The organism is Harryflintia acetispora, assembly GCA_004340125.1.
In the GTDB taxonomy this organism is placed as follows: Bacteria; Bacillota; Clostridia; order Oscillospirales; family Ruminococcaceae; genus Harryflintia; species Harryflintia acetispora.
The window spans coordinates 112781-169834 of the sequence record SLUK01000004.1 but is presented as its reverse complement, the minus strand read 5'-3'; the positions used below and the strand labels follow the sequence as shown (position 1 = coordinate 169834).

At 60.9% G+C, this 57054-nt stretch carries 52 protein-coding genes and 1 pseudogene (1 of these 53 running past the window's edge); 28 read left to right on the top strand and 25 right to left on the bottom strand.

The features are described from left to right. The 3 genes in view from EDD78_RS06455 to EDD78_RS06445 are tightly spaced (at most 60 nt apart) and all read right to left on the bottom strand, a layout consistent with a single transcriptional unit that may run on beyond the window. Window positions 1-185, bottom strand: partial view of a serine hydrolase domain-containing protein gene (locus tag EDD78_RS06455; RefSeq protein ID WP_132084375.1) — the 5' end (the start) only. Its footprint begins 958 nt before the window's first position; the window shows 185 of its 1143 coding nt (coding positions 1-185); its start codon is at window positions 183-185; the stop codon falls past the left edge of the window. Window positions 186-212: 27 nt separating this feature from the next. Next, entirely contained in the window at window positions 213-1127 is a 915-nt protein-coding gene (locus EDD78_RS06450) for a transglutaminase domain-containing protein (RefSeq protein WP_132084374.1), read from the bottom strand. A 60-nt stretch (window positions 1128-1187) separates the two neighbouring features. After that, a complete protein-coding gene (locus EDD78_RS06445; RefSeq protein WP_132084373.1) occupies window positions 1188-2651 on the bottom strand; it encodes a GntR family transcriptional regulator in 1464 nt (487 codons plus the stop codon). A gap of 180 nt (window positions 2652-2831) precedes the next feature. Between EDD78_RS06445 and EDD78_RS06440 the strand changes: the two genes are divergently transcribed. The 18 genes from EDD78_RS06440 to EDD78_RS06350 all read left to right on the top strand — a co-directional run bounded on the left by EDD78_RS06440 (window position 2832) and on the right by EDD78_RS06350 (window position 26401). Then, the gene (locus EDD78_RS06440; protein WP_207668656.1) at window positions 2832-5243 is read left to right on the top strand and encodes a PAS domain-containing hybrid sensor histidine kinase/response regulator; all 2412 of its coding nucleotides are present in this window, start codon (window positions 2832-2834) and stop codon (window positions 5241-5243) included. 167 nt (window positions 5244-5410) lie between these two features. Further along, window positions 5411-7099, top strand: a complete 1689-nt coding sequence (locus EDD78_RS06435; protein WP_132084372.1) for a sensor histidine kinase — start codon at window positions 5411-5413, stop codon at window positions 7097-7099. Then, on the top strand, window positions 7089-7868 hold the full coding sequence (locus tag EDD78_RS06430) for a response regulator transcription factor (protein ID WP_079698261.1): 780 nt from the start codon (window positions 7089-7091) through the stop codon (window positions 7866-7868). Before EDD78_RS06435 ends, EDD78_RS06430 begins: the two co-directional genes overlap by 11 nt. 102 nt (window positions 7869-7970) lie before the next feature. Then, a complete protein-coding gene (locus EDD78_RS06425) occupies window positions 7971-9077 on the top strand; it encodes an extracellular solute-binding protein (protein WP_165873129.1) in 1107 nt (368 codons plus the stop codon). 90 nt (window positions 9078-9167) lie between these two features. Continuing rightward, window positions 9168-10244, top strand: a complete 1077-nt coding sequence (locus EDD78_RS06420; protein WP_132084370.1) for an ABC transporter ATP-binding protein — start codon at window positions 9168-9170, stop codon at window positions 10242-10244. Continuing rightward, complete coding sequence (locus EDD78_RS06415) at window positions 10241-11899, top strand: ABC transporter permease (RefSeq protein ID WP_132084369.1); 1659 nt, start codon at window positions 10241-10243, stop codon at window positions 11897-11899. The genes EDD78_RS06420 and EDD78_RS06415 overlap by 4 nt, the downstream gene beginning before the upstream one ends. A 27-nt stretch (window positions 11900-11926) precedes the next feature. Beyond that, window positions 11927-12718: a histidinol-phosphatase HisJ family protein gene (locus tag EDD78_RS06410; protein WP_079698264.1), complete on the top strand. Its 792-nt coding sequence runs from the start codon at window positions 11927-11929 to the stop codon at window positions 12716-12718. A gap of 157 nt (window positions 12719-12875) precedes the next feature. Beyond that, window positions 12876-14360 carry an APC family permease gene (locus EDD78_RS06405; protein WP_132084368.1) on the top strand — a complete coding sequence of 495 codons (1485 nt, stop codon included), beginning with the start codon at window positions 12876-12878 and terminating at the stop codon, window positions 14358-14360. A gap of 69 nt (window positions 14361-14429) precedes the next feature. Beyond that, window positions 14430-15830, top strand: coding sequence for an MATE family efflux transporter (locus EDD78_RS06400; RefSeq protein WP_117507728.1), 1401 nt, complete (start codon window positions 14430-14432; stop codon window positions 15828-15830). Between the two features lie 131 nt (window positions 15831-15961). Next, window positions 15962-16660, top strand: coding sequence for a deoxyribose-phosphate aldolase (gene deoC, locus EDD78_RS06395; protein WP_132084367.1), 699 nt, complete (start codon window positions 15962-15964; stop codon window positions 16658-16660). 20 nt (window positions 16661-16680) lie between these two features. Then, window positions 16681-17103, top strand: a complete 423-nt coding sequence (locus EDD78_RS06390; RefSeq protein ID WP_187138715.1) for a pyridoxamine 5'-phosphate oxidase family protein — start codon at window positions 16681-16683, stop codon at window positions 17101-17103. Window positions 17104-17155: 52 nt separating this feature from the next. Continuing rightward, window positions 17156-19441, top strand: coding sequence for a putative bifunctional diguanylate cyclase/phosphodiesterase (locus EDD78_RS06385; protein WP_079698266.1), 2286 nt, complete (start codon window positions 17156-17158; stop codon window positions 19439-19441). 28 nt (window positions 19442-19469) lie between these two features. Further along, complete coding sequence (locus tag EDD78_RS06380) at window positions 19470-20348, top strand: MBL fold metallo-hydrolase (RefSeq protein WP_079698267.1); 879 nt, start codon at window positions 19470-19472, stop codon at window positions 20346-20348. 184 nt (window positions 20349-20532) lie between these two features. Beyond that, entirely contained in the window at window positions 20533-21570 is a 1038-nt protein-coding gene (locus EDD78_RS06375; RefSeq protein ID WP_079698268.1) for a M42 family metallopeptidase, read from the top strand. A gap of 228 nt (window positions 21571-21798) precedes the next feature. After that, on the top strand, window positions 21799-22236 hold the full coding sequence (locus EDD78_RS06370; protein ID WP_132084366.1) for a DUF2975 domain-containing protein: 438 nt from the start codon (window positions 21799-21801) through the stop codon (window positions 22234-22236). A gap of 12 nt (window positions 22237-22248) precedes the next feature. Next, window positions 22249-22467, top strand: coding sequence for a helix-turn-helix domain-containing protein (locus tag EDD78_RS06365; RefSeq protein ID WP_079698270.1), 219 nt, complete (start codon window positions 22249-22251; stop codon window positions 22465-22467). Between the two features lie 2 nt (window positions 22468-22469). After that, on the top strand, window positions 22470-24146 hold the full coding sequence (locus EDD78_RS06360) for a DUF4153 domain-containing protein (protein ID WP_132084365.1): 1677 nt from the start codon (window positions 22470-22472) through the stop codon (window positions 24144-24146). A 1028-nt stretch (window positions 24147-25174) separates the two neighbouring features. Beyond that, window positions 25175-26401, top strand: a complete 1227-nt coding sequence (locus tag EDD78_RS06350; protein WP_079698272.1) for an MFS transporter — start codon at window positions 25175-25177, stop codon at window positions 26399-26401. 65 nt (window positions 26402-26466) lie between these two features. On the opposite strand, the gene EDD78_RS06345 is transcribed toward EDD78_RS06350, so the two are convergent. The 8 genes from EDD78_RS06345 to EDD78_RS06310 form a co-directional block, all read right to left on the bottom strand. Next, the gene (locus EDD78_RS06345; RefSeq protein ID WP_132084363.1) at window positions 26467-27465 is read right to left on the bottom strand and encodes a LacI family DNA-binding transcriptional regulator; all 999 of its coding nucleotides are present in this window, start codon (window positions 27463-27465) and stop codon (window positions 26467-26469) included. A gap of 199 nt (window positions 27466-27664) precedes the next feature. After that, entirely contained in the window at window positions 27665-28501 is an 837-nt protein-coding gene (locus EDD78_RS06340) for a TIM barrel protein (protein WP_079698274.1), read from the bottom strand. A 51-nt stretch (window positions 28502-28552) separates the two neighbouring features. After that, a complete protein-coding gene (locus EDD78_RS06335) occupies window positions 28553-29386 on the bottom strand; it encodes a carbohydrate ABC transporter permease (protein WP_132084362.1) in 834 nt (277 codons plus the stop codon). A 13-nt stretch (window positions 29387-29399) separates the two neighbouring features. After that, window positions 29400-30278: a carbohydrate ABC transporter permease gene (locus EDD78_RS06330; protein ID WP_079698276.1), complete on the bottom strand. Its 879-nt coding sequence runs from the start codon at window positions 30276-30278 to the stop codon at window positions 29400-29402. 161 nt (window positions 30279-30439) lie between these two features. Further along, complete coding sequence (locus EDD78_RS06325; RefSeq protein ID WP_132084361.1) at window positions 30440-31810, bottom strand: ABC transporter substrate-binding protein; 1371 nt, start codon at window positions 31808-31810, stop codon at window positions 30440-30442. A 106-nt stretch (window positions 31811-31916) separates the two neighbouring features. Further along, window positions 31917-32750: a sugar phosphate isomerase/epimerase family protein gene (locus tag EDD78_RS06320; RefSeq protein WP_132084360.1), complete on the bottom strand. Its 834-nt coding sequence runs from the start codon at window positions 32748-32750 to the stop codon at window positions 31917-31919. Between the two features lie 18 nt (window positions 32751-32768). Beyond that, a complete protein-coding gene (locus EDD78_RS06315; RefSeq protein ID WP_132084359.1) occupies window positions 32769-33596 on the bottom strand; it encodes a sugar phosphate isomerase/epimerase family protein in 828 nt (275 codons plus the stop codon). A gap of 24 nt (window positions 33597-33620) precedes the next feature. Further along, a complete protein-coding gene (locus EDD78_RS06310; protein WP_132084358.1) occupies window positions 33621-34457 on the bottom strand; it encodes a sugar phosphate isomerase/epimerase family protein in 837 nt (278 codons plus the stop codon). A gap of 361 nt (window positions 34458-34818) precedes the next feature. Between EDD78_RS06310 and EDD78_RS06305 the strand changes: the two genes are divergently transcribed. After that, complete coding sequence (locus EDD78_RS06305) at window positions 34819-35571, top strand: fumarylacetoacetate hydrolase family protein (protein WP_079698281.1); 753 nt, start codon at window positions 34819-34821, stop codon at window positions 35569-35571. A 34-nt stretch (window positions 35572-35605) separates the two neighbouring features. Further along, window positions 35606-36226 (top strand): hypothetical protein, encoded by a 621-nt coding sequence (locus EDD78_RS06300; protein WP_079698282.1) that lies wholly within the window; start codon window positions 35606-35608, stop codon window positions 36224-36226. A gap of 107 nt (window positions 36227-36333) precedes the next feature. Here EDD78_RS06300 and EDD78_RS06295 read toward each other — a convergent pair whose 3' ends face one another. The 4 genes from EDD78_RS06295 to EDD78_RS06280 all read right to left on the bottom strand — a co-directional run bounded on the left by EDD78_RS06295 (window position 36334) and on the right by EDD78_RS06280 (window position 40304). Next, window positions 36334-37548, bottom strand: coding sequence for a YibE/F family protein (locus EDD78_RS06295; protein ID WP_132084357.1), 1215 nt, complete (start codon window positions 37546-37548; stop codon window positions 36334-36336). A gap of 24 nt (window positions 37549-37572) precedes the next feature. After that, window positions 37573-39165 carry an ABC-F family ATP-binding cassette domain-containing protein gene (locus tag EDD78_RS06290; RefSeq protein WP_132084356.1) on the bottom strand — a complete coding sequence of 531 codons (1593 nt, stop codon included), beginning with the start codon at window positions 39163-39165 and terminating at the stop codon, window positions 37573-37575. 111 nt (window positions 39166-39276) lie between these two features. After that, complete coding sequence (locus tag EDD78_RS06285) at window positions 39277-39603, bottom strand: branched-chain amino acid transporter permease (RefSeq protein ID WP_079698461.1); 327 nt, start codon at window positions 39601-39603, stop codon at window positions 39277-39279. Then, on the bottom strand, window positions 39600-40304 hold the full coding sequence (locus tag EDD78_RS06280; protein WP_132084355.1) for an AzlC family ABC transporter permease: 705 nt from the start codon (window positions 40302-40304) through the stop codon (window positions 39600-39602). Before EDD78_RS06280 ends, EDD78_RS06285 begins: the two co-directional genes overlap by 4 nt. A 128-nt stretch (window positions 40305-40432) precedes the next feature. On the opposite strand from EDD78_RS06280, the gene EDD78_RS06275 reads away from it, so the two are divergent. Continuing rightward, entirely contained in the window at window positions 40433-41071 is a 639-nt protein-coding gene (locus EDD78_RS06275; RefSeq protein WP_132084354.1) for an HAD family hydrolase, read from the top strand. 43 nt (window positions 41072-41114) lie between these two features. Here EDD78_RS06275 and EDD78_RS06270 read toward each other — a convergent pair whose 3' ends face one another. Next, window positions 41115-42311, bottom strand: coding sequence for a GGDEF domain-containing protein (locus tag EDD78_RS06270; protein WP_165873128.1), 1197 nt, complete (start codon window positions 42309-42311; stop codon window positions 41115-41117). 406 nt (window positions 42312-42717) lie between these two features. Between EDD78_RS06270 and EDD78_RS06265 the strand changes: the two genes are divergently transcribed. Beyond that, window positions 42718-44037, top strand: a complete 1320-nt coding sequence (locus EDD78_RS06265; RefSeq protein WP_132084352.1) for a hypothetical protein — start codon at window positions 42718-42720, stop codon at window positions 44035-44037. Window positions 44038-44114: 77 nt separating this feature from the next. Here the strand turns inward: EDD78_RS06265 and EDD78_RS06260 are convergent, their stop codons facing one another. After that, entirely contained in the window at window positions 44115-44498 is a 384-nt protein-coding gene (locus tag EDD78_RS06260; RefSeq protein WP_079698289.1) for a desulfoferrodoxin family protein, read from the bottom strand. Window positions 44499-44669: 171 nt separating this feature from the next. On the opposite strand from EDD78_RS06260, the gene EDD78_RS06255 reads away from it, so the two are divergent. From EDD78_RS06255 to EDD78_RS06240, 4 genes and pseudogenes are all read left to right on the top strand, one after another. Continuing rightward, on the top strand, window positions 44670-45080 hold the full coding sequence (locus EDD78_RS06255) for a metal-dependent transcriptional regulator (RefSeq protein ID WP_132084351.1): 411 nt from the start codon (window positions 44670-44672) through the stop codon (window positions 45078-45080). Window positions 45081-45349: 269 nt separating this feature from the next. Next, window positions 45350-45994 (top strand): cyclase family protein, encoded by a 645-nt coding sequence (locus EDD78_RS06250; RefSeq protein WP_132084350.1) that lies wholly within the window; start codon window positions 45350-45352, stop codon window positions 45992-45994. Window positions 45995-46252: 258 nt separating this feature from the next. After that, a pseudogene (locus EDD78_RS06245) lies at window positions 46253-46634 on the top strand (TnpV protein). Window positions 46635-46799: 165 nt separating this feature from the next. Then, a complete protein-coding gene (locus EDD78_RS06240; protein ID WP_132084349.1) occupies window positions 46800-47246 on the top strand; it encodes a GNAT family N-acetyltransferase in 447 nt (148 codons plus the stop codon). Window positions 47247-47499: 253 nt separating this feature from the next. Here EDD78_RS06240 and def read toward each other — a convergent pair whose 3' ends face one another. Both def and EDD78_RS06230 read right to left on the bottom strand, forming a co-directional pair. Continuing rightward, a complete protein-coding gene (gene def / locus EDD78_RS06235) occupies window positions 47500-47955 on the bottom strand; it encodes a peptide deformylase (RefSeq protein ID WP_132084348.1) in 456 nt (151 codons plus the stop codon). Continuing rightward, complete coding sequence (locus EDD78_RS06230) at window positions 47937-48191, bottom strand: helix-turn-helix transcriptional regulator (RefSeq protein WP_132084347.1); 255 nt, start codon at window positions 48189-48191, stop codon at window positions 47937-47939. The genes def and EDD78_RS06230 overlap by 19 nt, the downstream gene beginning before the upstream one ends. A gap of 150 nt (window positions 48192-48341) precedes the next feature. Between EDD78_RS06230 and EDD78_RS06225 the strand changes: the two genes are divergently transcribed. Then, window positions 48342-49208, top strand: a complete 867-nt coding sequence (locus EDD78_RS06225; RefSeq protein ID WP_132084346.1) for a collagen-like protein — start codon at window positions 48342-48344, stop codon at window positions 49206-49208. Between the two features lie 20 nt (window positions 49209-49228). Here the strand turns inward: EDD78_RS06225 and EDD78_RS06220 are convergent, their stop codons facing one another. After that, window positions 49229-49741, bottom strand: a complete 513-nt coding sequence (locus EDD78_RS06220; protein ID WP_132084345.1) for a ferritin — start codon at window positions 49739-49741, stop codon at window positions 49229-49231. Window positions 49742-49943: 202 nt separating this feature from the next. Here EDD78_RS06220 and licT point away from each other — a divergent pair, with 202 nt between their 5' ends. Beyond that, entirely contained in the window at window positions 49944-50786 is an 843-nt protein-coding gene (licT, locus tag EDD78_RS06215) for a BglG family transcription antiterminator LicT (RefSeq protein ID WP_079698296.1), read from the top strand. 61 nt (window positions 50787-50847) lie between these two features. On the opposite strand, the gene EDD78_RS06210 is transcribed toward licT, so the two are convergent. From EDD78_RS06210 to EDD78_RS06190, 5 genes are all read right to left on the bottom strand, one after another. Further along, window positions 50848-52323 (bottom strand): PTS transporter subunit EIIC, encoded by a 1476-nt coding sequence (locus EDD78_RS06210; protein ID WP_079698297.1) that lies wholly within the window; start codon window positions 52321-52323, stop codon window positions 50848-50850. 138 nt (window positions 52324-52461) lie between these two features. Then, window positions 52462-52719: an HPr family phosphocarrier protein gene (locus EDD78_RS06205; RefSeq protein ID WP_079698298.1), complete on the bottom strand. Its 258-nt coding sequence runs from the start codon at window positions 52717-52719 to the stop codon at window positions 52462-52464. 23 nt (window positions 52720-52742) lie between these two features. After that, window positions 52743-53237 carry a PTS sugar transporter subunit IIA gene (locus EDD78_RS06200; protein WP_132084344.1) on the bottom strand — a complete coding sequence of 165 codons (495 nt, stop codon included), beginning with the start codon at window positions 53235-53237 and terminating at the stop codon, window positions 52743-52745. A 405-nt stretch (window positions 53238-53642) separates the two neighbouring features. Beyond that, window positions 53643-54407, bottom strand: a complete 765-nt coding sequence (locus tag EDD78_RS06195; protein WP_079698300.1) for a copper homeostasis protein CutC — start codon at window positions 54405-54407, stop codon at window positions 53643-53645. A gap of 22 nt (window positions 54408-54429) precedes the next feature. Beyond that, window positions 54430-56769 carry a sensor domain-containing diguanylate cyclase gene (locus EDD78_RS06190; RefSeq protein ID WP_132084343.1) on the bottom strand — a complete coding sequence of 780 codons (2340 nt, stop codon included), beginning with the start codon at window positions 56767-56769 and terminating at the stop codon, window positions 54430-54432. Window positions 56770-57054: the final 285 nt, after the last annotated feature.

Genomic DNA, 57054 nt, shown 5'->3' with positions numbered 1-57054 from the left:
AGCTGCCAGCTGTTGTCCGCCTCCGGTTCGGGCTCCAGATCCGATTCAGGTTCCGGCTGTCCTGAAGCGATAGAAACCTCTGAAGCCGCACTCACGGCTTCGCGCGGGGCCTGCGCCGGACCTTGGACGGCGCAGGCGGCCAGGATCAGGCAGGCGGCAAAAAGCAAGGAAATGATTCTTTTCATAATGGTCTCCTTTTTGTCTGCTGCGGTCTACCCCTCGTCCTCCGGGCCGAAGCCCGCGAGGCCGAAGAGGGGCGGCGCGCTGGGTTCCATCGGCGGCAGCGCGCCATGCTCGCTTTCGTAAGCGGCGAGCTCCTCCCGCACGCGCTGTTTCAGCGCAGGCAGGTTCGGCGCGGGCGCTTCGGCGAGGACATGCTCCGGGGGAGTGGGGCAGTCCTGCGGGCAGGACGGCGCGAGAAAGTTTTCCTCAATTTCAGCGTTCTGCTCCGGTGTCAGCAGCCCGGAGCCGATAAGGCTTTGCCCCCAGACGTGGGAGCGCGCCATGCTGGCGTCGCTTTTCATAAAGTAGCGGTAGCGGATGGCGCCGTTGCGGGAGACGTTGTCCTCCAGCTGGCTGTCCAGGTGGTACCAGACCCCGTCGACCTTGACCATCGTCCAGGCGTGGTCCACCAGGTTCCCCTGCAGCGAGTAGGTCAGTCCCGGGACGTATTCCGCTTCCAGTCCCAGCCCCTGCAGCAGCAGGGCCAGCGCGGCGGCGTAGTCCTCGCACATCCCCACGCCGAAGCGCAGGGGGCTCAGCGCCCTCTGCTCCACAAAGGTTGGCGCTTCCTCGCCGTCGGCGCGGACACGCCACAACTCCAGGCCGATGGGCTCGTCGAAGACGGTGTTTTCGATCATGTAATCGAACGCCGCCTTCGCTTTTTCAAATTCCGTCATGTCCGGCGTCGTAAGTTCCGAGGCGGTGTCCTCCACGAGCCGGTCGAGATAGGAGCGGGCAGACGGTGCGGAAAGGTCCTGCGAGGAAGTGGGCGGGTCCGCTGCGTCATAGTCCGGCTGCTCCTGCGCGGGCGGCTCCTGGGGCTCGGAGGGCGTGGGTGCGGGGGATTTCGCCGAGCAGCCGAACAGGAGAAGCAGGGCTGCCGCGGCCAGGATCCATCTTTTCATAAAAGCCTCCCTTCTTGAGACACCCACATTTTAATGCAACGCTTATGATATGTCCAATACTTAGATTACATTGCTGGAAATGCTGTCTGGGCATGGGCGTGTTCGGGCGCTCTCCGGGCCGTCGGGTGGGAAGAGGCGCTCCATCGCCGGGGCGGCCAGCAGAACCAACTGCCGAAGGCCGTCGTGCAGCTGCCGGCGGTCCCTCTCCTGCACGCCCCGGATGATCCCTTCGGCCTCGGCGCGCATGAGGGTGCACTCGGGCAGCGCGCCGGCATGCGCCTCCAGCAGGGGCAGGCCGAGCAGCAGCACCTCGCACAGCTTCCCCCAGATCTCTTTTAAGGGCTGGTTCCCGCAGCCCTCCAGCAGGTACTCTATACAGATGAAAAAGGGCTGGAGCGCGCCCCCGCGCGCCTGCTGCCGCTTGAGCTTTGCGACACAGGGGCCCACGTCCGGCAGCGCCTGTGGATATAAAAGCAAAAAGACCTGATCGAAGCTCAGGCGAACAATCTGTACCGCCTCCAGGAACATGGAGGCGATTTTTTTCACCGACTTGTGGCGCAGGTCGATCTCCTGCTCCCCCGGCGGCGTGACCCTGGTCCCCGCGCCCTGGCTGGCAAAGACCAGCCCCAGGCGCTCCAGCATGGCCACCGTGCGCCGGATGGTGCTGAACGAGACGCCGTATTTCTCCGCCATCGCCCCATAGGAGGGCAGGCGGTCGCCCGGGGAGAGCTGCTGCCCGACAAGGATACGCCAGATCAGCTGGGAGCTCAGCGAATAACACAGCTGCGGACGCTCCCGGTAGACCCTCCACTCGAACGGGACCTGCTCCGGCGGCGCTGGCCGCTCCTTGGCGGCCTGCTCGATATAGGAGAAGACCGTCCCGTCCAGCAGCCACTGGATCTGGAGGTATATGCTGAAGAGCTCGCCGCGATCCCCTCCTTCGCAGGCCTCCACGGTCTGCCGCGCCAGCTGCCGGTAGCGCCGGTTCTCCCGCTCCATGTGGACGATCCTTGGGAGGGTGTGGACGAACTGGTAATAGGAGACGATCTCGTGATAGAGGTCGAGCAGCAGCTGGTTGTCGAGCGCCAGCAGCATCTCCCGCCCACAGAAATAGGAGATGTAGAACCCCCCGTCCTCCAGGGCGAGGGCCGTTTCTTTGATCTGCTGCATATTATGCTTTTGCAGCCGCCGGCTCCCTTCCCGCAGCAGCGGGACCAGCAGGGCGCGCAGCAGCTGCCCCATCGCGCGGAAGGTTTCCCTCCGCGCCAGGAAGTAGTCCTGCGTGTTGGCGATGCCCGCTTCGGGCGGGGCGCTGTAGGTCACCACGGTTTTGCGCCCCGGCGAGAGGCTGATGTAGCCCTCCTCCTCGAGCTGCAAATAGGCGTTGCGCGCCGTGCGCACCGCGACGCGGTAGACCTCGTGCAGCAGTTCGATCGAGGGCAGGCAATCGCCGCTGCGGTAATATCCGAATTGGATCTGGGATTTGAAGAATTTGTAGATCAAACCATACCGTCCCTGCTTCATCGGTTCCTCCCAATCTGTTATCGCTTAAATTGTAACATTTTGAGCCAGCCCTTGCAATGCGGCGGCAACTTTGATAAAATCTAACTAAAGTTACCTACATGAACAAAGTGAAAACTTCAGGGAGCGGCCCCGGGCGGGCCGCTTTCAGCATGCGGGCTCTAAGATCGGGAGGAGAACAGGATGGCAACGATGCCGGAGGAAAAACCCATGGAACGGCCCGCGATGGCGCTCGCTGCGGACTATGAATACAACACCCTCATGCGCCTGCTGGGGGTCAGCGTGAGCAAGCATCTGCTGGACGAGCACTTTACGGTGATCTGGGCCAACGATTTTTATTACCAGCTCATCGGCTGGCCCCGGGAGGAATATGAGGAGACCTTCCACAACCACTGCGACTTATACTACAGGAACGACCAGGCCGAATGGAAGCGCCTGACGGATATGGTCACGGACTCGCTGATGAACGGGCGCAGCGGCTACAACCTGGTCACCCCTTTGCGCCGCAGGAACGGCGAGTACATCTGGGTGAAGTTTTCCGCCGCCTTCTCGGATGAATATGTGGACGGGTACCAGGTGGCCTATACCGTCATGACGAACATCGACGACCTGGTGCGGATGCAAAAGGAGCAGTCCGTCACCTACGACAACATCCCCGGGTTCGTGGCCAAGTTTTGCCTCCGGGGGGACGGCCTGCACCTGCTGGACGCCAACGACCGCTTCCGCGCCTTTTTCGGCTGCGAGGGCCAGTGCGGTCCGGCCTGCGGCCTGTCCAACCTGGACACGGTCCAGAACCGCACGACCTATGTCCAGAACCTGCCGCTCATGCGGGAGGGCAAGCACGTCCACTTTACCCTGCAGGCGGTGGACCACGGCGGCGGCAACGTCTGGCTGCAGGTCAACGGCGAATGCATCGACCACATAGGCGGGGACCCGGTCTACCTGGTGATCTACATCGACATCACCGACATCACCGAGCAGCGCGAGCTGCAGCGCCAGCTCGAGGAGCGCTCGCGGCTGCTGCACGAGGCGCTCGAGGCGGCCAAGAAAGCCAACCGGGCAAAATCCGATTTCCTCTCCCGGATGAGCCACGACATCCGCACCCCGATGAACGCCGTCATGGGGATGTCGGCCATCGCGGCCTCCCACATCGACGACAAGGAGCGCGTGCTCGACTGCCTGGCGAAGATCGACGTGTCCGCCAAGCTCCTGCTCAGCCTGATCAACGAGGTGCTCGACATGTCCAAGATCGAGAGCGGGCGGATCACCATGGCGCAGGAGGAATTCGCCCTGGGGGACGTCATCCAGAACATCGTGACCATCACCCAGCCCTCGATTTTGGAGAAGGGGCATTCCTTCGACATCCACGACTACGGGATCCGGCACGAGCGGGTCGTCGGGGACCCCAACCGCCTGGAGCAGGTCTTTTTAAACGTCCTCTCCAACTCCATCAAGTATACTCCGGACCGGGGCAGCATCGTGCTGGAGATGCGCGAGACGCCCTGCCAGCGGGAGGGGTACGGGCGCTATGAATTCATCTTCCGGGACAACGGCTACGGCATGACCCCGCAGTTTTTGGAGAAGCTCTTCACCCCCTTTGAGCGCGCCGACGACGAGACGGTGCACACCATCCAGGGGACGGGGCTGGGGATGGCCATCAGCCAGAACATCGTGCGCATGATGGGCGGGGAGATCGAGGTGGAGAGCGCCTACGGCAAGGGCTCCGCCTTTACTGTGAGCGTCTGCCTGCAGCTGCAGGGGGAGGAGTCGGAGGACTTTGAGATGCCGGATTCCCGGCCGGTGCTGGTGGTGGACGACGACAGGATCGCCTGCGAGACCACCTGCGAGCGGCTCGACGAGATGGGCCTTGACGGCCGGTGGGTCCTCAGCGGCGGCGAGGCCGTCAAGCGGGTGAGCGAGGCCCACCGGGCGGGGGAGGACTTCTTCGCCATCCTCATCGACATGAAGATGCCGGGCATGGACGGGATCGAGACCGCCCGCCAAATTCGCGCCGAAGTGGGGGCCGGGGTGCCCATCATCCTGCTTTCCGCCTACGACTGGACCGATTATGAGGCCGAGGCGCGGGCGGCGGGGATCAACGGCTTCGTGGGGAAGCCCATGCTCAAGTCCAACCTCGTCTACGCCTTCAAGCGGTACGTCCTGGGCGAGGCGGCCCCGGCGGCCGTCACGCCGGCGGAGCCGGCGCGCTCCTATGCCGGCAAGCGGCTGCTGCTGGTGGAGGACAACGACCTCAACCGGGAGATCGCCACTGAAATCCTCTCGGGGACCGGCGCCGCGGTGGAGACGGCCGCCAACGGGCTCGAGGCGGTGGAACGCTTTAGCGCCTCCTCCGAGGGGTATTACGACCTGGTCTTTATGGACCTGCAGATGCCGATCATGGGCGGGATCGAAGCGAGCGTGCGGATCCGCGGGCTGCAGCGCAAGGATGCAAAGGCGGTACCAATCGTGGCGATGACGGCCAACGTCTTTGCCGAGGATGTGGAGCAGAGCAAGGCGGCGGGGATGAACGACCATCTGCCAAAGCCGCTCGATCTCGGGCAGATCGCCCGGGTGCTCGAGCAGTATATCGGCTGACAGGGCCGAAGGACAGGACGCAAAGCGCCGCAGAAGGCTTTCTGCGGCGCTTTGCTTTCTTTGGCGGGGGGCGGATTTTGCCAAAGGGTCGGGACAGGGGAAAAAATAGATGATATAATGACATTAATATTGCAGTCTCGCCAACACGACCTGAGGAGGGGAGCGCCATGGTCTCCAGCCGCTACCAGAAAAAGCTCAACCGGCAGATCACCCAATACGGCATATTGACAGTTTTCATCTGCTTTACCGGCTTCTTCGCGACCCTGATCGCCTACACCGGCTTTTACAACTCCTACCTGTCCTACCGCTACAGCGCGCAGCTCGAGGCGTCCTTTAACCGGGTGGTGGGCGGATACGAGGGCTATCTTCGGGACGGGGACCAGCAGCGGACCATGCTGGACTTCCTCGATGGGACGATCAGTGAAAACCACCTGTCCTACCTCTTCCACGATGCGCTGCGGGACATCCCGGTCGGGGCCGACCTGATCCTGCGCGACGCCGCGGGGAAGGTGCGCTTTACCACCTTTTCCGAGCGGGAGCGCACGCGGCATCTGCTCTACTTCGATGAGATCGTGCAGGTGGACCATGCAAAGGGCAGGAGCCGGGAAATCTACCGCACGGTCTATTACATCGGCGGGGAGTTTTCCCGCTATCTGCTGGTGGAGAGCCTCTACGATGGGAACGGGACGTACCGGGGCGGGGCCGCGCTCTACCTGGACGGCCAGGAGTGGAACAGCCAGCTCAACAGCAACCACTACACCAGCGTGATCACCGGCCAGGGCGGGCGGGTGATCGCCAGCTCCAACCGCTCGATGGTGGACGGGATGAACCGCTTTTTGCCGGTCCGGGGGAGGAGGATCACCCTGGGGGGCCAAAGCTACTGGCTCCACGGGCGCACGCTGCCGCGGGAGGAGGCCTCGGTCTACGCCTTCGTCTACTCCCCGCCGGCGGGGGGCTACCTGATGACCGGGTGCGTGGTGATCGCGGGCATATTGCTGCTGACCATCGCGCTCTGCCGGCGCTTCTCGTCCAATGTGGCGAACATCAACTCGGCCTCCCTCACCGCGCTGCGCGACGAGATCGCGGTGATCAAGGAGGGGAGGGTGGACCACCGCATCAAGCTGCGCAGCGACGATGAGTTCGAGGCCATCGCCGCCCAGATCAACGCCATGCTGGACAACATCGAGGCGCTCTCTTCGCGCAACCTGGAGCTGCTGCGCCAGAGCACCGAGATGGAGATGCGCCAGCTGGAGGCGCAGTTTAACCCTCACTTTTTGTATAACACCCTGGAGAGCATCCGCTACTCCATCAAGCTCGACCCGCAGGCGGCCGACCGGATTATTTTGAAGCTCACCGGCCTGCTGCGCTACAGCATTCGGGACAGCCAGCATCTGGTGCGCGCCGAGGAGGATTTTTACATGCTGCGGGATTACCTGGAAATCCTTTGCTACCGCTTCCAAAATCGGCTGAGCTATCATATGGAGATCGCGCCCGAATGCCTTGGGTACCCAATCCCGAAGCTGCTGCTGCAGCCGGTGATCGAAAACAGCATGAAGTACGGCTTCCTCTCCCGGCGCGAAATCCGGATCGGGATCTGCGGCTGGGTGGAGGAGGGGTATCTCTATTTCCGGGTGACGGACGACGGACGGGGGATGGACGAGGAGCAGTTGCAGGCGGTGCGGCGTCAGCTCGGGGAGGACGGGGGCGAGCACAAGGGACTGCACCACATCGCCCGGCGTCTGCAGCTGCAATACGGCGCCGAAAGCGGGATCAGCATCCAAAGCGAGCGGGGCTCGGGCACGCAGGTGACGCTGAAGATCAGGTGTGGGGAGGGGTGGCAGTCAAATGAGCTATAAGCTTCTGGTCGCCGAGGACGAGGATGTCATCCGGCGGGGGCTGATCTATTCCATGAACTGGCGGGCGCTCGACTGCAGCGAGCCGCTCGAGGCCGGGGACGGGGAGGAGGCGGTGCAAAAAATCCTGGAGCACCGTCCGGACATCGTGATCCTGGACATCAACATGCCGGTGCTCGGCGGCTTGCAGGTGCTGGAAAGCACCCAGGAGCAGTGCGGCTACGCGCCGATCATCCTCAGCGGCTACGCGGATTTTGAATTCGCGCAGACGGCCATGCGCTATGGGGTGAGCAGCTACCTGCTCAAGCCCGTGGACTTCGGGCGCCTGGGCGAGGCGATCGAATCGGCCAAGGTCGAGCGGCAGCGCACCGCCATGTTCCGGCAGACGCTAGCAAAGCAGGACGAGCTGCGGCAGGTGGACCTGCTGGCCCAGCTGCGGGACGCGCGGGTCAAAAACGAGGCGGTGCGCGCCATGCTGGAATATGTCGAGGGGCACTATGCCGAAAAGATCACCGTCTGCGACCTGGCGCGCCTGCTCTGCTACAGCGATACCTTCCTCACCCGCAAATTCAAGGAGGTGGTGGGGATCAACTTCAACGATTACCTCAACCGCCTGCGGATCCAAAAGGCGATCGGGCTGCTGCTGCATTCCGGCAAGCGGGTGCAGCAGATCGGGGAGGAATGCGGCTTCCACGACTATAAATACTTTAACACCGTCTTCCGCAAATATCTGGGATGCAGCGCGGGGGAATTCCTGAAATATATCAAATAGAGCAGAATTTTCTCCAAAACAGACAGTTTTCTGGTATTTTCAACGAAATACCGCGATGGTATCATGAAGACAAGAAATCCAGATAACAAAGGAGGAGACTTCATGAAACGGTTTAGAAGGTTGGCGCTGGCGCTTTCCATCGCGATGATCGCGGCCTCGGCCGCCGGATGCAAGAGCGGCTCGTCCGAGCCCTCATCGCAGCCGGAGAGCGGATCACAAGCCCCGGCGAGCGAGGCGGGCGGACAGGGGGACAGCGGTACGGTGGGGGATGCGGAAAAGAAGCTCGTGATCTACTCCCCTTCGACCGAGGCGCAGATCAACGCGGTGGTCCCGCTCTTCTCGGAAAAGTATGGGATCGACTGCGAAGTGATCACCGGAAATACCGGCGAGATCGTGGCGAGGGCCGATGCCGAGAAGGAAGCGCCCTATGCCGACGTCATCTTCGGCGGCGGAGCCTCCACCTACAGCCAGTACCGCGACGTCTTTGAGGATTATGTAACCTCAAACGACAGCGAACTGATTGATACCTGCAAAAACACCACCGGCTATATCACCAATCACAACGTGGACGCCACCATCATCGTGGTGAACACCGACCTGATCGGAGACATCGAAATCAACGGCTACGAGGACCTGCTCAACCCCGCGCTCAAGGGCAAGATCGCTTTCGCAGACCCGACCGTGTCCTCCAACGCCTACGCCCACATCGTCTCCATGCTGGAGGGCATCGGCGGCGGGGATGAGGCGGCCGGCTGGGATTTCATCGCCAGGTTTATTGAGAATCTCGACGGGAAGCTCCAGTCCGGCTCGGGCGCTGTCTGGAAAGCCGTCGCGGACGGCGAGATGGTGGTCGGCACCTCCTATGAGGAGGCGGGGATCACCCTGGTGCGGGACGGCGCACCCATCAAGGTGGTCTACGCCAAGGAAGGGGTCAGCGTGGACCCGAGCACCTCGGGGCTGATCAAAAACTGCAAGCACCCGGAAAACGGCAAGCTGTTTTTGGATTTTATCATGACCAAGGAGGTGCAGAACATCTTCTGCTCCGAGCTGGGGATCCGCCCGGCGCGCGACGACGTCGAATATCCGGACTACTTCGTGCCCGCGTCGGAGATCAATGTGCTGCACGAGGACAAGGAATTCTACGACGGCAACAGCCAGACGATTGTCAACCGGTATATGGATGTGTTCCAGGATGTATACCCCGGCTGATTCGGTTTTCGGAAACGGTGAGGCTTTGGAACACTCCAAAGCCTCGCCGCTTTTAAAGGGACCCATCAATATGAAATGCAGGTGTGCAGGATGAGTAAAATTAAAATATCCAACGCGGTAAAAAAATATGGGAGCAATACGGTGATCTCCGGGCTGAACCTGGACATCCGGGATGGGGAGCTCTTTACCCTGCTGGGGCCCTCCGGCTGCGGGAAGACCACCCTGCTGCGGATGATCGCGGGCTTCAATTCGATCGAGGGCGGGGACTTCTACTTTAACGAGCGGCGGATCAACGACATCGACCCGAGCCGGCGCAACATCGGCATGGTGTTCCAGAACTATGCCATCTTCCCCCACATGACGGTGCGCCAGAACGTGGAGTTCGGGCTGAAAAACCGCAAGATTCCAAAATCCCAGGTGACCGCCGAGGCACAGCGCTTTTTAAAGCTCATGCAGATCGACCAGTACGCCGACCGGCTGCCTGAAAACCTGTCGGGCGGGCAGCAGCAGCGCGTGGCGCTGGCGAGAGCGCTGGCGATCCGCCCGGACGTGCTGCTCATGGACGAGCCGCTCTCCAACCTGGACGCCAAGCTGCGCCTGGAGATGCGCCAGGCCATCCGGGACATCCAGAAGGAGGTGGGGATCACCACCGTCTACGTCACCCACGACCAGGAGGAGGCCATGTCCATCAGCGACACCATCGCGGTGATGAAGGACGGCGTGATCCAGCATCTGGGCACCCCCAAGGACATCTACCAGCGGCCCCGCAACCTCTTTGTCGCGACCTTCATCGGGCGCACCAATGTGCTCGAGGGGGAATACCGCGACGGGAAGCTGCGGCTGGACCAGGGGTATCTGCTGCAAAACGGCATGTGGGACAAGATCGGCGACCAGCCGCTCAAGGTATCGGTGCGCCCGGAGGAGATCGTCATCGCCGACGGGGAAACCGGGCTGCGCGGCACGGTGCTGGACAGCATCTATCTGGGGCTCAATACCCATTATATCATCCGCCTGTCGGGCGGGGAGAAGATCGAGCTGATCCAGGAATCCACGATGGAGGAGCTGATCCCCGCCGGGACCGCGGTGAACCTCATGGTCAAAAAGGAAAAGATCAACCTGTTCACCGGGGACGGCAGCCGCAACCTCCTCAGGGGGGAAGCGTCATGAAAAACAACAACAAATTCCGCCTCGATGCCTGGGGCGGCATAACGCTGCTGATGCTGGGCTTCTATGGCCTGTTCCTGCTGTTCCCGCTGGCCAACCTGACGGCGATGGCCTTTACCAGCACCGAAACCGGCCGGTTTTCCTTTGAGCATTTCATCCGCTTTTTCTCCAAGCCCTATTACTCGTCGACGCTGAGCAATTCCTTCAAGGTGTCGATCGCGGCGACGGCCACCTCGCTGCTCGCCGGGGTGCCCTTGGCCTATTTCCTGACGGTCTATAAGATCAAGGGAAAGAAGCTGCTGAGCATCCTGATCATCATCTCCTCGATGTCCGCCCCCTTTGTGGGCGCGTATTCCTGGATCCTGCTGCTGGGGCGCAACGGGGTCATCACCAAGTTCTTTGGCGGCCTGCTGGGGATCCAAATGCCGGATATCTACGGCTTTGGGGGGATTCTCCTGGTCTTTACCACCCAGCTCTACAGCCTCATCTTCCTGTATGTGCAGGGGGCGCTGCGCAAGGTGGACAACTCCCTGATGGAGGCCAGCGCCAACATGGGCCGCACCGGCTTCAGGCGTTTCTTTACCGTGGTGCTGCCGCTCATCATGCCCACCGTGCTGGCCGCCGCTTTGATGGTGTTCATGTGCGCGCTCTCCGACTTCGGCACGCCCATGCTCATCGGCGAGGGGTACCGCACCTTCCCGGTCATCCTTTACAGCGAATTCATCGGCGAGGTCTCCAAAAACAAGGGCTTCGCCTCGGCCATCGCGATCATCGCGCTGGCCATCACCACCGTCGTATTCCTGATCCAGAAGTATGTCGGGACAAAAAAGGCCTTTTCCATGAATTCCCTCCACCCGATCGAGGAGAAGGAGCTCAAGGGCGCGGCAAAAATCATCGTGCACGCAATCTGCTACCTGGTGGTGGGGATTTCGATCCTGCCGCAGGTCTACGTCACCTATACCTCCTTCCTCAAAACCAAGGGGGTCACCTTTGTCAAGGGATACTCGTTCGACAGCTACGTGAAGATGGTCGACCGCCTTGGCAACAGCATCCGCAACACCCTGATCATCCCGGTGGTGGCGCTCGCATGCGTGGTGTTCATCGCCGTGCTGATGGCCTATGTCACCGTGCGCCGGCGCAACCTCGTCACCAATACGGTGGACGTGATCTCGATGATCCCCTATGTGATCCCCGGAACGGTGGTCGGTATCGCCATGCTCACCGCCTTCAACACCCGGCCTATCCTGCTCAGCGGCACCATGACCATCATGGTCATCGCGCTGATCATCCGGCGCCTGCCTTATACCACCCGTTCGTCGGTGGCGATTTTGCAGCAGATCCCGATCAGCATCGAGGAGGCCGCCCTGTCGCTGGGCAGCAGCAAGATCAAAACCTTCTTCAGGATCACGGTGCCGATGATGGCCTCCGGCGTCCTCGCGGGGGCGATCCTCAGCTGGGTCACCATGATCAGCGAGCTGTCCACGGCGATCATCCTCTACACCGGAAAAACACAGACCCTGACGGTGGCGGTATACACCCAGATCATCCGGGGCAACTACGGGATCGCCGCGGCCATGGCGACCGTGCTGACGGTGCTGACGGTCGCCTCACTGCTGATTTTCAACCGCCTGAGCAACGGAAAAGAAATCACCATGTAAACGATACTTTGACGGGGAGGGCCGCTCATGCTGGATTTACATACCCATTCAGACTGCTCCTATGACGCCGACGATCCGCCGCTGGCGATGATGGAGGCGGCGCTCGCGCGCGGCATTGGCACCCTTGGCTTCACCGAGCATGTCGATCTCGACCGCGCGGGGGTCGCCGAGGGGAAGGCGCCCGCCGACTTCACCCGCTGTAAACGGGCGGTGGAGGAATTCTCTCCCGAAGGGAAGGGGCTCACCGTGCTGCGCGGGGCCGAGGTGAGCCTGGAGGATAGCGGTACCTCCGCCCGCTCCCGGGCGCTGATCGAGGGGATGGAGCTCGACTACGTCATCGGCTCGGTCCATTCGGTCGGCGGGGTGGGGGCCTACGTCCCGCAGTTTTACAGCCGCGGCGGGAAGCGGGAGGTGGTGCGCTGCTACCTCGAGCAGACGGCGAAGCTCCTCGGCACCTGCCCCTACTTCCAGGTGCTCGGGCACTACGACTTCGTCTGCAAGCACGCCCCCTGGGAGGACCGGGCGGTCCGCTACCGGGACGCGCCCGACGCCTTTGACGCAATTTTTAAACACCTGATCACCCACGGCCAGGCGCTGGAGGTCAACACCTCCGCCTGGCGGGAGCACCCCTGGGGGCTGGATGTGCTGACCCGCTACCGCGAGCTCGGCGGCGAGCTGCTGAGCGCCGGCTCGGACGCGCACAGCGCCTGGGAGCTCGGCAACCGGATTCCCGAGGCGCTGGAGCTGGCAAAGGGGGCGGGGTTTCGCTATATCACCCGCTTTCGCGCCGGGGGGCCCGAGCAGATCAAAATCACCTAGGAGCGAAAACGCTCCCTCCAGTTTTAAAGCGGCCGCAAGGATTGTCCTTGCGGCCGCTTTTTTGCGCCGGGCCGGAAAGACGGGCAATTTCTTGCCGTCGGAACCCTTTTTTCCCGTTTTGGCATAGGATGATGAGAAATCATTGGGGGTGTCCGACATGCAAAACGAACACAAAGACGGCCCGTCGCCGCAGGCCGGGCTCAGGCGCTGCCTGGGGCTGCGGGAGACCATCACCATCACCGTGGGCACGGTGATCGGGGTCGGGTTGTTCACGGTGGGGGCCAACGTGGTGGGGATGCTCGGCCCCGCCGTGATCCTGGCGACATTGGCGGCGCTGGCGGTGAGCGTCTATCCGTCCCTGCTCTACGCCGAGATGGGCGCCTCGCTCCCCTTTGCGGGCGGGACCTATCAATACGCCTCGCTGGGGCTTGGCCGCCCGATGGGGATGCTCGCGGGATGGAACTTCATCATCTCGATGGTGTCGGTGGCCAGCGGCGAGGCGCTGGCCTTCAGCTTCTATCTGCGCACCCTGCTTGGGGCGCTGGGGATCGCGCTGCCGCTGAGCGATCGGGCGCTCGCCTGCCTCGCGCTGGCCGCCTTTTTGGTGCTGGCGCTGTGCGGGGTCGAGCTGACCGGGCGGCTGCAAAACGGTTTTCTTTTCTTCTTCTGGGGGGTGGCCGCCGTCTGGATCCTCTCCTCTTTGCCGAGCATGCATTTCACGGCCTCGTTCGCGGTGGAGGCGCGCTATCTGACCCCGGGTGGCTTTCTCGGGTGCGTGGCCTTAATCTGGTGGTGCTTCGCCGGGTTCGAGACCTGCTGCGCGATGGGGGAGGAAATCCGCCATCCGCAGATCAACCTGCCGAGGGCTCTCTTCCTGGCCCCCTTTCTGGTCTTTGCGGTCAACGGGCTGTTCCAGTGGGCGCTGCTCTGCCTGGTGCCGTCGGGGAATTTGCATGCCCTGGCCGAGGCGGCGGCGCCCTACGCCGAGGGGATGCGCCTGGCGGGGGTGGCGGGGCTGCCGCTGGTGCTGCTCTGCGCCGGGATCGCCTTCGGCGGGGATTTCTCCACCCTCAACGCGAGCGTCAGCGCCCCGGCGCGCTACCTCTACACCATGGCGCGCGACGGCGCTCTGCCCGCCTTCTTCGGCAAGCTCCATCCGCGCCGGCAGACGCCCGTCCCGGCGATCCTCGTCCTGGGGGCGCTGATGATCGCGCTGGTGAGTACCGACTCGATCCCCTACATCGCCTCGCTCTCCCTCTTTGCCACCCTGCTCTACTATGTGATCGGGATCCTTTCCGCCTGCGGGCTGCGCCGGCGTATGCCGCGCCTCGCGCGCCCCTACCGCGCGCCGGGAATCCGGGTGGGCGCGCCGGTGAGCGTCGCCATCTACCTGCTGCTGATGACCCAGCTGGACCGGGGCGCCGTGCTGGCGGGCATAGCGTGGTGCGCGCTGGGGCTGCTGCTCTGGGCGGCGTGCCGCAAGCGGTACCCCGCGCCAGCGCGGGAGGAAGCGCCCCTGCCCGAGCCCCCCGGCGCAGATGAAAAGGCGAAGATGGACCGGGAATACCGCTTCTGGACAGCCGCGGTGGCCTGCCTTGCGGCGGTGGTGCTGGCGCTCAATCTCTGGGTGCTGCTGCGCTGATACATAACCCTTTCCCCTGCGGCATAAAGATAAAACAGCTTATTTTTTGCCGGGAGGGGGATGAAGGCCATGGCGGGGCAGACGCGCCTGACGCAGGGGAATGCCTTTTGGACCCTGGTGCGCTTTTCATTGCCGTTTTTGCTCTCCAACATCCTGCAGGCCTGCTACGGGGCGTCCGACCTGTTCATGGTCGGGCGCTTCTCGGATTCGGTGGGGGTCTCGGCGGTCGCCACCGGGGGGCAGATCATGCAGACCATCACCGGGCTCTCGATCGGGCTGACCAGCGGCGGCACCGTGCTCATCGGCCAGTATTACGGCGCGCGCCGCAGCCGGGACGTAGCCCACGCCATCAAGACCGGGGTGCTGGTCTTCGGGGCGCTCTCGCTGCTGATGAGCGGCGGGACCATCGCGCTGCTCGGCCCGATCTGCCGGTGGATGCGTGTGCCGCGGGAGGCGGTGCGCACCACCAAGGAATACCTCTTCATCTGCGCGTGCGGGATCCTCTTCATCGTGGGCTACAACGTCATCAGCGGGGTGCTGCGCGGGCTGGGGGATTCGCGCACTCCGCTGATCCTGATCGCGGTGGCCTGCGTGATCAACGTCTCGACCGACCTGCTGTTCGTGGGGGTCATGCGCCTGGGGGCGCCGGGTGCGGCGGTCTCGACCGTGATCGCCCAGGCGGCGAGCCTGCTGCTGGCGGCGCTCTACCTGCTTCTGAGGGGCTTCTTTTCCCGCTACCGGCAGCATGAGCCCTGCTTCAAGCTCTACGCGGCCAAGGGGATCCTCATGGCCGGACTGCCCATCGCGCTGCAGGAGGGGCTGGTCAACGTCTCGTTTTTGATCATCACCGCCATCATCAACGGGATGGGCCTCGTCGCCTCGGCCTCGGTGGGGATCACCGAGAAGCTGATCGCGTTCAGCATGCTGCCCACCACCGCCTTTGCTGCGGCCCTCTCGGCCATGACCGCCCAGCACAAGGGCGCGGGCCTGATGGAGCGCGCGCGGCGCTGCCTCAACATGGCCGTGGGGCTCTCGCTCTTCTTCGGCCTATGCTGCTTTGCGGCTGCGCAGCTTAACGCCCCCGGGCTGATCGGGCTCTTCACCAAGGACCCGGCGGTAATCGAGAGCGGCGCGTGGTACCTGCGCTCCTATAGCCCGGACTGCGTGCTGGTCTGCTTCGTCTTCTGCATGAACGCTTTCTTCAGCGGCGGCGGCCGGCCCGTCTTCCCGCTGATCCACAGCCTGGCGGCGACCTTCCTGGTGCGCATCCCGCTTTCCTACCTGTTCAGCCACGGGGCGCACCCGTCGATGTTCAAGATCGGCTTCGCCGCGCCGGCGGCCACCCTGTGCTCGCTGGTGCTCTGCGAGTGGTACCTCTCCCGGCGCTTCCCCTCGGGGGCGAAGCCGCGCGGGTCGGCCCTCCGGGCGGGGCTGCTTCGTGCGGGGGAGCGCAGCGGGGCGGCGGGCTGAAATAATTAAAACGGGGTGCGGCGACCGATGGTCGCCGCACCCCGTTTTGCTTTCGGGCAAAATCCATTTGCCAAGAGCGGCCGGGAGGGATATAATGGTGGCAGAATCCATCATGAAACGGAGGCCCATCCATGAGCGAGCTGCTGCACACCCTGACGCGCGAGTCCCTGGCACAGTATTTCGACCACACCCAGCTTGCGGCCAGCGCCACCGAGGCGGATATCGAAGCCCTCTGCCGCGAGAGCCTCGAGAACCGCTTTAAAATGGTGGCAATCAATCCGGTCCAGGTGCCGCTTTGCAGCCGGCTGCTGCACGGCAGCGGGGTGCATGTGGGGGCCGCCGTCGGCTTCCCGCTCGGGCAGAACACCATCGAGGAGAAGGTCTTCTCCGCCGGGAAGTCGATCGAAAACGGCGCGCAGGAGATCGACTACGTCATCAACATCACCGCGCTTAAATCGAAGGACTACGCCTACCTCGAGCGGGAGATGGCGGCGCTCGTCGCCGTCTGCCGGGAGCAGGGGGCGGTCTGCAAGGTGATCTTTGAAAACTGCTACCTCACCGGGGACGAAAAGTGCGCGATGTGCGAGATCGCCCTGGCGGTGGGGCCGGATTTTGTCAAGACCTCGACCGGCTTCGGCAGCGGCGGGGCGACGCTCGACGACGTGCGGCTGATGAAGCGGCAGGTCGGGGACAAAATTAAGGTCAAGGCGGCGGGCGGGATCCGCACGCTTGATTCGGCGCTTCAGATGATCGAGGCCGGGGCCGAGCGGATCGGCTCCTCGGCGAGCGTCAAAATTCTGGGGGAGTTTTGCCGCCTGCGGCAGGAATGATAAAGAAAGAGGGGATTTGGATGATGCGTGACCCAGTGTCCACCATCGGCAACCTGATCGACAAGCAGAGCACCGCCTACCTCGGCTCGGTGGACGGGGAGGGGTTCCCCAACGTCAAGGCCATGCTCGCCCCGCGCGTGCGCGAGGGGATCAAAACCTTCTACCTGACCACCAACACCTCCTCGCGGCGGGTGGCGCAGTTTCGGGAAAATCCCCGCGCCTGCCTCTACTTCTGCGACAGGCGGTTCTTCCGCGGGGTCATGCTCAAAGGGAGCGTCGAGGTGCTGGAGGACTCTGCCGCAAAGGCGCTGATCTGGCGGGAGGGGGACACGATGTACTATCCTGAGGGCGTAAACGACCCCGATTACTGCGTGCTGCGCTTCACGGCCAGCGCGGGGCGGTATTACAGCAACTTCAAGTCGGAGGACTTCGCCATCGGGTAGCCGCGCCGGCGGCTGCTAGCGGGCTTATATTTATTTAAACGGAGGACGGACCATGGAGCGAAGCAGACCGGCCGAAAATACAGGCAGAGCGCTAAAGCTCTGCCTTGCCGCCATTGCGTCCGCCCTGCTCGTGGTCTGCGTCTGGTTCGTGGCGCAGCTGGGGCGAAGCATGTCCCGTCAGACCAACCGCACGCTCGAGGAGACCGCCACCTTCCTCACCTCCCTGGCGGACTACCGCACCGAGTCGAACTTCTCGGTGCTGGAGTCGCTGGCCGACGTCTATTTTCAGCTCCGGGACGAGGACAGGGAGGACATTTTGCAAAAGCGCGCCGGGCAGAGCAACTTTTCCGGGATCGCGGTGCTGGACGCCGCGGGCAGGATGGCAAGCCCCGAGGGCCGGGAATACGACCTCTCGGGAATCTCCTCGGTACAGGCGGCCCTGGAAGGACAGACACAGGTGAGCAACCTGATCGAGGACCCGCGCACCGGGAACAAGGGGGTCGTTTATGCGGTGCCCCTGCTGCAAGAAAACAGCATAGTCGGGGCGGTGGCCGGATGGGTGCCCCAGGAGCACATGCGCAGGGTGGTGGACATCGGCAGCTTCGGCGGAGAAGGGTATTTCCAGGTCATCGATTCCGAGGGGAATATCGTGGTGGGCTCGACGCAGAAGAACGCGGCGGGCGGGGAGGAGAACTTCTTCGACCTGATCGAGCGGCGCGGCGAGCTCGGCCGGGGCAGCTCGCTCGGGCAGATGAAGCGGGACATCCTCGAAAAGCAAAACGGCATGCTCTATTACACGCTGGACGACGGGATGGCCAGGGTGCTCAATTACCATGCCCTGCAGCACTCCGACTGGTACCTGCTCTCGGTGGTGCCGCAGCAAGTCGCGCGCAGCCAGATGAAGCAGGCGTGGCTGATGGTGGGCGTGATCGTCCTGCTCTTCCTCCTGCTGATCGGGATGATCCTGATTTTAAACAAGCGCGGCAGCGAGCAGCTGCAGAGGCTTGCCTTTGTGGACCCGGTGACCGGCGGCTTCAGCCGTACCCGGTTCGAGATGGAGGGCTCCAAGGCGGTGCGCGCGGCCCCGCCCGGCAGCTATACGCTGGTTTCGCTCGATCTGCAGAAGTTTAAACTGATCAACGACGCCTTCGGCAGCGCCGAGGGGGACCGCACATTGAAATATGTCCACGAAGTCATCAAGGGCAGCCTCGGCCCCGGCGAGTACCTTTCCCGCACGAGCGCCGACCATTTCAACCTGCTGGTGTACAAAAAGAGCCAGGAGGAGACCCTGCGGCTTGTGCGCGGGATCGCCCGGACGGTCAATCGGTATAACGAAAAGCTCGAACAGAAATACTACCTGCCCATCACGGCGGGTGCCTACCTGATCGACGATCCGCAGCTGCCCATGGTCTATATCCAGGACCGGGCGAACGTGGCGCGCAAATTCGGCAAGGAGTCCCGGGTGGGACAGATGTACTCCTGCGTGTTCTACAGCGACCTCGAGCGCAGGCGGATGCTGCGGGAGAAGGAGCTGGAAAACCGGATGGGCAGCGCTTTGGATAACCGCGAGTTCGTGGTCTACTTGCAGCCCAAGGTCGAGCTGGAGCACGACGCCATCGTGGGGGCCGAGGCGCTGGTGCGCTGGCAGGACCCCGAGCGGGGGTTGCTGCCGCCCTCCGAGTTCATTCCATTTTTCGAGCGCAACGGCTTCATCGTGCAGCTGGACCTCTACGTCTTCGAGGAGGTCTGCCGCCTGCTGCGCCGGTGGATCGACTGCGGGGTGAAGCCGGTCCCGGTGTCGGTCAACCTCTCCCAGCTTCACCTGCGGGATCCGGATTTTTTGCGCAAGTATCAATCCATCCAGCAGCGCTTCGACGTGCCGCCCGAGCTGTTGGAGATCGAGCTGACCGAGTCGCTGGCCTTTGAAAGCATGGACCGGCTGCAGGAGATGATCGACGAGATCCATGCGATCGGCTTTTGCTGCTCGCTGGACGACTTCGGCAGCGGGTATTCCTCGCTGAATATGCTCAAGGACGTGTCGGTGGACGCGATCAAGCTGGACCGCGAGTTCTTCAGCGGCCTTGGTGGGGAGAGCGAGCGGGAACAGCGGGTGATCGAGTCGGTGATCGAGCTGACCAAGAAGCTGGGGGTGCGCTCGGTCTGCGAGGGGGTCGAGACCGCTTCGCAGCTGGAATTCCTGCGCCGCGTGAAGTGCGACGCGCTGCAGGGGTATATCGTCTCGAAGCCTCTGCCGCCCGAGGCGTTCGAGAAAATGGCCTTCGGCGCCCCGGTCGGCCGGCCGGGCGAGGATGGGGCAGATATACCAAATGTAAAATGAATTCCTGAAACGAAAGGAAGTATACAATATGTATGAATTGGTGCAGGCCGGGGAGCGCACCTATTACATCAACAGCCCCGCCAAGATCGGGCTTTACCTGGAGGGGGAGCGGGACGTATATCTGATCGACAGCGGGAACGACAAGGACGCTGGGCGCAAGGTCAAAAAGCTGCTGGAGCAAAATGGCTGGGAGCTGCGCGCGATCATCAACTCCCATTCGAACGCCGACCACATCGGCGGGAACCGCTTCCTGCAGGAGCGCTACCACTGCAAGGTCCTCGGCACCGGGCTGGAGAACGCCTTCACCCGCTACCCGCTGCTCGAGCCGTCCTTCCTCTACGGAGGGTATCCCTGCAAGGAGCTGAAAAACAAGTTCCTTATGGCGCAGCCGAGCGAGCCGCAGGTCATCACGCCGGAGGACCTTCCGGCGGGGATGGAGCTCATGGAGCTGCCGGGGCATTTTTTTGAGATGATCGGCCTGCGCACGCCGGACGACGTATGGTTCCTGGCCGACTGCCTGGTGGGGGAGGAGACGCTCTGTAAATACCACGTCTCCTTCATCTACGACGTGCGCGCCTATCTCGAGACGCTGGAGCGCGTCGAGCAGCTGGAAGGCAAGCTCTTCATCCCCGCGCACATGCAGGCGGTGGAGGACATCCGCCCGGCGGTGCAAAGGAACCGGGAGAAGGTGCATGAGCTGCTGGGGCTCATCGAGTCGCTTTGCGGAGAGCCGCTCGTATTTGAGCAGGTGCTCAAAGGGGTGTTCGACCACTTTAAGCTGCGGCTCGACTGGAGCCAATACGTCCTGGCCGGGAGCACGGTGCGTTCCTATCTTTCCTATCTCTACGACGAGGGGCGGGTCGTGACCGAGGTGCAGGACAACCTGCTGCTCTGGAAAAGGGCTTGAAGGACAGGAAGCAAAAGGACCACTTGGAAAGGCTTTCCGGTGGTCTTTTGTTTTATTGTCGTCCCGGTGACAAAAGCCGTCTCAAAGGGAGTGGTTTCGCCTCCCGCCGCGACAGCTTTGCACTTTACGTCAAGGCGGGGTTGGAGTATACTGGTCTTATCAATCAAAACGGGGAGCGATTCGTATGGAACTTTCGGCTTATAAGGACTATCTGTTTGACACGGTGCAAAAAATCCTGCTCACCGACAGCCCGAGCGGCTACTGTGACGAGGTGATCGGCCTGATCGAGGGGATCGCCAAAGAGAACGGCTTCCCCTTCGCGCGCACCAACAAGGGCTGCGGGGTGATCACCGTCGAGGGGAAGGACAGTGGGAAGGTCGTCGGGCTCTCGGCGCATGTCGATACCCTGGGGGCGATGGTGCGCTCGATCACCGACAAGGGGGAGCTCAAGTTCACCGTTGTGGGCGGGCCGATCCTGCCGACCCTGGATGGGGAGTACTGCAAAATCCGCACCCGCGGCGGGTGCACCTACACCGGCACCATTCTCAGCGAGTCGCCCGCGGCGCACGTATTCCTCGACAGCTCGACGAGGGTGCGGGATGAGGAGAACATGATGATCCGCCTGGACGAAAAGGTCAAGTGCAAGGAGGACGTCGGGAAGCTCGGCATCATGGCCGGGGACTATATTTTCTTCGACCCCAAGACCACCGTTACCGAAAGCGGCTTCCTGAAGTCCCGCTTCATCGACGACAAGGCCAGCGTCGCCATCCTGATGACCCTGCTCAAGGTCATGAAGGAGGAGGGCCTGCGCCCGCAGCACACCACCAAGATATTCATCTCGATCTACGAGGAGGTCGGGCATGGGGCGTCGTATATTCCGGAGGACATCGAGGAGTTCATCGCGGTGGACATGGGCTGCGTGGGGCTGGATCTGGGGTGCACCGAGTATGACGTTTCGATCTGCGCCAAGGATTCGGACGGCCCGTACGACTATGAGCTGACCACCCGGCTGATCCGGCTGGCACAGGAGCATAACCTCCAGTTTGCGGTGGACATCTATCCGAAGTACGGCTCGGACGTGGGCGCGGCGCGCAGCGCGGGCAACGACGTCAAGGGCGGGCTGATCGGCTCGGGGGTGCACGCCTCCCACGGGATGGAGCGCACCCACTATGAGGGAATGGAGAACACGCTAAGGCTCCTGCTGCTCTATCTGGGCTGCTGACAGAGGGCGTGCTTTGACAGCCCGCAGGCATTTTGCCTGCGGGCTGTCTTTTTGTTTTACAAAAAGAAAATATCGAAAATTAGATAAAATTTATTGACAAACGATAAAAAGCATGTTATCTTAGTGCCAGTGAGCAATCAAAGGGAAGGACGCGCGGCCTGGAGTCTCTTTGGCGGCGTTCCCGGGAAAGGAAGGATTGTGTTGTTGAAAATTTTGGGGGAAGGCAGCTTGTGCCGCCTAATGGAGCGTTTTTGCGGGCTGCTGATGATTGCGGGCGGGTTGTTCCTCGTGGGGCTGCCCTGGATTTTGCGGTTCTATTTTAACTTCAAGGGCCACGCGGGGATGACACTCTACGTCACCATGCTGGTGGTGCTCTACGTTTCGGGGCTCTGCGGGATGCTCATCCTGTGGCAGGGCAAGCAGATACTGCGCAACATCAATGCGAGCGACCCGTTCACCGGCGACACGGCGCAGCGTATGCGCCGCATCGCCCTGCTCTGCCTGCCGGTGGCGGCCGTCTATCTGCTGGCGACCATCCTGATGCCCTCGATGCTGGTGGTGCTGGTGGGGATTGTTTTCCTCTTCCTGGCGGCGCTGGCGGCCATCCTGGCCGAGGTCTTCCTGCAGGCGGCGCGCTTTAAGCAGGAAAACGACCTGACCATATAAAGGGGGAGCGACATGCCGATCATAATCAACATCGATGTGATGATGGCCCGGCGCAAGATGAGCGCCAGCGAGCTGGCCGAGCGGGTCGGGATCACCCCCGCCAACCTGTCGATCCTAAAGAACAACCGCGCGCGGGCGATCCGCTTTTCGACGCTCGAGGCGCTCTGCCGCGCGCTGGACTGCCAGCCGGGGGAGCTGCTGGAATACCGCCCGTACGGTGAGGAGGATTAAGGATGGATCAGGAGAAAAAACTGCCGCAGGCGCAACAGCCGAAGGAAGTCGGCGGGCTGCCGCCCGCCGCACAGGGACAAAAGCCGCCATTCCCCCGCAACGACTACCTGAGCAAAGAAGCTCCCCGCACCGATGCGGACGGGGCGGACGCCAAGACGGCCGAGCTGCGCCGCCGGTGCTCCAACGAGCGGGCCATGCTCTGCACCCTGGGGAGCCTGCTGCTGGGCGTGATCTTCTGCGAGACAATGCTGTTCGGGGGCCTGGGGATGTCGGTACCTGTCTTCACGCTGCTGTGCTACCTGCTCGTCTTCTGGTACCTGCACCGCGAGGGGGAAAAGGCCCCGCGCGCCGTGCGGTGGATGATGGTCCCCAACTGCCTGCTGGCGCTGAGCTTTCTGCTGCACCACAACCCGAGCACCATGTTCCTTGCGGTGCTCACCATGCTGGTACTCTGGGCCGGGCAGCTGCTGGTGCTGGGAAAGGTGCCCATCAGCAGCCTCTTCTCCTTTGAAACGGTCAGCCAGTCCTGCTTTTGGCTGATCGGCAAGCCGGTGCAGCACCTCTTCCTGCCGCTGTACACCTTGCGCAAAACACAAAAGCACAAGTCCCGCCGCCTGGCGATGGCGCTGCTCGGCGTGCTGGCGGCCCTGCCGGTGCTGGCGGTGCTGCTGATCCTCTTCGCGCTCGCGGACCCCATCTTCGGCGAGGGGCTGTACGCTGTCCAGCGGGCCATCGGCCTGCGGCCGGTGAACCTGTTCGGCGATCTGCTCTTCGGCACATTTCTGGGGCTGGGGCTGGCAGCTCTGCTGCTGGGCCTGCGCGAGGAGGAGAAGCAGCCTGCTAAGGCGAAAAGCCTGAGCGTACTCGACCCGGTGCTGGTTTCTTCCTTTTTGATCCTGCTGGATTTGGTGGTGCTCAGCTTTGTGGGGGTGCAGCTGGGCTACTTCTTCGGCGGTGAGGAGCGCCTGAATCTCGATTGGCTGACCTATGCCGAGTATGCGCGGCGCGGCTTCTTCGAGCTGGCGGCTGCCTCAGGGATCGTCTTTACAGTGGTCCTGCTCGCTTTGATCCTCTGCCGCCGCCGGGAGGGCGGGATCCCCCGTCTGGTACGGGCGCTGCTGGCGGTGCTCTGCCTTTCGGACGGAGTGGTCCTCCTGTCCGCCGTGCAGCGCATGCTGCTCTATGTCAGGGCGTATGGGTTGAGCCTCAAACGGCTGCTTACCCTTTGGTTCATGCTGGTGGTGGGGGTATCCCTGATCCTGCTGCTGGTGCGCTGCCTGTATGAGCGCTTCCCGGCAGCCAAGTGGGTCTGTGTGGCTTTAATTGCCGGGGTCTGCCTGCTGCGCTGCGTGAACGTTGAGCGCTTGGTCGCCCACTACAATGTCGAACGCTATCTCGCCCCGGATTCACAGGTTGAGGTGGATTGTGGCTACTTTTCGCGGCTCTCCTACACTGCCGCGCCCGAGTTGCAGCCCCTGTTCGATGCCGGGCTGGACGATGGGCTTTACGATGTGCTGGTAAGTTGGGACTTACAGCTGGAGAGGAGCCACCCGATCTACGGCTTTACACTGGAGCGGCCCGCCGCGAAACGGATGCTGGAACAGAACTGGGGCCTCGTCGAGGAATATGATTGGTACGGCCCGAAGGCCGAGTACTGGGATGACGACTGGGACGAATAGGCGAAAAAGGCCCGCAGGGGAACCCCCTGCGGGCCTTTCGTTTTGGATCAGGTCAGACCGAGAGATGGCCAGCCGCACGCAGTGAAGCGAGCAGGTTATTGACCGTGGTGACGACGTCTGCGGTGGTGGCGCCGACCGGGAGATCGGCGACCGCAGCGGCAGCCGGAACAGCCGGGCCAGTTGGGCCGGTGGGCCCGGTGGGGCCAGTGGGACCGGTTGCCCCGGTGGCGCCGGCAGCGCCGGTCGCGCCAGTCGCCCCGGCGGCACCAGCCGCACCGGTTGCCCCGGTCGGGCCGACAGGGCCCTGTACGCCCTGGATGCCCTGCGCGCCAGTCGCACCAGTCGGGCCGGTTGCCCCGGTCGCGCCCACAGCACCGGCCACGCCGGTCGCGCCAGTCGCTCCGGCCGGGCCGATGGGGCCCTGCACACCCTGGAGACCCTGCGCACCGGTGGCACCGGTGGCGCCGGTTGCACCAGTCGGGCCTACGGCGCCAGCAGCGCCCGGAGCACCCTGCGCACCGGTGGCACCGGTGGCGCCGGCAGCGCCAGTCGCACCGGTCGGGCCGACGGGGCCCTGAACGCCCTGCAGACCCTGAACGCCCTGCGGGCCGGTCGGACCAAGCGGGCCGGGAACGCCCTGGATGCCCTGCGGGCCTTGGGGCCCACGGGGACCCATCGGGCCCATGGGCCCGGTCGGGCCGGTTGCCCCGGTCGCAATGCCGGTGGGGCAGATGGGCGGACACGGGCAGGGGGGACAGGGAGGTGGACACGGCGGGCACGGCGGCGGACAGGCCGGCGGCCGACAACAGGTCGACGGCTCAAAGCCATGATAGATATTCATAACAAGTACCTCCGTAAATGTATAGTGGAATCCCTCGCATAGAGGTATCCTATTCAGCATATTCCATAGCAAAGGGTTTGGTGAAGGTGCAGAAAAAAGGAGGGATGAAACTGCGCAAAAATGATTGTGAAACCGACAAAAATATGGTACAATCGACCTAGTTTACCGGAGATTGGCAGGGTTGACAATGTCCTATTTCAAAAAGGAAAACCTTCTTTTCTATGCGTTCAACGTGGTCTATTTCGCCTGCAGCAGCCTGTATTTCGGCTTTATCGTGATGTACCTCACCGCGCACGGCTATTCCAGCTTTGAGTGCGGGGTGATCAACACCATCATCAGCCTGGTGGAATTTTTGTTCCAGCCGGTGGCGGGGTACATCACCGATACCTTCATGAGCATCAAAAAATATATCATCCTCTGCTCGGCCGGGGCGATCCTGACCACCTACCTGCTGCCCCTCACAGTGCATAATATGCTGGGCGCCAGCATTTCGGTCATGCTGCTCACCCTGTTTGCGTATCCGTTGACCTATCTGGCCGACACCTGGTCGGTCACGCTGCGCGAATCCCTAAGCTACATCGACTACGGCAAGAACCGCTCGGGCGGCTCGGTGGGCTATTCGGTCACCTCCGCGCTGGCTGGCGTGCTGATCGCCAAATTCGGCTACGACCTGCTCTTCTTGCTGCATGTCATCCTCTTCGCGGTGGTCATCGTCATTGTGCTGTTCATCCCTGGCGTCCCCTGCGGCAACGCCCGCAAAAAGAAGGTGGAGGGGGCGCAGCTCCAGCCGGAGCAGGGGGAAAGCCTCTCCTTCGGCGGGATCATCAAGATGCTGCTGCGCAACCAGAAGTATATGGTTTTCCTGCTGAGCACCTTCTGCTTTTACATGGCGCTCAAGGCCTGGTGCACCTACATCCCCTACAAGATCATCGAGCTCGGGGGCGCGGACAAGGAGCTCGGCTACGCCATCGCCCTGGCTGCGGTGGGGGAGATCCCGATTTTGTTTATCATGAACCGGTGCGTGCAGCGCTTTCGCCTGAGCTTTATCTACATCACAGCCACCCTTTGCCTCTTCGCGCGCGGGCTATTGATGCTCACGGCGCAGTCGATGTCGATGGTGATGCTCTCCGAGCTGCTCGAGGCGTTCACCTACGCCTTCTTCATCGCCGTCTCACTCGAGATGATCAACCGGATCGTCCCGCGTTCCATCCGCACCACTGCGGTCACGGTGGAGGTGGCGGTGACCAACGGGCTGTCGGGGATCATCGGCACCTTCATCGGCGGGATTCTGGTGGACCGCTTCGGGGTGGACATGATGTCGCTGGTGATGTGCGTGATGAGCGCGCTCGGGGTGTTGCTCTTCGCGGTGCCGACCTATATACAGTTCCAGCGCGACCGCGAACTGGTGGTTTGACGCTGAGCTTAAAAAGTGCCCGGAACCGCTCGGTTCCGGGCACTTCACATGTTGTTAGTCTGGACTTACGAATTCACGGGCCGAGTGGATTCCCCGACCACCAGGCGGGGAGGCAGCTTGAGAAAGCGGGAGGTGAGCTCCCTTCCGGCGAGGAGCTGCAGCAGCATCTCCACGCTCTTTTCAGCGATTGTTGGAACCGGCTGCTCGACCGAGGTCAGGCGGGGGGAATAGTTGTTGTAAAGCGGGATGTTGTCGAATCCCACCACCGAAATGTCCTGCGGCACCCGGTAGCCGTGCTCCTTAAAGGCGCCGATTGCCCCGGCCGCGACGCTGTCGCAGACGCCGATGACCGCGCTGGGAATGGTCCCCCGTTCGATCCAGCGGTTTGCCACCCGGTAGCCGACCGAGAAGTCGTAGATGTCCCCGCCCCCCTCGCACAGCAGCCTCAGCCCGTGCTTTCTCAGGGTGTCGATCGCGCCGGCGCGCCGCTCGTGGCAGCAGAGCATGTTCGGCCCGTCGATGTAGCCGATTTGGCGGTGCCCCAGCCCGATCAGGTGCTCGGCGGCCATGACCCCGCCGAGGTAGTCGTCCACCTCGACGTAAGGGTAGTCCGCCAGCGCGTACTGGTTATCCAACAGGATCACCGGCAGGTTATAGCGCTTTAGCTTCTCGAGCACCGGCGATTCCAGCCCGGGGGCGATGACGAAAAATCCGTCCACGCGCTGCTCGTCCAGGATGTAGCGGGCGTTGTCCTCTCTTGTGATGTCGTCAAAGAGGAAGAGGGAGAGAAAGTACCCCTTTTCCAGCAGCTTTGCCTTGGCGGCCACCACCACCCGGCTGGTGTAGAGGCCCTTGAGGTCGGGCAGCACCACGCCGATCAGCCCGGTCTTTCCGCGCACCAGGCTGCGCGCGGCGGCGTTGGGCGTGTACCCGAGCTCCCGGATGGCGGCCAGAACCTTCTGGCGGCTCTCCTCCCTGACGTTTCCGGTATTGTTGATCACCCGCGAAACGGTGACGGTGGAAAGCCCGCATCGCTTCGCCACATCGAGAATACTGACGCTCATTGTGTTTCCTCCTGTCCGGCGCCATTCTGGATCGGTTGATGGCCTTTAAAAACAGTATACCATCATTTTTTCAAATGTGCCACTGGTATTGTCAGGTTATGGGGGATTTTAGGAAAACCGGCAGGGACCGCCCCTTCGGGCGGCCCCTGCCGGTTGGAGATATTCCTTTCTTTGGAAAGGAGTGAGTAAGTAGGTTGTCCTATTGGATCCCCAGGCGCTTCATCATCTCGCGGATGCGGCGCACCGACAGGGACATGTAGAACTCGGGGTCGCCGTGGGCGCTGTCGCCGCCGAGCTCAATGCTGCAATAGCGGTCGTACTTGTAACGCTCGATCATCAGCAGCAGCTCCTCGAAGACGACCTCGCCGGTGCCGACCACCATATGCGCGTGGCTGATCCCGTTGCCGTCGGTGAGGTGGATGTGGCCCATCTTATCGCCCAGCTTCTCGAAGTAGTTGGAGTAGGACTCCTGCATGACCAAGGGGTTTACGCAGTCGAGCATACCGTACATCCTGGGGGAGGGCACGTCGTTGATCAGGCGCTGCAGGTCGTCGGCGGTGGTGATGATCAGGCTCTCGTAGGGGGAGAGGGATTCCATCACCACGTCCACCCCGACCTTCTCGGCGTGGGCGCAGACCTCCTGCATGCCCTCGACGAGGTGCCGCCAGTCGTCCCGCTCGTTCCCCTCGTAGCCGGGGTCGCCGGGGGTGATCTGGATCAGCTTCGCCCCGATCTGGGCGGCGACGTCCAGCGCGAGCTTGTAGTATTCCACCGTCTCCCGGCGCTCCTTCTCGGACTGGGAGCACAGGTTGTACGGATAGACGCAGTTTTCGGGGGTGTAGGCGCAGACCGGCACGCCGGTGTCCCTGGACATCCGGTTGATCTCATTAATCATCTTGTCGTCGCAGTCATAGACGTAGGCGTGCGGCCGTCCGCCCCAGACCTCGATCCCATCCATTCCGAGGCGCTCGGCCTCCGAGAAGGCCTTGGAAAGCGAGTAGCGCGAGTAGGCCATTGAAAGAAAAGAAAGTTTCATAATCCACCTCGATAATAAAATTTCTGACCGGTTGGCGGGGCCAAACGGTAATTAACCCTTGACGCCGCCCGCGGTCATGCCGCGCACGAACTGCTTCTGGAAGGCGACGAAGAGGATGATCACCGGGATCGCCGCGATCACCAGTCCCGCGATCAGCGCGCCCCAGTCGGTCGACAGGGTGCCCTTGAGGGTGGCGAGCCCGAGCGGGATGGTGCGGATCGAGTTGTCGGACGTGAAGACCATCGCCATCATGAATTCATTCCAGAAGCTCATGACCGCCAGCAGCGAGGCCGAGGCCAGCACGGGCTTGGAAACCGGGAGGGTGATGCTCAGGAAGATGCGGAAGGTCGAGCAGCCGTCGATGATGGCCGCCTCCTCGATGTCCTTGGGAAAGTCGAGGAGATACGCCCGGATCAAAAAGACGGTGAAGGGGATACGGAACGCCACATAGGGCACGATCATGGCGAGATAGGTGTTGTAGATTCCCATCGTGCTGAGGATCCGGTAGAGCGGTACCAGCGCGACCTGGGGGGCCAGCAGCAGGCCGGCCAGGATGACCATGAAGAGGACCTCGCGGCCGCGAAACTTGAAGCGGCTCAGCCCGAAGGCGCAGGCCGCGCTCAGCGCGAGGGTCAGGATGGTGGAGACCAGCGTGACAAAGACGCTGTTGCCGATGAAGCGCCCCACGCCGACCCGCCAGGCGGTGGCGTAGTTCTCCACCTTCCAGACGGTGGGCAGGCCGAAGGAGTTGCTGTAGAGGTCCTTGTTCGCCTTGAAGCCGCTGATGATCATCCAGTAGAAGGGCAGGAAGATGGAGAGGACCAGCACGATCAGCATGATCCAAAGCAGGATGTGGACAATTTTAGATTTTATATTTTTTTCCATTTTTCGCCCCTCCTTATTCCTTGCCGGAGCCGGATACCTTCATCTGCAGCAGGGAGAGGATGAAGGTGATGATGAACAGGATGACCGCGATGGTGCAGGCGTAGCCCATTTCATCCTGCCGGAAGGCCGCCTTGTAGATGTAGCCGGCGAGCACCTCGGAGGAGTAGCCCGGGCCGCCCCTGGTCATGATGTAGACCTCGTCGAAGAGCTTGAAGGAGCCGACCACGCAGACGATGGTGTCGACCAGGATCATCTCCTTGATGTTCGGGATGGTGACGTGCCAGAAGATCTGCACCTGGTTGGCGCCGTCGATGACGGCCGCCTCGTTGAGCTCGTCGGGAATCTTCTGGATCCCGATGATCAGCAGCATGGCCATGTAGCCGAACCACATCCACTGGGAGACCGCGATGACGCCGAAGATGGCGGTCTCGGGGGTGCCCAGGATGTCGAGGGCGGTGGTGTCCATGCCGGTCAGGGCATGCACGATGGTGTTGAACGGGCCGACGTTCGGGTTGTAAAACAGGTAGAACAGCAGTCCGACCACCGTCATGGACATGATGGACGGGATGAAGTAGACCGTCCGGAAGAACCCGGAGTAGCGGCGCATGAACTGGCTTTCCAGGATGGCCGCGATGACCAGGCCGAAGCCCACCTGCCCGAAGAGGGAGATAAACGCATAGAGGGAATTGTTTTTCAGGCAAATCCAAAAGTTTTCATCCTGGAAGAGCCTGGCGTAGTAGTCAAGCCCGACCCAGTTCATGCCCGGGGTAAACGCGTTCCACTGGAAAAGGCTCCAGAAAAAGTTGAGGATGATGGGGACATAGACGAAGACAAGAAGGATTGCGAGAGCTGGAATGATGTAGAGAAACGGGGTGTATTTCTTAGCACGCAAGAAATATCTCCTCCTTTACCATAGATTTCGTCTCTACGGCCGACCAGCGGCCAAGGCCGTACGGTTATCAATCAGGGCCGGGCGGTCCGCCCGGCCCTGATTGAATGAATGCGAAGCGTTTGGTGTGAGACCAATGTTTCGAGCTGAAATCCCGAGGCTGTTTACTCGGCGGCAGCTTCGCCGGCATATTCGGCACGCACGGCGTTGGCGGCTTCCTGCATCTTGCCGATGTACTCCTCGGCGGTGAGGCGCTCGTCGATGTAGTCCTGGCCGTTCTTGAGCAGGACCTCGGTGATTCTGGACTCGAAGCCGCAGTCGCACCACTCGATCATGCCGGAGGTCTCGTTGAGGACCCAGTCCATGGCCTCGAGCGCCTGGGCGCAGAAGTTGTCGCTGGTCATGGCGCCGATCAAGCTGGAGGTGTGGCCGGCGTCAGCCTTGCGCTTCTCAGCGTCGGGGCTGGTCAGGTGCTTGAGCACGTCGACGGTCACGTCGGGGTTCGCGGTGTAGCCGGAGACGCACAGCCCTTCCGGTCCGCCGTGGATGCGGTCCTGGTCACCCTCTTCGCCGGGGATGTCGGGCATGGGGAACCAGCCGAAGTTGTCGCCCATATTGTCATAGACGGTCTGGAATTCGAGCATTTCGAGGTAGGCCATCGCGCCCTTGCCGGCGTAGAAGTTCTGCACGAGCATCTCGTGGTCGGTGGAGCCGACGTTGGGGGTGAAGTAGGGCTGCAGCTGCTTGAAGTACTCCAGGCCCTTGATGTAACCGGGATGGTCGATCTTGACGGTGGTCACCTCATAGTCCTGGCCCTGCATGATCTCTTCGGGCACGCACTTGCCCCAGAGAGCGCCGTACCAGTGGGGCGCATCCCAGACGATGCCGTTGCCGAAGGAGAACGGGGTGATCCCGGCGCCCTGCAGCTTCTCACAGATGGCTATAAACTCGTCCCAGGTTTCGGGGGTCTTCTCGATCCCGGCCTGGGTGAAGAGCTCTTTGTTGTAGACGTAGAGCATGGCGTCGAAGCGGGTCGGGATGCCCCAGGTCTTGTTATCATAGGTGAAGGAGCCCAGCGCCGCGGGGATGTAGGAATCCTTCCACTCGGTGTCCTTGGCCAGGTAGTCGGTCAGGTCCAGGGTGGCGCCGGCGCGGATGAACTTCTTGGTGTACTCGCCGGACCAGACCTGGTAGATGTCGGGCATGTCGCCCGAGCCCATCAGGACGCGCAGCTTGTCCTTGATCTCGTCGTCGGTGGTGGTTTCGATCTTGATGGTCACGTTGGGATTCGCGTCGGTGTACTCCTTGCACAGGTCCTCGAAGAGCTGCGGGAAGGGCTCCGCCACATACTTGTGCAGGAACTTGAGGGTCACCTTGTCGCCGCTGGCCGCCTTGTCTCCTCCCTGTGAAGTCTGGGAGGCCTCGGCGCCGCCCTCGGAGCCGGCCTGTGCCTGTCCGCCGCCGCCACAGCCGGCAAACACGGACATGGTCATGATCGCAGCAAACAACAGCGCGAGCATTTTCTGTTTTTTCATTCTCCTCTTCCTTTCTCAAACTTGAATGTACTTTCACGTTTTATCGCACTGTGCATTTTCCGGCCGCGTGGGCACGAAACAAAAAAGCACAGCTGAGACCAATGTTTTACTCGGCGTACTGGTAGCAGAACTCGAGGCTCTTCTTCATCGCGTCCTCGGGGTCCATCGCATACCGGGTGCCCCAGAGCTCGGGGGTGAGCACGCCCTTGTAGCCATGGTCTGCCAGGATCTGCATCCATTCGGCCATCGGCAGGACCCCGGTGCCGGGGATCAGGGAATAGGCGTTCTCGGTGGCGTCGATAAAGTGCATATGTACCAAATCCTCGCCCAGGAGCTTCACGCAGGCTTCAAAGTCCTCCTCGGCCTTATAAAGGGCGTTGGTGTCGATCATCCCGCGCAGGTTGGGCAGCCCAATCTCGTCGATCATCTGGCGGATGTGGGTGCAGTTGTTGACCACTGTCGAGGTCATGTAGGACGAGGCTTCGAGCACGATGGTGATCCCGTAGCTTTTGGCCCGCTCGGTGATGAGGCGCAGGGATTCCTTCGAGCGCTCCCACGCGCCGTCGAGGTCCCCGTCGAAGTAGCCGCGCCCGCCCACGATCTGCACCAGCGGGGAGCCGAGGATGGCCGCGTATTCCAGGGTGTAGTCGTAGTAGTGCACCGAGTAGCTGCGCGCATAGTCGTCGTCCAGCGCGATGTTGATCGGGTAGGAGCACTGCTCCGGAGTGAAGCAGGCCACCTTGATCCCGCTGTCGTCGAGCCGGCGGCGGATGTCCTTCGCCCGCTCGGGGGTGCAGTTCTCCACATAGAGGTGGGGGTCCGCCGCGTAGAATTCAATCTGACGCACGCCCAGGCGCTCCATGGATTTCACGAAATAGGGCAGGCTGTAGCGGGTGTAGTGGTAGTTTGCACCCACGATCTGGTCTTTTTTGAGCTTCAATGTGTATTCCTCCTTGGCTTAATCGTCGAGGCAGCCGCGGCAGAAGTCGAGGCTCTGCTGCATGGCCTCGTCCGCGCATTCCTGGTAGCGGAAGCCCCAGAGCTCGGGGGTCAGATACCCCTCATAGCCGTACTTGCCGAGGACGTCGAGATATTCCTTCATCGGCAGGATCCCGCTCCCCGGGACCAGGCAGCCGCCGTCCGGCTTAAGGTCGATGAAGTGCAGATGGCGCAGATGGGGCCCGAGCAGCTTAACACTCTCCTCGAAGTCCTCGCCGGCGTGGTAAATCGCGTTGGTGTCGATCATCCCGCTGAGGTGGTCGCTGCCGATTTCCTTGATCATCTTGAGCTGGTCGGGGGTGTCCTTCACCGTGCAGGTGCGGTCCGCCTCGAGCACGATGGTGACCCCCACCCGCTCGGCGGTCTTCATAAGACGGGCGATCCCGTCGGCCGAACGCTTCCAGTCCTCCCCGGGGTCGCTGCCGATCAGCCCGGAGCCCGAGATCATCTGCATATAGGGGGACTCGAAGGCGGCGGCCAGCTCGAGCGCCTTTTCATAGTAGCGCAGCGAGCGCTCCCGCACGATGGGATCGTCGATCGCGGCGCTGACCGGGTAGAGGCACTGCTCGGCGGTCAGGCAGCAGACGGCGATCCCGGCCTCGCGCAGCAGCTTCTGCTGCCCGCCCACCGTGCCGGGGGTGTAGTCGTCGACATACAGGTGGGGGGAGGCGGCGTAGAGCTCGATGTGATGGACGTCCATGCGCTTCATCGACTCCACGAAGTGGGAGAAGGGGTGGCGGGTGTATTGGTAGTTTCCGCCGGCAATCTGTTCTTTTCTCAGTTTCATAGCGGTTCCTCCTGACGGTTTCACTTATTTGAGGAGCTTGAAGAGGTAATCGACGCTCTGCTTGACCGAGGCGGTCGGGTCCATGTAGTACCGCCCGGAGGTGATCTCCAGCGAGAGGTAGTTTTCGTACCCGCCCGCGGACAGCTCCTCGAGGTACTGCTCGGCCGGGAGGTTCCCGTCCCCCCAGGCCAGGTGCCCGCCCGGGGTCCCGTCGATGAAGTGGACGTGGATGAGGTCCTTGCCGAGCGCGTCGAGGTAATCCTTCGGCGTCTCGCCGGCGAAGCCCATCGGGGCGTTGTCGATCATGCCGCCCACGTTCTTGTGGTTCAGTTCCTTTAGCATTTTGCACAGGGAGGGGAGGTTGTTGACCAGGTTGCTCTCATCGGTGCGCAGCACCTCCAGCGCGATCTTTACCCCATGCTCGAGCCCCAGCTCGCACAGGTCGTAGATCCCTTCCCGCGCGTGCTCCCAGGCTTCCTCCTTGTTGCTGTCATCGAAGTAGCCCCAGCCGGTGGTGACCAGCATCTTCGGGCAGTGCAGCTCGCCGGCCACCCGGATCGAATCCTCGAAGAACTTGAGGCTGCGCCGGCGTTCGGGCTCGGTTTCGGCCGCCATGTTGATCGGGTAGACGCACTGTTCGGGGGTGTAGCAGACGAGGCTCAGATTTCTCGTCTCGATCTCGCGGCGCACCTTCTGGATGTCCGCGTAGGTCATGTCCTCGGAATGGAAGTGCGGGGCGGCGCCCCACAGCTCGATGTTCTGTACGCCGCAGTCTACCGTGTCATCCAGGAATTTCTTCAGCGGCCAGTATTTGTACTGGATGTTCATCGTCACCAGTTTGTCCTTGCCAATGGTAATCATAAATCTACCTCCTCGTTTTGATAAGGTCGGCTGTGTTTATATTGCGGACACCTGCCCGCCTCCTGATAATCTGCATTATACGCATGGATGAGGACTTTTGCAAGGGTTTTTAGCTAATTCCTCCATAGTAACGAATGAAAACGTATTAATTTATGGCATTGTGACTAAAATATTTTTATATTTATTCCCTTGAACGAATATTTATTCTATGAATTGTATTTTCTTCCAGGAGCGAACGCTGTTTAATTTCTTTCAGATTATTTGACGAAACCTGACGAAAGCGGGCGAATGGTACTTTTCTGGGAATAGAAACTGTGATATAATCGGTTTTAGTAAAATTAAGTAAAAAGGGGGCGGAAATTTGAAGCTGGTTCGTTTAAAAACACGGGACGGCATCCGCTATGGCGTCATCAAGGGCGGGGCAATCTACGAGGTGCAGGGGGACATTTTCGAGGGGCTGCGCATGAGCGGCCGTTCCTTCCCGCTCGAGGGGGCGAACCTGCTCCCGCCGGTTCAGCCGGGCAAGGTCGTCGGGGTGGCCTATAATTACAGGGAGCATGCGCAGGAGCGGGGACTTCGGGCGCCCAAAGAGCCGCAGCTCTTTTTAAAACCTCCTTCGGCGGTGACGGCACCCGGCTCAAGGATTCCCTGGCCGCCGCTGTCCAAGCAAGTGGAGTTCGAGGGGGAGCTGGCGGTGGTCATCGGCCGCCCGGCCAAGAACATCGACATGAAGTACGCGCAGGACTACATCCTCGGGCTGACCTGCGCCAACGACGTCACGGCGCGCGATTTGCAGCTTCCGGGGAGCCAATGGGCGCTGTGCAAGGGGTTCGACGGTTTTCTCCCGCTCGGGCCCTGTGTGGTGACCGGGCTCGATTATAAGGAATTGCAGCTGACGGTTTCCCTCAACGGGAAGGTCCGGCAGCAGGCAAATATGGGGGACATGCTCTTCGGCATCCCCGAGCTGGTGGGGTATGTTTCGCGGGTCATGACGCTGCTTCCGGGGGACGTGATCCTCACCGGGACCCCGGCGGGCAGCGCTCCCATGCGCCGGGGGGACGAGGTCAGCGTGGAAATCGGGGGGATCGGCACGCTGCGAAACACAATGGGATAAACGACTTGACAACACAGACTGGAGCATACGACAGATGGAGATCCCCATAATAGGCAACCTTTTAAAGTCCGCCGGGTGTGGCGTTGTGGCGGCGGCATTGCTCGCCGCCTTTTTCCTGTCCGATTCATTTTGCTTTCTCCTGCCGCCGGTGCGCATTGGGGATTTCAAGGAGATCGAGGATTTTGAGGATTCGGGAAACTACTTTACTCTCGCGATTCCCGGAGCGCAGGACACCGGGATTTGCACCTACAGCGATACGATGAGCGGCGCGGTGTATGAAGAGATGATCTACTATTGCGAGCTGGAAGAGATTGGATTCCTGATCGCGAAGCCGATCCGGGAGGGATACGAGACGCCCGAGGAGATGCCGCTCTCCCTGCCCGGGGGAGATATGATCGCCAAGGTCGGGCCGGATGAGGACTACCGCGGGGTGGCCGGCGACGTGGACCGGGAACATGGGTATTCGGAACATAAGCCGCTTTATGAAAACATCCTGGTGGAATCGGAATTTTATTTCCTGCGCGGGCGGGTCAACACCATCCTGATCCTCGCCGGTTCGGCCGCCGCGCTCGCTTTCATGCTCGCCTTCTTTTGGCAGTGGCAAAAGGAACGCGGCCTGGCCCGCCAAAGGGAGCGGGCGTCTGCCTGTGCGTAGATGGGGGAGGCGCCGCGCCCGGCCCGGATAAAAGCTGAGGGCGGGGGCTGCCGATGTCGGCAGCCTCCGCCCTCAAGCATTCGTAAGAATTTTACCTGAGCGATTATTCACTTGGCCTTCGCCCCTGCCGCGGCCCTTTTGCGCAGGCGCAGCTTGTGCAGCGCGCAGGTGACGGCGGCGGTACAGGGCACCGCGCAGAGGATCCCTATGCTCCCCGCCACCGACTGGAGCACCTCGACGGCCACCATCTCCCGGTTGAGCACCGCCGAGAGGGAATGGTTGTAGGCCATCAGCAGCAGGATCACGTTGAGCGAGCTGCCCACGTAGGCCAGGATCAGGGTGTTGGCCATGGTGCCGATGATGTCCCGTCCGATGTTGAGCCCCGAGCGCATCAGCTCCCCGGCACTGAGATTGGGCTGATAGGAAAGCAGCTCGTCGAGCGAGGAGGCGATGGACATCGCCACGTCCATCACGGCGCCCAGCGCCCCGATGGCGATGGCCCCGAAGATCACCCCGCGCAGGTCGATCATGTGGTCGGGGTTGATCAGCCGTACAAACATCGAGTCCTCGTCCACCAACCCGGAAATCTTCATGCTGTATTCCATGACCACGGTGAGGATCCCCGCGACCCCCACCCCGCCGATACACCCGGCGGCGGCCGCTAGGCTCTTGGAGGAGGGGCCGGCCACGATCCCCAGGGTCATCACGATGATGAATGAGGCGATGATAAAGGTGAGCAGGTAGATGTTCACCCCCTTGATGATGGCGGGGATCATCACCAAAAAGACGGAGGCGGTGGTAAAGATCAGGGTGATTACCGTGTTGACCCCTTTGCGCCCCCCGAAGAGGACGAGCAGCAGCAAAAACGCCCCGATGAGCAAAAAGAGGCTCTTGTCCCGCACATGGTCGCTGGCGAACCACACCGGGTCGTCGTTTTCGTCGAAGTCGAAGGTGACGAAGATTTCGTCTCCTGCCCTGTAGGGGTAGAAGCTGGCCGAGGAATTCTGCTCGATGTGCTGGCCGCGGATCTCCACCGTTTCGCCCGTGAGAAACCCGTCGAGCAGCTTGACAGTCAGGTCCATCTTGGGGGTGACGATCTCGGTGTCGCCGTAGGTGGTGCTTTCGAGATGTACGTCGGAAGCGGTGAGCACCTTTGCCCGGTAGTAGTCCTGCGAGAGGGTCTGGCCCGCGAAATAGGCGTTGTCCCCCGTCGCCAGCCGGTAGCCGGTGAAGAGAAAGATAAGGGAAAAAAGAATGAGAACGATGGTGCAGACCGGATTCCGGTGCCCGGCGATCCAGCCGGGCAGCTTGGCTCTGTCCAAGGCGCGCCTCCTTTTGAATTTGGATTATTTCTGTTGATCCTTCCAGACGAGGTATTCGTCGTAGGTGGTGCTGCGGTCGATCAGGCCGTTGTCCGTCAGTTCGATGATCCGGTTGGCCACCGTCTGGATAAACTGGTGGTCGTGGGAGGAAAAGAGGATGATCCCCTTAAAGTCGATCAGGCCGTTGTTGAGTGCGGTGATCGACTCGAGGTCGAGGTGGTTGGTGGGCTGGTCGAGCAGCAGCACGTTGCTTCCCGCGAGCATCATCCGCGAGAGCATGCAGCGCACCCGCTCGCCGCCCGAGAGGACCGAGACCGGCTTTAGGGGCTCCTCGCCGGAAAAGAGCATCCGCCCGAGGAAGCCGCGCACATAGCTTTCGGCGTCGTCAGAAGAGAACTGGCGCATCCAGTCGATGAGGTTCAATTCAGACCCGTCGAAGAAGGCGGAATTGTCCTTGGGGAAATAGGACTGGGAGGTGCTCACCCCCCATTTATAGCTGCCGGAGTCCGGCTCGAGCTCGCCGCTGAGGATCTGCAGCAGGGTGGTGGTGGCCTGCTCGCCGCCCAGAATGGCGACCTTGTCCTCCCGCCCGAGGCGGAAGGAGACGTTTTGCAGCACCGGGACGCCGTCCACCGTTTTTGAGAGGTTCTCCACCGCCAGGACCTCCTTGCCGACCTCGCGTTCCGGCTTGAAGGAGACCCAGGGGTAGCGCCGCGAGGAGGCGGGCATCTCGTCGATGGTCAGCTTTTCGAGCAGCTTCTTGCGGGAGGTGGCCTGCTTGGATTTGGACTTGTTGGCCGAGAAGCGCTCGATGAAGCTCTGCAACTCCTTGATCTTGTCCTCGGCCTTCTTGTTCTGGTCGCGCAGCATCTGCTGGACCATCCGGCTGGACTCGTACCAGAAGTCGTAGTTGCCCACATAGAGCTTGATCCGGTTGTAGTCGATGTCCACGATATGGGTGCAGACGGTGTTGAGGAAGTGCCGGTCATGCGAGACCACGATCACCGTGCCGGCGAAGTCGAGCAGGAAGTCCTCCAGCCAGTCCACCGAGCGCACGTCCAGGCCGTTGGTCGGCTCGTCGAGCAGGATGATGTCCGGCTGTCCGAAGAGGGCCTGGGCTAGAAGCACCTTGACCTTTTCGGGCTGGGAGAGGGCGTGCATGGGGGAGGAGAGCAGGTCCTGGCTGAGGCCCAGCCCCTGCAAAATCCGTCCGGCCTCGGTCTCGGCCTCCCAGCCGTTTAGCTCGGCGAATTCGCCTTCGAGCTCGGCGGCGCGCTCGCCGTCCGCTTCGCTGAAATCCGGCTTCTCGTAGAGGGCGTCCTTCTCCTTCATGATCTCATACAGGCGCGGGTTGCCTAAAATGATGGTGTCCAGCACCGGGTATTCGTCATACTGGAAGTGGTCCTGCCGAAGGACCGACATGCGGCAGCCCTTGGCGAATTCCACCTCGCCGGTGTAGCCCTCCAGCTCGCCTGAGAGGATTTTGAGGAAGGTGGACTTCCCCGCGCCGTTGGCGCCGATCACCCCGTAGCAGTTGCCGGGGGTGAATTTGAGGTTGACCTTGTCAAACAGCTTGGCGGCGCCAAACTGAAGGCCCACATTGGTTACCGTAATCAACGAGTCATCATTCCATTTCAAGTAAAATACAAGAGCCCGGCGGCTTTGGCCGCCGGACCGCAGAACCTTGTCCATTATAACACATTTGCAGGGGAATATGCTACCTGTTCTCTAGACAAAGACGAACTGCACCAGCGCCATGTAGAGCAGGGTGCCCCCCGCGATACTCAGCAGGGTGTTGCGCCGCCAGAGATGGAGCGCCACCACCCCCGCCACGGCGATCAGCTCGGGCAGGGCAAAGGGATAGCGCAGCGGCGTGATCCCCTTGAGGCAGTAGACCACCAGCATCCCCATGATGGCGAAGGGGAGCACCTGCCCGAGGTAGCTCACCAGCGCCGGGGTCTGCTTCCCGCGAAAGAGCAGGAAGGGCAGCGCCCGGGTGAGGAGGGTGCAAAGGGCGATCACGAAAAAGACGATGAGCGACTGCGAGGTGGTCAGCACTGTGCCTCGCCCCCTTTCCGGAGCCGGCGGCGCAGCAGGATGAGGGAGAGCAGGATCAGCCCCATGGCGGGCAGCAGGAAGTTCTGCGCCCCGAAGAGGAGAAGGCAAATAACGCTCGCCAAAAGCCCCACCAGCGCCGGGGGATGGCTGCCGGGCATGCGCCACTGGTCGGTGAAGATGACCACGAACAGGGCGGTCATGGCAAAGTCGATCCCCTTGGTGTCGAAGGAGAAGGAAGACCCGAGCACCCCGCCCAGGAAGGAGCCGGCGATCCAATAGATTTGGTCGAGCAGCGAGGTGAAGAGGTAAAACCAGCCCTTGTCCACCCCCTCGGGCACCTTGGCCGAGCAGAGCAGGGAGAAGGTCTCGTCGGTCAAAGAGAAGACGAGATAGGGCTTCTTTTTCCCCATGCCGGCATATTTGTCGAGCATGGCGATCCCGTAAAAGAGGTGCCTGGCATTGACCAGCAGGGTCATCAGCACCGTCTGCACCAGGTGAAAGCCGGAGGAGAGCAGCCCCACGGCGACGAACTGCATGCTCCCGGCATAGACGATCAGGCTCATCAGCGCCGACCAGCCGGCGTGGTAGCCCTTTTGCTGCATGAGGATGCCGAAGGCGATCCCCAGGAACAGGTACCCCGCCATCACCGGGATGGTGAGCGGGAAGGCGGCCGCGAGGGCCTTACGTTGTTTTGTCATCCGTTGTCGCTCCCGAAATTGGTTTCTATTCATTGTACAATAGGAACAGCAAAATGTCCACAGCCTGTCCGGCTTGCGTTTGCGGGAAGCTGTGTTAAAATAGAAAAAACGGGAAGCGGGAGGAAACGATGGGAAAAACGACGACGGTGATCTGGGACTGGAACGGCACGCTGCTCGACGATGCGCCGGTCTGTGTCGCTGCGATCAACGATATGCTGCGCGAGCGCAGTCTGCCGCAGCTGAGCGCCGAGCGCTACCAGGAGATATTTTGCTTTCCGGTGAGCGAATACTACCGCAAGGCCGGGTTCGATTTCAGTAAGGAGCCGTTTGAGCGCCTGGCGGTGCTCTACCATGAGCGCTACCTTGCGGCGAGCGAGCGCTGCCCGCTGTGCGAGGGGGCGCTGGACACGCTGCAGGAGCTGCAGCGCCGCGGCGTGCGCCAAGCGGTGCTCTCCGCCTCGCACCAGCGGCACCTGCTCTGGCAGATGGGCCTTTTCGGCCTCCTCGGCTACTTCGACGAAATATTGGGCGTTTCGGACATCTACGCGCGCAGCAAAGCGGAGCTGGGACAAGACTTTGTCCGCCGCCGGGGGCTGGACCCCGCCGGGGTGCTCCTGGTGGGCGACACCGAGCACGATTATGAGACGGCGCGGGCCATCGGCTGCCGCTGCCTGCTGATCCCCGGCGGGCACCAGTCCCCCGGGCGGCTGCGCCGAAGCGGCGCCACGGTGCTCTCCTCGCGGAAAGAGATACTGGAATATCTATAAGAGCCAGCCCCCTTCGGCGAAGCCGAAGGGGGCTGGCTTTTGATCAGCGGGCCGCCCGGCGGCCCACCTTGTGCCGGTACATCCGCTCGTCGGCCAATTGCAGCACCTGCTCGGCCTCGATCTTTGTGCCCGCAGGGAGGTGCACCACGCCGTAGCTCAGCGACATGTCGTATCCGGGGTGGTAGAGCCCGGAAAACGCTTGCAGACGGCTCGCCGCGTCCCCGCAGCGGGCCTGGGCCTCCTCCTCGCGCACCTCAGGCAGCAGCGCCATGAATTCGTCCCCGCCCATCCGGCAGAGGAGCGCCTCGCCGCCGAAGGCCTCGCGCAGCGCCCCCGCGGCGGCGAGGATATATTCGTCCCCCTCCTTGTGGCCAAACCGGTCGTTGACCAGCTTGAGGTGGTCCAGATCGAGAAAGCAGACCGACAGCTCCCGCCCCCGTGAGAGCATCTCCTCCAGATGTCCCTGGCCAAACCGCCGGTTATACAACCCGGTCAGCTCGTCGTTGAAGGCAAAGGCGCGCAGCTCCTCGCTCTCCCGGGTCCGCAGGCGCAGCAGCTGGCGGGAGCGGGAGCGGTATTCCAGCAGTACGCACATCCGGGTGCTGTGCCGGAAGATGGTGTAGAAGGCGGCGAACAGGATGAAGGCGGTGCTCAGGTGGAACAGCGGCAGCAGCCGGTTTGGGGAAGGGGCGTCGAACCCGAGGCTGAGGATGAGCAGATAGAGGTTCATGCATCCCAGCGAAAACACCACGAAGCGCAGCTGGTCGGGGGTGCCCAGCAGCAGGAGCATGGTCTGCAGCTCCATCACCTTTCTAAAGAACAGCACGAAGAGGGCGCAGCCGAACATGGTGGTGCAGAGCGAGGCGTAATAAAGCTCCCTCTGCGCGAGGATTTCCCAGGGGGTCGCCCCGCAGATCAGGGAAAACAGGGAGATGACGATCATCCGCATACAGATCAGGTGGAAGAGGAACATTCCGGTGGCGAAGAGGGTTCCGAGGAATCCGCAGCGGTAAAGCAGAAGGTGCTCGACGAGCAGCACCAGATAGGTAATGAGATAGGTCAGCGCCAAGGGAAGGCCCAGCGCGCTGTAAACGCCCATGATCAGGCAGTTGACGGCGCAGGAGACGAGCAGGCAATCTCCCTCGCGCAGCCGGGCGCCGAACAGGGCCCCCATATAGGAAAAGGATAACGCCGTATAGGCGATCAGGCCGCAGAAAGCCGGCAAGCTTTCCCAGTACATAATCATCCGTCCCTTTTTGAATCCTTGCCCCTTGCTGCGTATTGCTGTGTATATGCGACGCATACGCAACAACGCGCCAGGCACGCAAGGAGACTGATACATCCTATGCCTGTAAATGGGGAACGGTGAAAAGCGCCCTTGCGCCCCGCGGCAAAAACGGCGGCCCGACATCATGTCGGGCCGCCGTTTACAAATGACCGCAAGATAAGGTTTCCTGTTGGCAAATTTTGATTCTGTTTTGAAGGACGGGCGAATAAACCCCCCGCCTTTTTTTAAAACCATCCTAATTATATCCTCTTCTGGCGATTTTTGCAAGGGAATATGCCTCCTTCCCCCTGCCTCCCGGCCCTCATATGACCGCTGGTAACCTTATCTAGCGGTCTATTATGAGGGAGGGAAAACGGCATTGAAACTACGAATATCGGCGCTGCTCCTGGCGGCGGCAGTCCTGCTGCCGGCCGTCCCGGCGGACGCTGCCGGGACGGGGATCACGGTGACGGTGCGGGAGGGCTACCAGTGTGATTACGGGGTGGACATCCCCTTTACCCCCTCGCCCCGCACGGACAGCTACACCTTCGCGCTCTACGAGGGCAACGGTACGTCGGGAAGCCCCGAGGTGAGCGCCGAGGTGACAGTCCCCTCGGCCGGGACGGTGCACCTGCCGCTGCGCTACGACGTGGGCGGCCCGAGCACCTGGACGCTCAGCGTGACGGCGCATGTCCGGTCGGGGCGGGAGGCGTTCGACCGGGAATCAACGGCCACGAAAGTTTTCACCACCGCGCCGGTCTGTGGCTGCCCGGCGGGGACGGAGGGGGCCTTCTACGCCGGGGACGGGAGCGAAAGGAGCCCCTACCGGGTCGGGACGCCCCAGCAGCTGCAGCACCTGAACCATACCCGGCATCTCGCGGCGGGCCAGCATTTCCGCCAGACGGCCGACCTCGACTTTTCCTCCTTCGGCAACTGGACGCCGATCGGAAATGCTACGGCCGCCTTCACCGGGAACTACGACGGGGACGGGTATGTGATCTCGAATTTGTCCTGCGTGCAAAACGGCCTTGATCTTGAAGGGCTGTTCGGGTTGGTGGGGCCTGCTAAAATTGAGCGAATGGGGATTGTAGATTCCCAATTTATAGAAAACAAATCTACAGGAACCCAGCTTTGTATGGGAGCGTTCATAGGGCAGTCTTCCGATACTACGTCACTCGATCAGTGCTATATCAAAAACTGTACCATCTCCGCCCCTTATGCCTCGACTCTCGTCAGAGTAGGCGGGCTGGTTGGGCAGAGCCTTGGAGCCATCTCCGATTGCTATGTGGTTGATTCTTCCGTCACGGGAAGCGGCCGAGAGGACGACAGCTTCCATGTAATTGGCGGCGGACTGCTCGGCACCAGTTGGACCCATTTGACCACGGCGCCCAGAACCTCGAGAAGTTATACCCTTTCCACTGCCGTTTCCCGGTTCTCGACTTCGACCATGGGGGTGTTCTGCGGCGCCACCCTTGTCGGAAGTGTCGATTCTTCCTGCTTCTTCACACCGACAGCCGGACTCAATCTTGGAACCGGATGGAGCGGCTCCGAAGAAGGTCTTTTTTCCGCCACCCAGCTCATGAGCGAAGCCGAGTTCGGGAACCAATCCAATTTTACCGCCAAGGGGTGGGATTTCAGCTCGGTCTGGCGGATGGACGCCGCCCTCGGCTATCCCGTCCTGCGCGCTTTCGACCGCTGAACGCCTAAGCCATATAAAACGGGAGCCCGCAAACCCATAAGGTTTGCGGGCTCCCGCGGAAAGACAGGGAAGCGAAATCAAAGGTCGGTCTTCCACAGCCCATGCAGATTGCAGTAGGCGTAGACCGCCACCGGCTCGTCGTCCACCACCGCGAACTCGACCACCGGAGCCCCGTCGACCGGCAGGCTCTTGCGCTGACCGCCGTGCTTGGTCTGCAGATAGACAAAGCCGATGTGGTGCTCCTCTGACATCGGATGATGGGTGCTGCCCACCTCGACGCGGATCTTGCCCTTGTCATTGCTGACCACCGGCAGGTGCTTTTCGGCGGCGCCCTCGCTGGTGTTGGCGTGCAGCTCGCTCATCGGCTCGCCGCAGCAGATCAGCTGGACACCGGCGTTGTAGATCATGCCGACCAGGTTGCCGCAATGCTTGCAGATAAAGAATTTCTGTTCGTTTTTCATAACAATTCCTCCTGTGTCTCAATTCCCTGCTGTTAGTATGCCCAGTATACCAGTATTTGTCGCAAAATTTAAGTCAAAATCTATGAATGAATTGAAAATTAGTCCAAACTAACAAAATCTCTTGCGCCTTGGGGAAAGAGATGCTACAATGGGGGAGAGGGGGCGGGGAAGATGGAGCTGGGCGAATCGGCGGAGAACTACCTGGAGACGATCCTGCTGCTGCAGCGTGAGCATGGGCCGGTGCGTCCGGTGGAGATTGCCAACCGGCTGGGCTTTTCCCGCCCGAGCGTCTGCCACGCGGTGGGGCTGCTGCGTCAGGCAGGATACCTGGAAAGCCAGGACGGCCGGCTGCGCCTCACACCGAAGGGCGAGGCGGCGGCCGGGGAGGTCTTCGAGCGGCATTTGCTGCTTTGTCGGATGCTCCGCTCCTTCGGCGTGGGGGAAGAGGCCGCCGGGAAGGATGCCTGCAAAATGGAGCACATCGTCAGCGAGGAGACGGTGCGCTGCCTGCGCGCGGCGTTCGGGGAAGCGCCCCGGCGCGGGCCGATCGTGCGCCAGGGCGGGCACAACAGGAGAGGATAAAAACACCCTTGCGGCTTAGCGGGGTGTTTGTAAGACAGTAAATAAGAAAACGGCGTGACTTTCGTGGTCACGCCGTTTCTTTTAGCAGATAGCCGCAAAGCGGCGCAAGGGGTGCGATCACTTGTTCAGAACACAGTGACGAAAACGCCCCGGATATTCAGAGGTCTGGAACGTTTGCCTCGTAGAGTGCGCATACGGGGTTGCCCCGTGTAGAAGCGCGCCCTTGCATCTGCTCGACAAATAGTAATTTAACAAGGAGGCATTTAAGTATGAAAGTTATTGATTTGACACATGTTGTCAAAGAAGACATGCCCGTTTACCCGGGCACAGAAGCCCCGCTACTTGAGCCTGCAAACACTTATGAAAAAGATGGTTTTAAAGAAACAAGAATATCTATGTTCTCACATACAGGTACACATATGGATCCGCCAGCACATCTTTTCCCGCAGAGAACTACTTTGGATCGTTTTCCTCCGGAACAGTTTATTGGGAAAGCCGTTGTGATCGACTGTCGAGATTTGTCCGAAGGGGAATCTATAACGATGGATCGCATTTGTCGTGTGGGTGAAAAAGCCGAACTGGCTGACTTTCTTTTGTTCAATCTTGGATGGGATCAACGTTGGGGATCAAAATCATATTTTGGTGACTATCCTTGTTTGGATGATGAAGTAATGGACTATGTTTTGAAGGGAAAGTATAAGGGAATCGGTTTCGATGTGATCGGACTTGATCCGATTGCGGATACCAATCTGACACGGCATAAGAAGTTGTTTGCCAAGACAGAAATTGTGAATATTGAAAACCTATGCCACCTTGAGCAATGCGGTCCCGGGTTATTCTGGTTCAGCTGTTTCCCTTTAAAGATAGAGAATAGCGATGGCTCTCCAATCCGGGCAGTTGCTTGGTTCGAATGACAAAATCCCAGTTGTAAAAACAAGATTTCACAGGGGTTTACCATGCCCCATAGAGTTTTAATAAAATCCTCCAAATGCCTTGAAAATAAAGGATTTATCGCAATCAGTCTACCTTATCCCTTTATATGATTTCACACAATGTTACCCTTGTTCTGCATAATCATAAGGGCAGAAAAATCTGATAACACAATATAACAAAGTGTGGTAATCGGGAAACTGTGATGTATGTGCGAATAGATTATTTTGGAGGACAACACTATGGAGAAATATATTTATGACGAAAACAACGGACTTTGGTATGAATTACAGGGAGATTATTATATCCCGTGTCTTGTTTTACCACTCGAAAAAGGAAACAAGCCCATTGGTTTATAGGGACAGCGGCATTTGCACTATCTCAGAGAAGCATAAGCGACTTGGGTATCTCAATCTACTGACAAGTGGCAGACTGAATGAATACCTTGCGAGTGTAAACGAGCAGGCAGAGAATATGTTTTCTCAGCTGATAAAGGAATATGCTGACAAGCAGGGCGTGACAGAACGGTTAAAAGCTGAAAATCAACTTTTGTGGATGCAAAAAATGAATAACATTCGGGCGTGTGTACGGGAAATTGTAGACATGGAGATAATCTATTTATAGGCAGCAAGCGGCTCTTCTGCGGTGTGTAGAAGTGCCGCTTAGACCTAAACAAATGCAGTTTGGGGAATTGAAAAAAACCTATGCTTTCGTGTATAATTGAGAAAGAAAATCAGATAGAGAAATCTGAATTTGACGGTAGAATGCGGCGAAAAGGAGTACCAGAGAATGCGTTTTGAAAAAACGGATGTTCAATCGGCAGACGCACAGATGCTTTTGTATGAATTGAATGTGGCCTTGATGGGTATTCTTGGCCATAATGGAACAAAACATGTTTGTCTGGACGATTTCAATCATGACAAGTCTTTTTTTGTGATAGGCTATGATGAAGATATGCCCGTTTGCTGTGCGGGGATTCGTAAATTTGATGATACCACTGGAGAAGTCAAACGAGTTTTTGCAAAGAAGAATCATCGGGGATATGGAGCGGAGTTAATGGCCGCAGTTGAAACACTGGCGCTGGATTGTGGCTACAGACGGCTTATCCTAGAGTGCCGGGAAGGTAATCCTCATGCGATTGATTTCTATAAAAGAGTAGGCTATTTGCCCTGTGAAAATTATCCTCCTTATAAAAATGAAACGGACGCCGTCTGCCTAGAAAAGAAATTGCTGTGATTACGAATATTTCATAAAAAAATTTTCAGTTTGACAATTTACTATTTGAAGATATTTCGGCTCCATATTATCATATGGCCGGACAAACTACAAGAACAGCCACAGCAGTTTGCACTGCTGTGGCTGTTAACTGTCTTACGAACACCGCCCATTGCCGCCTGGGTGCTTTTTTGCAGGTCGGCCACAAAATAAAACGGCCATGGCCGTAGGCCGGTCGTAAGAATCGTAAAAAATAGCTCGGAGAGATATTTTTTTACAGCTCGATCCATTCCAGCGCGCGGTCGGGGAGGGATATCCCGTCGAGATGGTCCAGCTCATGGCAGAAGCACTTGGCAAGCTCTCCTTCCCCCTCAAGCAGCAGCTCGTTCCCCCATTCGTCCAGCGCCTGCACGCTCACCCAAAACGGGCGCACGGTGCTCGCCCAGCGCCCGGGGAAGCTGAGGCACCCTTCCAGGCAGAGCTGTTCCCCGCTCGCGCCGACCAGGCGGGGATTGACCAGCTGCAAGAGGCCCTCTCCCAGATCGATCACCACCAGCCGCCGCAGGACCCCAATCTGGCAGGCGGCCAGTCCCGCGCCGTTTTGGGTGTGGTACATCGTCTCGGCCATGTCGCGCAGCAGAGCGCGCACCCTGTCGTCCACGGCCTCCACCGGACGGCAGGGGAGGTGCAGCGCCCGGTCGTCAAACAGCCTCAATTCTCGCAGCGCCACTGGCTTACCCCCTTGCTTTTGTCCACCCGGGAGCGCCGCACGCTCTCTTCGAAGAGGAAAACCTCCTCGATCCGGAGGCCGAACACCTGTGCAAGGTCGTGCGCCAGCCAGATCGAGGGCTCGAATTTTTCGGTTTCGATGGCGTTGATGGCCTGGCGGGAAGCGCCTGCCAGCTCGCCCAACTGCTTCTGGGTGAGCCCCCGCTCCTCCCGCAGCTGACGGATACGGTTTTTCATGGAAGTCCCTCCGATTTGTCGTGTTAACCTTACAAACAGGATAACAGATACAACCTGTCTTATCAAGTTGACCTGACAGACAGTCCCCCATTGGGGGATGGTGGAATAGGATAGAGTGGGGCAATCCAATCCACGAAAAGGAGACTATTTATGAATCGGGAATTTCCCTTTTATAACGGGTGCTGGCGGTACTGCTGCTGCCCGCCGTCCGACAATGGCAGCCCGGCAAACGAGACTGGAGCCACCGGGCCGATGGGCCCTCCGGGCCCACCTGGTTCCCCCGGCGCAAACGGCGCTCCCGGGCCGAGGGGCGCCACTGGCCCGGCCGGAGCGGCGGGCGCCACCGGAATGATGGGAACGACCGGCGCGACGGGCCCCACTGGGGCGACCGGGGCCACCGGCCCCACCGGAGCGACCGGGATACAGGGCGCCACCGGTCCGACAGGTCCGGCCGGTCCCGCTGGCGTGACCGGAGCGCGGGGATTTATCGGCGCGACCGGGCCCACGGGGGCGGATGGCGCAACTGGGCCTACCGGGCTGGCTGGAGCGGCGGGAGCGACCGGAGTTACCGGTCCCACCGGACCGACCGGGGCCACCGGGACCGTCCCGGGCGACTCCTACGCATCCTTCATCAATTTTGGCGCGTCGTTCGCCGATGCCACGCTGATCCCAATGCGGATGGCGGTGGCGGACCCGGCCGGGAACATCACGATGGCCGACCCCAGCCGCGTGTCGCTCGCGCCGGGGGTGTACGCTATTTCCTATGAGGTGTCGACCCTGCTGGACGCTCCGGGGTTTATCCAGGTGACGCCGTATTATAACGGCGCTTCCCACATCGAATACGGCATCTATTTTATGACCGGCACCGGCACCGGGCGTTCCAGCGCCAACGGCGCGGTGTCGCTGATCATCGAGGTTCCGGCGCAGACCATTTTCAACCTGACCTTCAACAGCCCCGTGAGGGCCACCGAGGGCGCCCTCACCATGGTGATTACCAAGCTGAGAAGCGGGACCTGACCCTGCCATGCGGCTCTCGCTCAGAGCACCAGGGTGGGCGGAGCGTAGACACGCGCGGCCAGCTCGCTGTCGAGCAGATAGAGCCCCTTTGCCTCGCCGCCGAAGAGCTCCATCTTGGTGATCAGATCGTGGGCGCTCTTCTCCTCCTCGCCCTGCTCCTTGATGAACCAGTCGAGAAACTGCATGGTGCGGAAATCCTTGGCCTCCTGCGCGGCGGCGTAGATGGCGTGGATCAGTCTGGTGACGTACTCCTCGTGCGCCAGCCCCGCTTTGAGCGGGTCCATCGGGGCCTGCGGCGTCTGGTCCGGCTTCGCGATGGCCTCGAGTACCACGCGAAAGTTGTTGTTGTGCAGGTACTGGTAGAAGAGCATGGCATGGTCGCGTTCCTCCTGGGCCTGGACCTGGTACCAGTTGGCGAAACCGTCCAGACCCTTGTCGGTGAAGTAGCTGGCGAAATCGAGGTAGAGATAGGCGGAATAAAATTCCTGGTTGACCTGGGCGTTGAGCAGCCCGGACACCCTGTTGTCCAGCATGGGGAAAACCTCCTTTGACGTATTCTCACTGTCAGTATGGGACAGGAACGGGCGAAACAATCTGTTAGTTTTAACTAACGATTGCGGTTGCGGCAAATTTGCGCATTTGCCCGCTGGACAGATTGGCCAAAACCGCTTATACTAGAGGCAGGGAAAATTTGCCTGTTGACCGTGCCCACCTTGAGGACAGCGGAGGGATTCGATGAAGATCGAAAAGGTTTTGAATAACAACGTGGCGGTCACCCGGGACGAACGGGGAAGGGAGAGCGTGGTCATGGGCCGCGGCCTCGCCTTCAAGGGGAAGCCGGGGGATGTGATCGACGAAGGGCTGATCGAGAAGGTGTTCACCATCTCGGACCAGGGCGTGCTCGACCGCTTCCAGCAGCTGCTTTCCAATATCCCGATGTCCCATGTGCTGCTCAGCGAGCGGATCATCAACTATGCCAAGATCAAGCTGGGGAAGAAGCTCAACGACAGCATCTACGTCACCCTGCCCGACCATATCTCGATGGCCATCCAGCGCCAGGAGGAGGGGATCGTGCTCAAAAACCCGCTGCTCTGGGACATCCGGCGCTTCTACCGGGACGAGTACGAAATCGGCCTCAAGGCCAACGAGGTGGTCAAGGAGGAGACCGGGGTCGAGTTCCCCGAGGACGAGGCCGCCTTTATCGCGCTGCACTTCGTCAACGCCCAGCTCGGCGAGCAGATGGCCAACGTCTACGATATCACCTACCTCATGCAGGAGGTCTGTGGGATCGTCAAAAGCTATTTTGGGATCGAGTTCGACCTGGAGTCGCTGGACTATTACCGGTTCATCACCCATTTGAAGTTCTTCGCCCAGCGCCTGCGCAACAACCAGCACTACGAGGACGACGACGAGGACCTGCTCGAGGTGGTGCGCTTCAAGCACCGCGCGGCCTACCTCTGCGCGCAGAAGGTGGCGGCCTTCGTGCTCGATAAGTACGGCTACCGCCTGAGCGGGGAGGAGCTGCTCTATCTCACCGTGCATATCGCGCGGGTGACCCGCAAGCCGAACGAACCATAAGAAAAGCGCCCATCTCCTGGGAGATGGGCGCTTATTCGCGTGATAGGGCGGACAGGAGCTGTTATTTCATCAGCTTCTTGAATTCGTCGGCCACATGCTGGACCTGGGTGCCGACGATGACCTGTACGCTGGTCTTGCTCGGGCGCATGACGCCGGCGACGCCAGCGGACTTGATCAGCTTTTCGTTGACCTGGGTGTAATCCTTGATCTCCAGGCGCAGGCGGGTGATGCAGTTGTCCACGCTGGTGACGTTTCCGGCCCCGCCGAGGCCCTCGAGGATAACCCGGGCGACCTCGGTGAAGTCATTGTTGGAAAGGACCACCTTGGTTTCGTCCTCGTCGTCGTCCTCACGGCCGGGGGTCTTGAGGTCGAACTTGGTGATGGCGAAGCGGAAGACCAGGTAGAACACCGCGAACGCCGCAATGCCGAGCGGGATGATCATCCAGGTGTTGGCCGCTGCCGGCAGGCTGGCGGAGAAGAGCAGGTCGGTGGCGCCGGCGGAGAACGAGAAGCCCGCGCGGAAGCCGACCAGAACGGTGATAAAGGTGAAGATGCCGTACAGCAGCGCGTAAGCGACGTAGAGCAGGGGCGCCAAGAACATGAACGCGAACTCAAACGGCTCGGTAACGCCGCAGATGAAGGCGCACAGGGCGGCGGAAGCGACGATACCGACGGCGACCTTGCGCTTGTTGGTCTTGGCGGTATGGATCATCGCGAGCGCGGCGCCCGGGATACCGAACATCATGCACGGGAAGAAGCCGGACATGTACATACCGAGGTCCCAGCCCACCTGAGCCGAGGTTTCGCCCGCCCAGAAGTGGGTCAGATCACCGATACCGATGGTCGGGAACCAGAACACGTTGTTGAGCGCGTGGTGCAGGCCGACCGGGATCAGCAAACGGTTGAGGAACGCGTAGATACCAGCGCCGATGGCGCCCATGCTGAGGATGCCGTTGCCCAGGGCGACCAGGCCGCCGAAGATGATGGGCCATACGAACAGCAGGATCGCGGCGGCGACGATCGAGACGACCGCCGTGACGATGGCGACGCAGCGCTTGCCGCTGAAGAACGCCAGGAAGTCCGGCAGCTTGGTATTTTTAAACTTGTTGTAGCAGGTCGAACCGATGATACCGGCCAGGATGCCGATGAAGGCGTTCTGAATGCTGTTGAACGCGATCGTCTTGGAGGCGTCCTCGGCGACACTCGGGATCAGGGTGGTGACCACTCCGGTGCTCAGCAGCTTGGTGATCATCAGCCAGGAAACCAGGCCGGCCAGCGCCGCGGTACCGTCGTGGTCGTCCGACATACCGATCCCGACGCCGACGGCGAACAGCAGCGCGATGACCGGGCCGTCAATGATGGCGAGCGCCGCCTGGACCATGAAATAACCGATCAGCGGGATCGCCCCGGTGATCTCTCCGCCCTGCATGGACGCCGGGCAGAGCAGGTAGCCGAGACCGGAAAGGATACCGGCGATCGGCAGCACTGCCACCGGCAGCATCAGGGACTTGCCTAATTTTTGCAGGTACTTCATCATAAGTGCATACCCTCCTCATTGTTTGCGCGGCTTCGTTGGCCGCGCTCTTTGTTTTTGGCCCGCCCCGCGCCCGTCCACCCTCAAAGGGCCCGGGGGAGCGCTTTATCAGAACCCGTTTGCCTTACGGGATTCCAACCTCTACAGGTTGCCCTGGAAGAAGGCCTCCAAATCCTTGGCGGCCGTTTCCTCGTCCCCGCCCTCGCAGGTCACGCTCACGGTGTCGCCCTGTTTTACGCAGAGTCCCATCAGGGCCATGATCCGGGTGGCGTCCGCCTCCTTGCCGCCGGCCGCGACGCGGACCGTGCAGGAATATTTCTTGGCCTCCTTGCACAGCAGCCCCGCCGGCCTCGCGTGGATTCCGAGCTCGTCGCGGATGGTGTAGGTAAAGCTCTTCATGCGCCGTCTCCTCCTTTTAGGGATTATTTCTTCAGCCGGATCAGATCGTCCAGCTCCCCGACGTGGGCGCCGGGGAGCGGCTCGAACCCGGCGTAGGCGTCCGAATTGCAGATGACCACCGGAGTGATGACGTCGTATCCGGCGCCGGTGATCCCCGCGATGTCGAACTCGATGAGCAGCTCGCCTTTTTGCACCCTCTGTCCGTTTTTGACATGGGCGGTGTAGAACTGCCCCTTGAGCCCCACGGTGTCAAGTCCCACATGAATGAGAATTTCGACCCCGTCGTCGCTGGTCAGGCTCACGGCGTGGCCGGTGTCGAACATGGTTTCGATCGTCCCGTCGGCGGGGGCGACGATCCGGCCCTTTCCCGGCCGGATGGCGACGCCCTTGCCGAGAATCTCCTGCGAAAAGGTGGGATCGCCGACCTCACTGATCGGGACCGCTTCCCCTTCCAGAGGGGCCTGGATGACAAGCCCGCTCTCGCCAAAACCGAACATATCCTTTAGTTTCCCGAACATTTCTCCCATCATCCTTCCCGGCTGCCTCTGGAAATAAAAACTTGGTTCCGGCTTTTTTAATGCCCCGCTGTGCTTGGCAATAAAAAAGACCAAACCCCGCCTACCGCACCCCGCGGCTGACGAAATTTGGTCTTGCCTGCATTACCAGTAACAACCCATTCGTATTAAATTATACGTTTAACAACGGTATTTTCATGCCGATCCAGCAACCCCAATTTATAGATTGAAGCCGAAACGAAGCGAATGAATGCTTCGTTTTTTGTGCGTTTTACTGGAAAAACACACCAGTCGCTGAATCTATAACTAGTATAACAGCGGAAAAAACCAAAATCAATTGGAACATGCAACAGTGATTTTGTTAATATCTTGTACATATTTGCCAAAACAAATATGGCATACTTGTCTTCATTGCACGGACAGGTTTTCTTCGAGGACCTGGACGGCGGCGGCCACCGCCGCTGGGTCGGTGCGCCAGAGCTGGTATTCGTCCAGGGAGGCGACCCCCATGCTCACATTGGGGTTGCGGTAGGTCATGCCGCTCTTTAGCACCCGTTTGCCGGACATATGAAAGCTGCGCAGGGGCGTGTCCCGCAGAAAATCGGAGATCACCCCGGCGTTCACCCCGCCCCCGACCAGGATGTCCGGCCCGTTTTCGCCCGCGGCTTCGGCCAGGCGGCAGAGCAGCTCTTTGCCCGCGGTGCAGCTGTTTTGCTGGCCCGAGGTCAGGATGGCGCCGATCCCGAGGGACCGGGCCTGCTCCAGCGCCAAAAAGGGATCGCGGCACATGTCGAAGGCCCGGTGCAGGGTGACGGACATCCCGCCGGCCTCTTCCATCAGCGCCCGCATTTGGGGAAGGTCCAGCTCTCCGCCGGGGGTCAGGCAGCCGATCACGAGCCCCTCGGCCCCGGCCTCGCGAAAGAGGCGCGCCTCCTCGCGCAGCACCCGAAGCTCCTCCCCGGTGTAGAGGAAATCCCCGAAGCGGGGGCGCAGCAGCACATGGATGCGTATCCCGCACTGCCTGCGGATCTCATGGAACAGGGCGAGGCTGGGGGAGAGCCCGCCGGTGATCAGGCTGCTGCACAGCTCCAGGCGGGTGGCGCCGCCCTGGTATGCCGCCAGCGCGGACTCCACCGAATCCACGCAGCATTCGAGCGTATAGGTTTTTTTCATATGAACCTCCATTCTGTGAGGGCTATTGTTCGTTCCACTTCGTCTTCTCAAAGGTCCAGATAGATTCCCTGCATTGGGGGGAGTAGTCGGGGGAAGGGAAGATATGCAGGAAGATGCACTCGCCGTCTTTTTTTCGGTAGAGCAGCTGGGGCTCCTCGCCGCGTCCCAGGCGCTTCTCCAGCGCCTGGTAGTCCAGCAGCGCCAGCAAGGCCTTGCGGTCCATGGCATCGACGCTCTTTTCGGCGTAGCTCTGGAGCGCGGCGCTGAACTTCCCGCCTGCGGCCTGCACGGCCCGCTGGAAGTAGGCGGGGATATAGATCGTGCGCAGGGAGTCCATGCGCAGGTCGACGATGTACACCCCGATGTACTTGGAGGCGAGCGCCGAGCGGAACACATCCAAATCCCGCTTCTCCTGCAGCAGAGCCTCGAGCTGGCGGTTCATCTCCCGCGCCTGCTGTTCGCCGTCCCGGTTCTGGTAATATAGCCGCTTGGCCTCGTACATCTTTTCCTCGGCGCGCTTCACCATCTCGAAGACCAGCGGCGCCCGCTCGCGCCGTTCGACCCCCAATGAGACGTGGTAGCCGCAGTCCGCGATGGCCTGCTCGAGCGCCTGTATGCGCCGGCCGACCTGCTCCTCGCCCTCGCCGAGGCAGAAGGCGGCGAATTCGTCCCCACCGATCCGGTAGGTGTTCTCCTCACCGAAGCATTCCTTGAGCGCCTCGGCGACCGATTGCAGCATCCTGTCGCCCGCGATGTGGCCGAACTGGTTGTTGATCTCGTGCAGCCCGTCCGCGTCGAGATAGACGCAGCAAAGGGAGAGGTCCCCGCCTTTTTCGTACTCCTCCATCGCCTTTTGGAAGCTGTTGCGGTTGAGCAGTCCGGTCAGGTGGTCCATCATGCCCATCTCCTTGATGGTGAGGAAGGATTCCATATTGTACAGCGCCATCGAAAAGCTGAGCACGACGCTCTGCAGCAGCTCGGCCGAGGAAAAGCGGCGGCCGAGGTTATAAGCGCCCAGCACGCCCGCGTGCACGCTGTCAGGGTTCCTGACGCTGACGAGCATAAGGCTCTCCACCCCGGCACCCTGAAGCAGCTCATATTCCCGGGGGCTTTCCTCAGCCAGGGACGAGAAGTCGTAGCACACGAGGCTGCCCTGTCGGGTGAGCATCGCACTCAGGCGGGGGAAATGCTTGGCCGAAAGGTTTTCCCAGAACCCGTTGGGGGCGTCGTCCCCGCCCGTCCAGACGTAGGCATGCCTGCCCTCGTGGCTGCCGTAGAGGAGGAAAAAGGCGCCCTGCGCCTGCAGCATGCCGGCGACCTTGTGCAGCGCTTCCTCGAACAAGCCGGGGTCGCGCGCGGCGTTGAAGAGGACGTTTTCGATCTGCAACATATACTGCACCCGGTCCAGCTGGGCATCCTTTTCGCGGGTTTCGCGCCGGGTGCGCAGGAGCAGCCAGACAAAATAGAACACCAAAAAGAGCGCCTCGAGCCCGGCCAGCAGCATGAGCATGCGGCGGATTTTCTGGGCGTCGGCCAGGGCGACGCTCTCGGGCAGGGAGAACATGAGCATCCAGTCGTTGATCCCGGCCGGCTCATAGGCGCAGTAGAGGTATTCCCCCGCGGTATTCGAAAAGAAGGCCGTCTGGCCGGATTTCCCCTCGTCCATGTCGCGGATCACCTGCTCCAGGCTGTAGCCCTCCTTGATCTTGCGCGAGCGGAGGCCATGGATATTCCCCAGGTAGTCGTGTACCGTGTCCACCAGGAAATTGCCGCTTTTCCCCTCGATGACGCACAGCCTCGAGCCCTCCTGCGACAGGTTGTCACTGTAAAAATGAGGCAGCGTTTCGAGGTCGATCACGGCGCAGAGCAGCGCCTGCGTTTCCCCGTCTTTGACGATCGGGGCATAGCTGCGCAGGATCATCCCGCTGCCGTCAAGCTCGTTTTGTCGGCCGGAGATATGTTCGCCCAGCACCTTCTCCCGCTCGTAGGAGAGGGCGTCCGAGGCGTCGGTAAGGCTGCCGTCCATGCTTAGGATTTGGTCGCCCGGCAGCAGGATTTCCAGACGGGAGATAAGGGAGCCCCCTTCGAAGGAGGAGAGCAGGCGCAGGGCCGGCTCGGAATCGAGCCCGTCAAGCTCGGCGAACTGCCGCGCGGTCAGCTTCAGCAGCTGGCGGCTGCCGGAGACGTTGCTCTTGAGCTCCTGCCCGAACTGCAAGGTTGCCTGGCGCAGCATACGAAAGCAGGAATCGGTCGCAAGGGCCGTGATCTCCCGCGAGGCGAAGAGGAAGGCGGCGCCCAGGCAGAGGGAGAGGAAAACGGCCGCAAGAATATGCGGCTCGCTGCGCCTGCGTTTCGCTTTCACCGTCCATGCACCTCCCGGATGAAAATAGCGGCCATAAAAGTCCGTATCATTGCTTTTCTACCGCCATTATACCATGAGCGCAAAGCGCGAATGGTATAATCGGCCATCGCCGTGGGCGGGCCAGTGAGATCTGTATAATAGTCGCTTTGCGACTATTATACCATGAGCGCAAAGCGCGAATGGTATAATTGGCCATCGCCGTGGGCGGGCCAGTGAGATCTGTATAATAGTCGCTTTGCGACTATTATACCATGAGCGCAAAGCGCGAATGGTATAATTGGCCAT

What these genes read in the sequence shown, in the direction of transcription:
- EDD78_RS06345 (WP_132084363.1), bottom strand. Translation starts at nt 27,465, where the DNA reads ATGAGCGTCAGTATTCTCGATGTGGCGAAGCGATGCGGGCTTTCCACC.
- EDD78_RS06435 (WP_132084372.1), top strand. Translation starts at nt 5,411, where the DNA reads ATGGTCTCCAGCCGCTACCAGAAAAAGCTCAACCGGCAGATCACCCAA.
- EDD78_RS06445 (WP_132084373.1), bottom strand. Translation starts at nt 2,651, where the DNA reads ATGAAGCAGGGACGGTATGGTTTGATCTACAAATTCTTCAAATCCCAG.
- EDD78_RS06425 (WP_165873129.1), top strand. Translation starts at nt 7,971, where the DNA reads ATGAAACGGTTTAGAAGGTTGGCGCTGGCGCTTTCCATCGCGATGATC.
- EDD78_RS06300 (WP_079698282.1), top strand. Translation starts at nt 35,606, where the DNA reads ATGGAGATCCCCATAATAGGCAACCTTTTAAAGTCCGCCGGGTGTGGC.
- EDD78_RS06400 (WP_117507728.1), top strand. Translation starts at nt 14,430, where the DNA reads ATGGCGGGGCAGACGCGCCTGACGCAGGGGAATGCCTTTTGGACCCTG.
- EDD78_RS06390 (WP_187138715.1), top strand. Translation starts at nt 16,681, where the DNA reads ATGATGCGTGACCCAGTGTCCACCATCGGCAACCTGATCGACAAGCAG.
- EDD78_RS06405 (WP_132084368.1), top strand. Translation starts at nt 12,876, where the DNA reads ATGCAAAACGAACACAAAGACGGCCCGTCGCCGCAGGCCGGGCTCAGG.
- licT (WP_079698296.1), top strand. Translation starts at nt 49,944, where the DNA reads ATGAAGATCGAAAAGGTTTTGAATAACAACGTGGCGGTCACCCGGGAC.
- EDD78_RS06225 (WP_132084346.1), top strand. Translation starts at nt 48,342, where the DNA reads ATGAATCGGGAATTTCCCTTTTATAACGGGTGCTGGCGGTACTGCTGC.
- EDD78_RS06440 (WP_207668656.1), top strand. Translation starts at nt 2,832, where the DNA reads ATGGCAACGATGCCGGAGGAAAAACCCATGGAACGGCCCGCGATGGCG.
- EDD78_RS06450 (WP_132084374.1), bottom strand. Translation starts at nt 1,127, where the DNA reads ATGAAAAGATGGATCCTGGCCGCGGCAGCCCTGCTTCTCCTGTTCGGC.
- EDD78_RS06250 (WP_132084350.1), top strand. Translation starts at nt 45,350, where the DNA reads ATGAAAGTTATTGATTTGACACATGTTGTCAAAGAAGACATGCCCGTT.
- EDD78_RS06410 (WP_079698264.1), top strand. Translation starts at nt 11,927, where the DNA reads ATGCTGGATTTACATACCCATTCAGACTGCTCCTATGACGCCGACGAT.
- EDD78_RS06240 (WP_132084349.1), top strand. Translation starts at nt 46,800, where the DNA reads ATGCGTTTTGAAAAAACGGATGTTCAATCGGCAGACGCACAGATGCTT.
- EDD78_RS06380 (WP_079698267.1), top strand. Translation starts at nt 19,470, where the DNA reads ATGTATGAATTGGTGCAGGCCGGGGAGCGCACCTATTACATCAACAGC.
- EDD78_RS06220 (WP_132084345.1), bottom strand. Translation starts at nt 49,741, where the DNA reads ATGCTGGACAACAGGGTGTCCGGGCTGCTCAACGCCCAGGTCAACCAG.
- EDD78_RS06200 (WP_132084344.1), bottom strand. Translation starts at nt 53,237, where the DNA reads ATGTTCGGGAAACTAAAGGATATGTTCGGTTTTGGCGAGAGCGGGCTT.
- EDD78_RS06385 (WP_079698266.1), top strand. Translation starts at nt 17,156, where the DNA reads ATGGAGCGAAGCAGACCGGCCGAAAATACAGGCAGAGCGCTAAAGCTC.
- EDD78_RS06275 (WP_132084354.1), top strand. Translation starts at nt 40,433, where the DNA reads ATGGGAAAAACGACGACGGTGATCTGGGACTGGAACGGCACGCTGCTC.
- EDD78_RS06255 (WP_132084351.1), top strand. Translation starts at nt 44,670, where the DNA reads ATGGAGCTGGGCGAATCGGCGGAGAACTACCTGGAGACGATCCTGCTG.
- EDD78_RS06310 (WP_132084358.1), bottom strand. Translation starts at nt 34,457, where the DNA reads ATGATTACCATTGGCAAGGACAAACTGGTGACGATGAACATCCAGTAC.
- EDD78_RS06205 (WP_079698298.1), bottom strand. Translation starts at nt 52,719, where the DNA reads ATGAAGAGCTTTACCTACACCATCCGCGACGAGCTCGGAATCCACGCG.
- EDD78_RS06335 (WP_132084362.1), bottom strand. Translation starts at nt 29,386, where the DNA reads ATGGAAAAAAATATAAAATCTAAAATTGTCCACATCCTGCTTTGGATC.
- EDD78_RS06195 (WP_079698300.1), bottom strand. Translation starts at nt 54,407, where the DNA reads ATGAAAAAAACCTATACGCTCGAATGCTGCGTGGATTCGGTGGAGTCC.
- EDD78_RS06325 (WP_132084361.1), bottom strand. Translation starts at nt 31,810, where the DNA reads ATGAAAAAACAGAAAATGCTCGCGCTGTTGTTTGCTGCGATCATGACC.
- EDD78_RS06360 (WP_132084365.1), top strand. Translation starts at nt 22,470, where the DNA reads ATGGATCAGGAGAAAAAACTGCCGCAGGCGCAACAGCCGAAGGAAGTC.
- EDD78_RS06270 (WP_165873128.1), bottom strand. Translation starts at nt 42,311, where the DNA reads ATGTACTGGGAAAGCTTGCCGGCTTTCTGCGGCCTGATCGCCTATACG.
- EDD78_RS06420 (WP_132084370.1), top strand. Translation starts at nt 9,168, where the DNA reads ATGAGTAAAATTAAAATATCCAACGCGGTAAAAAAATATGGGAGCAAT.
- EDD78_RS06365 (WP_079698270.1), top strand. Translation starts at nt 22,249, where the DNA reads ATGCCGATCATAATCAACATCGATGTGATGATGGCCCGGCGCAAGATG.
- EDD78_RS06230 (WP_132084347.1), bottom strand. Translation starts at nt 48,191, where the DNA reads ATGAAAAACCGTATCCGTCAGCTGCGGGAGGAGCGGGGGCTCACCCAG.
- EDD78_RS06260 (WP_079698289.1), bottom strand. Translation starts at nt 44,498, where the DNA reads ATGAAAAACGAACAGAAATTCTTTATCTGCAAGCATTGCGGCAACCTG.
- EDD78_RS06340 (WP_079698274.1), bottom strand. Translation starts at nt 28,501, where the DNA reads ATGAAACTTTCTTTTCTTTCAATGGCCTACTCGCGCTACTCGCTTTCC.
- EDD78_RS06315 (WP_132084359.1), bottom strand. Translation starts at nt 33,596, where the DNA reads ATGAAACTGAGAAAAGAACAGATTGCCGGCGGAAACTACCAATACACC.
- EDD78_RS06430 (WP_079698261.1), top strand. Translation starts at nt 7,089, where the DNA reads ATGAGCTATAAGCTTCTGGTCGCCGAGGACGAGGATGTCATCCGGCGG.
- EDD78_RS06375 (WP_079698268.1), top strand. Translation starts at nt 20,533, where the DNA reads ATGGAACTTTCGGCTTATAAGGACTATCTGTTTGACACGGTGCAAAAA.
- EDD78_RS06280 (WP_132084355.1), bottom strand. Translation starts at nt 40,304, where the DNA reads ATGACAAAACAACGTAAGGCCCTCGCGGCCGCCTTCCCGCTCACCATC.
- EDD78_RS06350 (WP_079698272.1), top strand. Translation starts at nt 25,175, where the DNA reads ATGTCCTATTTCAAAAAGGAAAACCTTCTTTTCTATGCGTTCAACGTG.
- EDD78_RS06210 (WP_079698297.1), bottom strand. Translation starts at nt 52,323, where the DNA reads ATGATGAAGTACCTGCAAAAATTAGGCAAGTCCCTGATGCTGCCGGTG.
- deoC (WP_132084367.1), top strand. Translation starts at nt 15,962, where the DNA reads ATGAGCGAGCTGCTGCACACCCTGACGCGCGAGTCCCTGGCACAGTAT.
- EDD78_RS06415 (WP_132084369.1), top strand. Translation starts at nt 10,241, where the DNA reads ATGAAAAACAACAACAAATTCCGCCTCGATGCCTGGGGCGGCATAACG.